Genomic DNA, 51256 nt, shown 5'->3' on the forward strand with positions numbered 1-51256 from the left:
CGCCCTTTTCGGGCTGTCGCAGCTTTTGCGTCAGTAGCGCCGCCCCTGCCAGAGTGGGGCTTCGCGGTCGGCTCCAGGCAACGGAATCGACCAGTTTTTGTCCTCAGCAAGAGGAACAAAAGTGGCCAAGAAAGCTTCTTCCTTTTCCGCCTTGAGCGGTCTCGTTTATTCCACCGATGCCGGTCGGCACTGCCCCGACTGTGGCCAGCCGGCGGACGCCTGTATCTGCAAGCAGCAAGCCATCCCCGAAGGTGACGGTATTGCCCGTGTGCGCCGCGAAAGCAAAGGCCGCGGCGGCAAGACGGTGACCACCATCAGCGGTGTGCCGTTGGCGCTCGAACCCTTGAAAGAGCTGGCTGCCAGCCTCAAGCGGCGTTGTGGCACCGGTGGCGCCTTGAAAGACGGCGTTATCGAGATCCAGGGCGACCACGTCGAGCTGTTGCTGGCAGAGCTGACCAAGCAAGGCTTCAAGGCGAAAAAGTCCGGTGGTTGAATCACAAGGCGATTTTTTCCCCCGAGCTTTCTAAACTCGATTCCGTAACCAGGGTCTACCCCTGGCATGGACGAATCGTCATTTTTCGCTTTTACACTGCCGTCGCCTTGTCGCCAAGGCAGTGTCTTCGACTTATCTACAGGGGACTTGAATGTCCGTACGACGCACACGCAAAGACGATGGTAGCCAGTGGACCGTGGCCGACAGCCGCAGTGTTTATGGCATCCGCCATTGGGGCGCTGGTTATTTCGCCATCAATGAAGCCGGGCGCGTCGAAGTGCGCCCCAACGGCCCCGACAGTGCCCCCATCGACCTCTTCGAACAGGTTGACGAGCTGCGCCAGAGTGGCCTTTCGCTGCCACTGCTGGTGCGTTTTCCGGACATCCTGCAGGACCGCGTCCGCCAGTTGACCGGCGCTTTCGACGCCAATATCGCGCGCCTGGAATACCAGAGCGAGTACACCGCGCTGTACCCGATCAAGGTCAACCAGCAGGAAGCGGTGGTCGAGAACATCATCGCCACCCAGAACGTATCGATCGGCCTTGAAGCCGGCTCCAAGCCAGAGTTGCTGGCGGTGCTGGCGCTGGCGCCGAAGGGCGGCACCATCGTCTGCAACGGCTACAAGGACCGTGAGTTCATCCGCCTCGCGCTGATGGGCCAGAAGCTTGGTCATAACGTATTCATCGTTATCGAAAAAGAATCCGAGGTCGCCCTGGTGATCGAAGAGGCTGCCGAGCTCAAGGTCAAGCCACAGGTCGGCTTGCGCGTACGCCTGTCGTCGCTTGCTTCGAGCAAGTGGGCCGACACCGGCGGTGAGAAGTCCAAGTTCGGTCTGTCGGCGGCGCAGCTGCTGTCGGTGGTCGAGCGCTTCCGCGCTGCCGGGCTGGACCAGGGCATCCGCCTGCTGCACTTCCATATGGGTTCGCAGATCGCCAACCTGGCCGACTACCAGCATGGCTTCAAGGAAGCGATCCGTTATTACGGCGAGCTGCGTTCACTGGGCTTGCCGGTCGACCATATCGACGTTGGCGGCGGCCTTGGGGTCGACTACGACGGCACCCACTCGCGCAATGCCAGCTCGATCAACTATGACATCGACGACTACGCCGCCGTCGTGGTGGGTATGCTCAAGGAGTTCTGCGATGCGCAGGGCCTGCCGCATCCGCACATCTTCTCCGAAAGCGGCCGTGCCCTGACCGCGCACCACGCGATGCTGGTGGTGCAGGTGACCGACGTCGAGAAGCACAACGACGAAGTGCCGACCATCGACAACAAGGAAGCCCTGCCCGAGACCGTGCAATGGCTGGTCGACTTGCTCGGCCCAACCGATATCGAGATGGTCACCGAGACCTACTGGCGTGCCACCCACTACATGGGCGACGTCGCGGCGCAGTATGCCGACGGCAAACTCACCCTGTCGGAAAAGGCCCTCGCCGAGCAGTGCTACTTCGCCGTGTGCCGCCGCTTGCACAACTCGCTCAAGGCCCGTCAGCGCTCGCACCGCCAGGTGCTCGACGAACTCAACGACAAGCTTGCCGACAAGTACATCTGCAACTTCTCGGTGTTCCAGAGCCTGCCGGATACCTGGGCGATTGGCCAGGTACTGCCGATCCTGCCGCTGCACCGCCTGGACGAAGAGCCGCTGCGCCGCGCCGTGCTGCAGGACCTGACCTGCGACTCGGACGGCAAGATCAACCAGTACGTCGACGAGCAGAGCATCGAAACCAGCCTGCCGGTGCATGGTATCAACGAGGGTGAAGACTACCTGCTGGGGATCTTCCTGGTCGGTGCCTATCAGGAAATCCTCGGTGACATGCACAACCTGTTCGGTGACACCGACTCGGTGAACATCTACCAGAACGCCGACGGCAGCGCCTACCACGCTGGTATCGAGACCCACGACACCATCGAGGACATGCTGCGCTACGTGCACCTGTCGCCGGAGGAGTTGATGACTCACTACCGCGACAAGGTCGCCAGCGCCAAGATCACCGCCCGCGAACGCACCCAGTATCTGGATGCGCTGCGGTTGGGCCTGACCCGGTCTTCGTACCTGTCGTCGTAATGTACAAAAGGGGGGGCCGCTAGCGGCCTTTGCTGCGCCTGAGACTTTGGGGCCGCTCTGCGACCCTTCGCGGGCAAGCCCGCTCCCACAGGGCTGTATGTGACCCCTGTGGGAGCGGGTTCACCCGCGAAGGGCCGCAGAGCGGCCCCAGCTTTACTCGGCCAGCGCCCTGGTGGATATGGTCATCCTCGAATTGGCCGTTGAAAAGATCGCCCTAAATCACCCCAACCACCGCCCCTCTCGCTGCATCCGCCAGCCAACCCACCCCAGCGTCACCCCGCGCAACGCCATGAACCCAAGAAACGCCAGCCACAATCCATGATTGCCATACCCGCTGGCCATCCACGCCAATGGCGCCGCCAGCAGCAAGCTCAGCAGCATCGCATTGCGCATCTCACGCGCGCGGGTCGCGCCGATGAACAGGCCGTCGAGCAAGTAGCTCCACACGGCAATCAGCGGCAGCACTGCCAGGTACGACAGGTACGGATAGGCTGCCTCGCGCACGCTGGCGATGTCGGTTTGCAGGTTGATGAACAAATGCCCGCCGAGCAGAAACAGCCCGGCAAAACCAATACTGACAATCAGCGACCAGCCGCCGGCGACTACCAGCGAGCGGCGCAGGGTCTGCCAGTCGCGGGCGCCGATGGCGTGACCGCACAGCGCTTCAACCGCATGGGCGAGCCCGTCGAGGGCATAGGCAGTCAGCAACAGGCCATTGAGCAGCAGGGCATTGGCCGCCACCGTCGCTTCACCGAGGCGTGCGCCTTGCACCGTCAGCAGCAGGAACACCAGCTGCAACGCCAGGCTGCGCAGGAAGATATCGCGGTTGACCGAAAGCAGCGGCCGCCAGGCCTGCCAGCGGCGCAGTGCCGCCCAGGCGAGCTGCCCAGGATAGCGGCGTAACGCCGGTCGGGTCAGAGCCAGGCCGAGCAGGGCGGCGCTCCATTCGGAAATCACCGAGGCCCGCGCCGAGCCAATCACGCCCCAGTCCAGGCCCAGCACGAACCACAGATTGAGCGCGATGTTGAGCAGGTTGGTGGTCAGCAGGATCGCCAACGGCGCGCGCGCGTTCTGCGTGCCAAGAAACCAGCCGACCAGGGCGTAACTGGCCAAGGCTGCCGGCAAACCGAGCAACCGAGTGTGGAAGAAATCTTCGGTGGACTGATGCAGCGCCGCACTTGGGTTGATTACCTGCAACGCCAGTTGGCTGAAGGGTAGTGCCAACACCCCGATCAGCGCGGCAAAACCCAGCGCCAGCAGCAATCCCTGCACCAGCACTTGGCGTAGCGCCGCGCCATCGTTGCGCCCGGCGGCCTGGGCCGCGAAGCCCGTGGAGCCCATGCGCAGGAAGCCCATCAAACCCACCATGAAGGTGAACAAGGTCGCGCCCACGGCCACCGCGCCGAGCTGATGCGCATGCGGCAGGTGGCCAATCACCGTGCTGTCGACCAATGCAACCAACGGCACCGAGATGTTCGAGAGGATCATCGGTGCGGCCAGCGCCCAGACCTTGCGGTGGGTCAGGCGGTGGCGCCAGTCGGCGGACAGCGGGGGCATACGGACTCCTGTTGCGATCAAGGCTGAGATTGGCGGGGCGCCGCCGAGGCTATTCTAGCGAGCTGCCCGGCCGCCCGTGCGAACAAGCTCGCAGTTACCACGCGACAGCAGGTAAGCCGCTGGCCGTTGCGCTATAGTTGCAGGCCTCAAGAACACGCTGCCCAAGAGTCTTCTCTCCATGTTCAACAAAGGATTGTTGCTGGCCTGCGCGCTGGCATTGCTCAGTGCCTGTGATTCCTCGTCGAAGGACACCACTGCCGCTGTCGAAAAGCCTGCGGCAACTGCGCCGGCCGAAGCCAAGGCCGCCAAACGGGAAGACCCGGCAGTGCTCGCCAAGCGCTACGCAGGCCGCGAGCTGAGCGTGCTCGATGTCTCGGAAACCCAGCTCGACGGCGCCAGCGCGCTGTCGATCAGTTTCTCGGCGCCGCTCGATGCCAAGCAGGACTTCGCCAGCAAGGTGCACCTGGTCGACACCGTCAAAGGCAAGGTGGACGGCGCCTGGGAGCTTTCCGACAACCAGATGGAATTGCGCCTGCGCCACCTTGAACCGCAGCGCAAGCTGGTGCTGACCCTGGACAAGGGCCTGCTCGCGGTGAATGGCAACAGCCTCGCGGCCGAGTCGGTCAGCCGCCTGGAAACCCGCGACATGCAGGCCACCATCGGCTTTGCCAGCCGTGGCTCGTTGCTGCCGACGCGCCTGGCCGAAGGCCTGCCGGTGATTGCCCTGAACGTCGACAAAGTCGATGTCGAGTTCTTCCGCATCAAGCCGGAGATGCTCTCGACCTTTTTGGTCAACTGGGGCCGCAACAGCAGCCTGTACTACTACCAGTCCAAAGAAACCCTGGACATGGCCGAGTTGGTCTACGGCGGGCGCTTCGACCTCAACCCTGCCCGCAACACCCGCGAGACCGTGTTGCTGCCGATTGCCGGGATCAAGCCACTGCAGGAGCCAGGCGTATACCTGGCGGTGATGCGTGCATCTGGCACCTATGACTATTCCCAGCCAGCAACCCTGTTCACCCTGAGTGATATCGGCGTCTCGGCGCACCGTTACCGTGACCGCCTGGATGTGTTCGCCCAGGCACTGGAAGGCGGCAAGGCGCTCAGTGGCGTCAACCTCGAACTGCACGACGACAAGGGCAAGCTGCTGGCTCAGGCCAAGACCGACAGTGATGGCCATGCCCAGCTGCCGATCACCGACAAGGCCGATACCCTGATCGCCACCCAGGGCGTGCACACCACTCTATTGCGGCTCAATACCGCCGCCCTCGACCTGGCCGAGTTCGACATCACCGGGCCGCAGGCCAACCCGCTGCAGTTCTTCGTGTTCGGCCCGCGTGACCTCTATCGCCCGGGCGAGACCGTGCTGCTCAATGGCCTGTTGCGTGATCAGGATGGCAAGCCGGTCAAGGCGCAGCCAGTCAGCGTCGAGGTGCGCCGGCCAGATGAGCAGGTCAGCCGCAAGTTCGTCTGGGAGGCCGATGCCAATGGCCTCTATCAATATCAGCTGCAACTGGCGAGCGAGGCACCGACCGGTCGCTGGCAGTTGCTGCTCGATCTCGGCGGTGGCCGTAAGCAGGTTTTCGAGATCCTCGTCGAAGACTTCCTGCCCGAGCGTCTGGCGCTTGAACTCAAGGGCAGCGCCACGCCGCTGAGCCCCGAGCAGACCGCGCAGATCAAAGTCAATGGCCGCTACCTGTATGGCGCCCCGGCAGCGGGCAACCGCCTCAGTGGCCAGGCCTACGTGCGGCCGCTGCGTGAAGCAGTGCCGGCGTTGCCCGGCTACCAGTTCGGGTCGATCACCGAAACCGAGCTGAGTCAGGATCTGGAGCTGGACGAAGTCACCCTCGACCAGGCCGGCAAGGCCACCATCGACATCGAAAGCCGCTGGAGCGAGGCCCGTTCGCCGCTGCAGTTGAGTGTGCAGGCCAGCCTGCAGGAGTCCGGCGGCCGACCGATTACCCGCCGCCTTGAGCAACCGATCTGGCCGGCCGAGCGCCTGCCTGGCCTGCGCGGTTTGTTCGACGGTGAAGAAACCGATGGCGATGGCCCGGTCGAATTCGAAGTGCTGGTAGCCGACCGCAACGGTGCCAAGCTGGCCGCCGACGACCTCAAGGTGCGGCTGATCCGTGAGCGCCGCGACTACTACTGGAACTACTCGCAGAGCGACGGCTGGAGCTACAACTACAACGAGAAGTACCTGACCCAGAGCGAAGAGACCGTCAGCGTCAAAGCCGGCTCCACCGCCAAACTGAACTTCCAGGTCGAGTGGGGCCCGTACCGGGTCGAGGTTGAAGACCCGCAGACCGGGCTGGTGTCCAGTGCACGCTTCTGGGCCGGTTACCGCGCTCAGGACAATGCCGAAGGCGGCGCGGTGCGCCCGGATCAGGTCAAGCTCGCCCTGGACAAACCGTCCTATGCCGACGGCGCCTCGGCCAAGGTCACGGTCACGCCGCCTGCAGCCGGCAGCGGCTACCTGATGATCGAATCCAGCGATGGGCCGCTGTGGTGGCAGGAAATCGACGTGCCCGCCGAAGGCAAGACCTTCGACGTGCAGTTGGACAAGAAGTGGGCGCGGCATGACCTGTACATCAGTGCGCTGGTGATTCGCCCAGGTGAGCGCAAGGCCAACGCCACGCCAAAACGGGCGGTCGGCGTGCTCCATCTGCCACTGGATCGGACCGAGCGCAAGCTGGCCCTGACCCTGCAGACGCCCGAGAAGATGCGCCCCAAGCAGCCTTTGACGGTCAAATTCAAGGCTACCGCTGCCGACGGCAGTGTGCCTAAACAGGTGCATGTGCTGCTCAGCGCAGTGGATGTCGGCATCCTCAATATCACCGACTTCAAGACCCCTGATCCTTTCGCCAGCCTGTTCGGGCGCAAGGCCTATGGTGCTGACCAACTGGATATCTATGGCCAGTTGATCGAAGCCGGGCAGGGCCGTCTGGCCAGCCTGGCCTTTGGTGGTGACGCCGCGCTGGCCAAGGGCGGCAAACGGCCCAATACCACGGTGACCATCGTTGCCCAGCAGAGCCTGCCGGTGACCCTCAACGACAAGGGCGAGGGCGAAGCAACGGTCGATATCCCCGACTTCAACGGTGAACTGCGGATCATGGCCCAGGCCTGGAACGACGAGCAGTTCGGCATGGCCGAAGGCAAGACCGTGGTCGCCGCGCCGCTGATCGCCGAGCTGTCGGCACCGCGCTTCCTCGCCGGTGGTGACCGCACCAGCCTGGCGCTGGATCTGGCCAACCTGTCCGGACGCGCTCAGCAGCTGACGGTCGAACTCAGCGGCGAAGGCCAGTTGAGCCTGGCGGCCGGCAGTCAGCAGAATGTTGCCCTGGCCGAGGGCCAGCGCAAGACGCTGATGATCCCGGTGCAGGCCTTGGGCGGTCTCGGCCAGGGCACCCTGCGCGTGCGTGTCAACGGCCTGCAACTGCCGGGTGAAGCCGCCAGCAGCTTTGAGCGTGAGTGGAAACTGGGCGTGCGCCCGGCTTATCCGGCGATGCTCAAACACTACCGCGTGGCACTCAAGGATCAGCCGTGGAGCCTGCCGGAGAGCGATCTGGCTGAGTTCGAGCCGGCCGGTCTTGAGGCCAGCCTGGCCCTGTCGAGCCGGCCGCCGCTGAACCTGGCCGAGCAGATCCGTGCGCTCGAGGCCTATCCCTATGGTTGCCTGGAACAGACCACCAGCGGCCTGTACCCGTCGCTCTATGCCGATGCCGAAAGTCTCAAACGCCTCGGTATCAAGGGCGAGCCTGCCGATGTGCGCAAGCGCAAGATCGAGATGGGCATCGAGCATCTGTTGGGCATGCAGCGCTACAACGGTGGCTTCGGCCTGTGGAGCTCCGACAGTGAAGAAGAATACTGGCTGACCGCCTATGTCACCGACTTCCTCCTGCGTGCTCGCGAGCAGGGCTATGGCGTGCCGGCCGAAGCGCTGAAAAAGGCCAACGAGCGGCTGCTGCGGTACTTGCAGGAGCGCAATATGATCGAGGTCAACTACAGCGACAACGCCGAGCACACCCGCTTTGCCGTGCAAGCCTACGCCGCCTTGGTACTGGCGCGCAGTCAGCAGGCGCCGCTGGGTGCCCTGCGCGCAGTGTTCGAGCGCCGTAGCGATGCCCGTTCCGGTCTGCCGCTGGTGCAGTTGGCGGTGGCACTGGACAAGATGGGCGACAAGCCACGTGCTCAGCAAGCGCTGCAAGCGGGCCTGGCGATCAGCCGCGGCAAGGGCTGGATGGCCGACTACGGCAGTGCAGTGCGTGACCAGGCGTTGATCCTCGCCTTGCTCCAGGAAAACAACCTGGCCACCAATCAGGTCGATCAGCGCCTGTTTGCCTTGTCTGACGAACTGGCCGCCAACCGCTGGTTGTCGACCCAGGAGCGCAATGCGCTGTTCCTCGCGGGCCGCGGCCTGCTGGGTAAACCTGAAGGCAAGTGGCAGGCGCGGCTGGACAGCGCCGGCGAGGTGCGCGAGTTCAACAACGTCGAATCGGGGATGAAGCTCGAAGGGCCGTTACTGGCATCGCCGCTGACCTTGCAGAACCAGGGCAGCGACACCCTTTATCAGCAACTGACCCTGTCCGGTTACCCGCGCCAGGCGCCGCCGGCCAGCAGTAACGGTATGGAGATCCGCCGCGAGTACCTGGGCATGAACGGTCAGCCGCTGGATCTGCGCAATCTGCGTAGCGGTGAGCTGGTGCTGGTGCACCTGGCCTTGCGTGCTTCGACCCAAGTGCCGGACGCACTGGTGGTTGACCTGCTGCCGGCGGGCCTTGAGCTGGAAAACCAGAACCTGGCGCAGAGCGCAGCCAGCCTGGACAACGCCAGCAGTGCGGTGAAGGAATGGCGCGAGTCTATGCAGAACGCCAGCGTGGTGCATCAGGAGTACCGTGATGACCGCTATGTCGCTGCCCTGAAACTGGACAGCTACGGCACCACCCATCTGTTGTACCTGGCCCGCGCCGTGACCCCGGGTACCTACCGGGTGCCGCCGCCGCAGGTTGAGTCGATGTACCGGCCCAATCTGCAGGCGGTAGGCGAGAGCCAGGGTGATATGACCGTCAAGGGCCGCTGAGGCGGGCTTTGTGCCTGGCTCGAGATCGCTGGGGCTGCTTTGCAGCCCTTTCGCGACACATGGCCGCTCCTACAAGGACCGCGCCGCCCGGGCGTCACGCGCTCTGTGTAGGAGCGGCCTTGCGTCGCGAAAGGAGGGCGCAGCCCTCCCGGCAATCTCCAGTCAATGAATGATCCAGCTCATGACCCACAAGCCGAGCACCAGCCAGATGATCCCGGCGATGATCGAGGCGCGCATGAACGCGCGGATTGCCGAGTACAACAGTAGCAAACCGACGATCAAGGCGAGGATGCTGACCAGCGAGGTATCCATGCCCAGCGTGCGCGCCAGCCCGTCGATGAAATTGCCGCCGGCATTGGCCAGCAGATTGAACAGCCCGCTCAGGCCATCGACAATGAAGCGGATCACCGCCCCCAGTGCCTGCCCCAGCCATTCAAAAAAACCTTCTACATGCATAGTCGCGTCCTGATGATCATTCCAAGGCTTTGGCCATTACCTGGCCAGGTCGGTTCCCCATGCCAAGCTTAATACGCCCGCGCCATCGTGCGCTGCGTGTATTGCAAACCAGTATTGCCGGTGCACTGCTGCTGGTCGGCCTGCTCTGGCTGGCCGATCGCATCTGGCCGTTGCCGATGCCGGCCGACGACCTTGCCCGGGTGGTCCTGGCCGAGGACGGTACGCCGCTCTGGCGCTTTGCCGATGCCGATGGCGTATGGCGTTATCCGGTCAGCCCCGATGAAGTGTCGCCGCTGTACCTGCAAGCGCTGCTGACCTACGAAGACCGCTGGTTCTATCGCCATCCCGGGGTCAACCCGCTGGCCCTGGCGCGGGCTGCCTGGCTCAACCTCAGCGGCGGCCGCGTGGTGTCCGGCGGCAGCACCCTGTCGATGCAGGTAGCGCGCCTGCTCGATCCGCATGAGCGGACCCTGGCTGGCAAGTCGCGACAACTGTGGCGCACGTTGCAGCTGGAATGGCACCTGTCGAAGCAGCAGATCCTGCAGATCTACCTGAACCGCGCTCCTTTCGGCGGCACCCTGCAAGGGGTGGCGGCGGCCAGCTGGGCTTATCTCGGCAAGTCACCGAAACAGCTCACCCCAGCCGAAGCCGCCTTGCTCGCGGTGCTGCCCCAGGCCCCCAGCCGGCTGCGCCCGGACCGTCATCCGCAGCGTGCGCAGCAGGCCCGCGACAAGGTCTTGCAGCGCCTCGGCGAGTATCAGGTATGGTCGGCTCAGCAAGTCGCCGAAGCCCGAGAAGAGCCGTTGCTGCTCGCCCCGCGGCAGGAGCCGGCACTGGCGCCGCTGCTGGCCCGCAGGCTGAACACGGCGAACAGCCCGCCGCTGATCCGCACCACCCTGGATGCCTCGCTGCAGCGCCGGCTCGAAGACTTGCTGCTGGGCTGGCGCGCACGCCTGCCGGAGCGCACCTCGGCGGCGATTCTGGTGGTCGAGACACAAACCATGGCCACCCGTGCCTACATCGGCTCGATCGACATCGGCGATGCCCGCCGCTTTGGTCATGTCGATATGGTGCACGCCCTGCGCTCGCCCGGCTCGACCCTGAAACCGTTCCTGTATGGCATGGCCCTGGACGACGGCCTGATCCATTCCGAATCCCTTCTGCAGGATGTGCCGCGGCGCTATGGCGACTACAGGCCGGGCAACTTCTCGATGGGTTTCAGCGGCCCGGTGTCAGCCAGCTCGGCGCTGGCGTTGTCGCTCAACCTGCCCGCCGTGCAACTGCTCGAAGCCTACGGCCCCAAACGCTTTGCCGCGCAGATGCGCATGGGTGGTATGCCGTTGATACTGCCGCCACTGGCCGAGCCCAACCTGTCGCTTATCCTCGGTGGCGCCGGCAGCCGGCTGGAAGATCTGGTCGGCGGTTATGCAGCCTTGGCCCGGGCCGGGCAGAGTGCCCAGGTACGCCTGCAACCGCAGGATCCGCTGCTCGAACGGCGGCTTTTGTCGCCCGGTGCGGCGTGGATCATCCGGCGGATTCTCAGCGGCCAGGCACGGCCCGAACGCGATCCGCACGCCGAACTGGTGCAGCGCCCGCAACTGGCCTGGAAGACCGGCACCAGCTATGGCTTTCGAGATGCCTGGTCGGTCGGGGTCGGCCCGCGCTACCTGATCGGGGTATGGATCGGCCGCCCGGATGGCACCCCGGTGCCTGGCCAATTCGGCCTGGCCTCGGCGGCGCCGCTGATGCTGCAAGTGCACGACCTGCTGAGCAACCGCGACAGCCAGCGCGGTATTCGCCCACCGGTGGAGCAGGTGCCGGCGTCGGTCGGGGTGGCCGCGATCTGCTGGCCGCTCGGCCAGCCCATGCCGCGCCAGGACGCCAACTGCCGGCGCCAGCGCTTCGCCTGGACCCTCGACGGCACCACGCCGCCGACCTTGCAGGCGGCAGACCAGCCGCTCGGCCTGGGCCTGCGCGACACGGTCTGGGTCAATCCGCAGGGGTTGCGCGTGGATGCCAGTTGCCCAGGTGCCACGGCGCAACAGATCGCGCTCTGGCCTGCGCCACTGGAACCTTGGCTGGCGCGGGTCGAACGGCGCGCGGCCCGGCTGCCGGCAATTGACCCGAGCTGCCCGCCGCAGGTGCCCGCCAGCGCGCCGCCGCTGTCGATCGTCGGCGTGCGCAACGGCGACAACCTGCGCCGCCCAAGGACCAGCAGCGAGCCGTTGCAACTCCATGTCTCGGCACTGGGCGGTGGTGGCCAACGCTGGTGGTTCCGCAACGGCCAGCCGCTGGGCGAAACGTCCGGTCAGGACAGCCTGCTGGTGCGCTTTGAGCAGGTCGGGCGGGTCGAACTGAGCGTGCTCGATGAAAGCGGCGAGACGGCGCGGGTGGAATTTCAGGTGGATGCCGGTGGCTGAGGGCTGATCAGCGTGCCGTACGGGTCATCGAAGGTATATCGGTCGCGGCGCTAGCCGACCGACTGCATGCGTGGCTTGGGGAACAGGTTATCCAGGGTTTCCAGCAGGCGGGCGTGATAGATCGGCTTGCGGAACAGGTCCAGCACATGCAGGCGCAGCAGGTCGCTGACATCGTCCATATCGGCATGCCCGGACATCACGATCACCGGCAGGTGCTGGCGTGCCGTGTGATCGCGCAGGCGTTTGATCAAGGCGATGCCGTTCTCCTCGGGCATGCGCAGGTCGGTGATCACCAGAGCCATGTCCGGGTGCTGTGTGAGCAGCACCAGCGCGGCCTTGACCGAGTTGGCGGTATGGCAGGTGAACCCCTCGTTCTCGAGCAACTCGGCCAGCTCCAGCAGGGCCTCTTCCTCATCGTCGACCAGAAGAATCTGTTGACGCAAGGAAGAAGTCAGCATGGAACGCTCCTGGTCGCTTGAGAGTGCGCAGCAGAATTGAGGGTTGGGCCACTCAACGGGTAATTGCAGTCTGGATGGTCGTCATCAAGGCCGTTACCTGGGTCGATATCGGCGTGACGAACGCCGCCAGCGCTACGGCCACCATCGCCGCGATCACTGCGTACTCGATACCCGAGGCGCCGTCCTTGCTTTCGATAAAGGTTTTGCAGCGGGTATAGATCTTCAACAGCAACATGGCACATCTCCTTGCGCGGTGGGCGCCGGTGGCGGGGCGGCGTGCAGTGATACCCCTTTGCCATCAGAGCATCGTCAAACTGTGCAGACCTGCAAATGTAAGAAGGCGTTAACTACAAAGTATTAGGTTTGAACAGCTGCGCTAAGCCCCTGTTTTTGTTCAGCGTCAATTTGTCGGCTGCAAATCTCCCCCCGTATTCATGGCGAAATAGCCGCTCTGCGCTACCGTGCAATAGCGAAATAGTTACTTTTGGCCATCATGGTTTTCCAGGGACAGGAGAGCGTTAATGAGCAGTCGCTTGACCATGATCCTCGCCGGTCTGTTCCTGCTGGCGGCACTGCTTGCCGGCTATTGGGGGCTGATGCTGAGCCGCCCGGCCGAGCCTGTCGCCGCACCGCCGGTGGTCGAGGCCAGTGCGCCGCCAGTAGCTGCTCCGGCGCCCGTAACCGTTCCGGAGCCTACGCGTTTCCCCATCGTGATCATGGCTCGGCAGGTCCCGGCCAACACCCCACTCACCGCTGAAGATGTGCTGATCGAGCGATTGCAGGTAGTCCCTGCTGGCGCCTTCAGCCAGCTCGACCAAGTGCTCGGGCGCAGCAGCGCGCGCCCCTTGCCGCAGGGTTTGTGGCTGGATGAACAAAGCTTTCAGAGTGGTGGCCCGCTGGCGCGGATGATCCGTCGACATGAGCGCGCCGTCGCGTTGGCGGTAGACGATGTGATCGGTGCGGCAGGGCAGTTGCGCCCGGGGGATTACGTCGATGTGCTGCTGTTTCTGCGCGAAGAAAACAACAACCCACAGGCGTCGGCTCAAGTCGTGCTGCCCGCGCTGCGGGTGCTCAGCGTCGGTGACCAGACCGGCCTGGCCAATGACGGCCGACCTGCGCAAAGCGCCGATGAGCAGCAGGCGCGGCGCGATGCGCTGGGCACGGGTGGCACGCGCACCGTGGCCCTGGCCGTGCCCGAGGCGCTGGCCAGCCGGCTGATGCTCGCCGCCCAGGCCGGCACCTTGCGCCTGGCAGTGCGCAGCGCCGATGAGCAGCTGCTGGCCGGCTATTGGGCCGAGCGCCAGGCCGAGTCGCAGTTGCAAAGCGCCAACCGCGAGCTGTTCCGGTTCAGTCAGTTGTCGCAGGTGCCGCCAGCCAAGGCCGCGCCCAGCGGCGCTGTGGCCGGCATGCAGATTATTCGTGGCGCCCACAACCAAGCGCCAGCAGACACCCCCTGACCCAGCAAGGATGCAGCCATGCGTAGTTCCTCGCGGTTATTCACTCCGTTGTGCCTGGCGTTGACGCTGCTCGGCGCCGCGCCTTGTGCGCAAGCGGCTGACAAAGGCTGTGCCGCGGTGGCCGAGTTGCCCTCGGTGATCGAGATGGACCAAGGCCTGCAACAGGAGCTGCGTCTGCCGCTGGCCATCAGCCGGGTGGCCGTCGGCGAACCCAAGGTGGCCGACGTGCAGGCCAGCGGCCCGCGCGCGGTATTGCTGACGGCGCTGGCGCCTGGCAGCACCAGCCTGATGCTGTGGACTGCCTGCGCGGCGACGCCGCACCGGGCGATGTTGTTCGTCAAAGGCAGTGCCTCGGTGGACATGGCGCTGCCCTCGCAGGATGAGCAACTGCCGATCCAGGTACAGGCCGACATCCGCTTTGTCGAAGTGCATCGCAGCAAATACAAGGAAGCCGGCGCGCGGTTGTTCTTCAGTGGATCGAACAACAGCCTGATCGGCTCGCCAGGCAGTGTGCCGGGCGTCAATGTCTCGCCGGGCAACGTGCCGGTGGCGCGGCCGCTGATCCCGCTCAACGACAATGTCTTCAACATCGTCTGGGGTGGTGGCAGCAGCCGCTTTCTGGCAGCCATCAGCGCGCTGGAAAACAGCGGGTTCGCCTACACCCTGGCCCGTCCCAGCCTGACCGTGCTCAGCGGCCTGACCGCAAGTTTTCTCGCCGGTGGCGAAATCCCAATCCCGGTGCCGAGCGCCGGCAGCGACAACGTGTCGATCGAGTACAAGGAGTTCGGCGTGCGTCTGGCGCTGACGCCGACGGTGGTCAGCCGCGATCGCATCACCCTCAAGGTGGCACCCGAGGTCAGCGAGCTGGACTACAACAATGCCGTGAATATTGCCGGTACCTTGGTGCCCGGGCTGAGTGTGCGGCGTACCGACACCAGCATTTCGCTGGCCGATGGCGAGAGCTTCATCATCAGCGGGCTGGTCAGCAGCAATACCCGCTCCTCTGTAGACAAGCTGCCAGGACTCGGCAATCTGCCTGTGCTTGGTGCGTTCTTTCGTCAGTCGGCACTGGTGCGTGAAGAGACCGAACTGCTGATGATCGTCACCCCCCATCTGGTCCAGCCCCTGGCCGCCAACGCCCGACTGCCGGAGCTGCCCGGCGAAAGTCTGCGCAGTTACGACCCCAGCTGGGGCCGCTTGTTTTTCATGGAAAACGGCAACTTCGACGGCCGTAGCGGGTTATCACGATGACTGACAGCCTCAACCAGACCTATCTGGCGATCACCCGCAATCAAGAAGACCTGCACTGGTTGCAGGGCGCCTTGGCACCGCTCGGCCAGGTCATCGGCGCCAGCGGCGGCAGCCTCGATGAACTGCTGGCACTGGTCGACGTGACCTTCAGCAACCTGGTGTTCATCGGCCTGGACCGTGAGCAGTTGGTCAACCAGTGCGCGCTGATCGAAGGCGTACTCGAGGCCAAGCCGATGCTGGCCATCGTTGCCCTTGGCGACGGCATGGACAACCAGCTGGTGTTGCACGCCATGCGCGCCGGAGCGCGTGACTTCGTTGCCTACGGCTCGCGCTCGAGTGAAGTTGCCGGGCTGGTGCGGCGCCTCGGCAAACGTCTGCCGGCGGTGTCCAGCAACCCCAGCCTGGGCGGCCTCACTGTGCTCTATGGTGCTCAGCGCGGCGCTGATGGGGCCTTGCTCACCACCCATCTGGCGCGGGTAGTCCAAGACAGCGGCCAGCAGACCCTGCTGCTCGACCTGGGCCTGCCGCGTGGCGACAGCCTGGCGCTGCTCGGGCTGGAAGCCTCGTTCTTTTTTGGCGACGCCTTGCGCCACCTGCGGCGCCTCGACACCTCATTGATCGACAGCGCCTTCAGCCGTGACAACAGCGGTCTGCGCATTCTGGCCTACGCCGACACCGACGAGCCCTTGCGTAATACCAGCGCAGCCGAGTTGTACATGCTGCTCAGCGCTCTGCGCCAGCACTTTCAGCATATCGTCGTCAACCTGACCGGGCAGGCCGACAGCGAAGCCCTGCGCACCATCATCAGCCACTGCGACAAGCTGATCGTGTATACCGACCAGAACATCCTCGACTGCCGGCGCAACCTGGACGTGCTCGATCAATGGCGCGACCGCGGCATCAAGCTGGAGCACGCCAGCCTGCTGGTCGACTGCTACCTGCGTAACCTGGCGCCGGATGCCGATGCCCTGGCCAAGCGCTATGGCTTACCGCTGCTCAAGGCACTGCCGTACAGCCCGGAGCTGCGCCTGAATGCCAAGAATCAGGGCTTGAGCCTGTTCGAGCTGGCCCCGCGCGAGGCCCTCACGCAAGCCTTGCACAGCCTTGGCGAGCGCCTGGCGCATCGCTCCGAGAGCCTTGAGCGACCGACCCTGACCTGGCTGCGCCGCCTGTGGTGGAGCAAATGAGCGGCGACGAACTGTTCGGCGGGCCACGCCATGCTGCAGCTGAACCGCAGGCGCTCAAGCGCGCCCTGCACCGGCATGTGATCGACAGCATCGAAGACAGCGGCCGTAGCCTGCTCGAAGGCGCCCGGCCGGCGCTGACCCAGTTCGTCTACGAGCAGGTCGGCGACTATGTCGCGCGCCTGCGCCTGGCCCTTTCGCGTTATGAAATGGAGCGCATGGCCGAGGAACTGGTCGATGAGCTGACCGGATATGGCCCGCTGGAGGTGCTGCTGCGCGACCCCAGCGTGACCGAAATTCTGGTCAACGGGCCGCACCGGGTATTTGTCGAACGCGCCGGTTTGCTGCAATTGACCGACCTGCGCTTCATCGATGCGCAGCATGTCGAGCGGGTCATGCAGCGTATTCTTGCGCCACTCGGGCGGCGCCTGGATGAATCATCGCCAATGGTTGATGCGCGCCTGCCGGATGGCAGCCGGGTCAACGCGATCATCCCGCCGGTGGCGCTGGATGGGCCGTGCCTGTCGATTCGCAAGTTTCGCAGCGACATGCTCAAGGGCGCCGACCTGCTCGCCACTCGGGCCATCGACCAGGCCATCTTCGACTTCCTCGAACGGGCGGTGGGCCGGCGCTGCAATATCCTCGTCAGCGGCGGTACCGGTACCGGCAAGACCACCCTGCTGAATATCCTCAGCCAGATGATCGCACCGCAGGAGCGTCTGGTGACCATCGAGGATGTGGCCGAACTGCAATTGCATCACCCCCATGTGGTGCGCCTGGAGACGCGCCCGCCGAATGTCGAAGGGCATGGCGAGATCAAGTCCAGCGAGCTGATCCGCAACGCCCTGCGCATGCGCCCGGACCGCATCCTGCTTGGCGAGATCAGGGGCGGCGAAGTGCTCGACGTGCTGACCGCGATGAACACCGGGCATGACGGCTCGATGAGCACGGTGCACGCCAACACCGCCCAGGACGCCTTGCTGCGGCTGGAGACGCTGGTCGGCCTGAGTGGTCGGCAGATTGCCGAGAAGACCCTGCGCCAGATGATCTGCGCCGCGCTCGACGTGGTCATCCAGCTGACCCGCCTGGCCGATGGCCGGCGCTGTGTCAGCGAGGTGCTGGAAGTGGTCGGGGTGCGCGACGACGTCTACGTCACCAACACCCTGTTCCGCCTCGACCGGCGCGGCGGCGATGTGTTCTTGCGCGATGCGCCGAACCCCGCCGGGGCCAAGCTGCGCAACGACGGTGTGCTGTGAGCGGGGCGCTGCTGCTGGCCCTGTCGCCCCTGCTGCTGGGGGTGGCACTGCTGCTGTTGCGCCAGGGCCTGTACAAGCGCGGCGAAGAGCGCACCTTGCTGCGCCTGGGCCGCGCCTTTCGCGCCGTGCACAGCAGCAAGGCCCGCCGTGACTGGTTTGATCCACTGCTGCAACGCGCAGGTTTCGACACCGCGCAGTTCAACCCCAAGCCGTGGCTGCTGGGCTGGTTGGCCGGGGTGATCGTCGCGCAACTGGCAGCGGGCTGGACGGCGGCACTGATGCTTGCGCTGAGTGTGCCTGTGCTGGGTCGGCTGTACCTGAGCTGGCGTTATCGGCGCCGGGTGCGTTTGATCATCGAGCAACTGCCCGGCCTGCTCGACTACAGCGTGCGCAGCCTCAAGGCCGGCCGCACGCTCAATGACGCTGTGCTCGGCGGTATCGATGGTACGCGCGAGCCGTTGCAGTCGGCCATGCAGCGGGTGCGCCGCAATGTGCGCCTGGGGGTGAGCCTGGACGTTGCCGTGAGCGAGCTGGCCGAGCTGTATGACCAGGCCGAGCTGCGCCTGTTTGCCATGGGCCTGCGCATCAATCAGCAGTACGGCGGCAATGCCAGCGAGCTGATGGAAAACCTGATCAAGTTGATCCGCGAGCGTGAGCAGGGCGCACGCCAGCTCAAGGCAATGACCGGCGAAACCCGCGTGACGGCATGCATTCTCGGCGCGCTGCCGCTGACCATGGTCGGCTATTTCTTGCTCGGTAATCCCAGTTACCTGCTGGGCATGTGGCGCGACAGTCATGGCCAGATGCTGTTGTTGCTGGCATTTGCCCTGCAGTTGCTCGGCTGCCTGGTGTTGTGGCGCATGATGAGGAGCCTGTGAGCGCGGCCTGGCTGCTGTGCGCGCTGTGCCTGTTGGCCGGCTGCGGGCTGCTGGCTGCGCAGTTGCTGCGCCGGCTGCGCACGCGCTTGCTGATTGCCCGGCGCTTGCAGGGCCAGTTGGCGCGGCAGGAACGTTTTGGTGACTGGCTGCAATGGCTGGGTAGCAGTGGCCTGGGCCGGCGCCTGCAAAAGCTCGATGGCGAAACCCAGACCTTGCTCGATCGCCTGGGCTGGCGCCGCAGCCGCCAGCGCGCACTGTTTGCGGCGGTGCAACTGGGTCTGCCGCTGCTGGCGGTGGTGCTGGCGCTGCTGCTGCAGCATGGCGTGGACGGGGTTTGGGCTGGTCATTGGCTGGTGCTGCCGCTGTGCGCGTTGGGCCTGGGTTATCTGCTGCCCAAGCGATTTCTGGCGGTGGCCGCCGCGCGTCGTCAGCAGCGGATCGCCCACGAAATCAGCTTGCTGATCCCGTTGCTACGCATCCTCTTCGAGACCGGGCTGACCGTCGAGCAGGCGCTACGGGTGTTGAGCCAGGAAGGCCGCACGCTGGTGCCGCAGATCAGCGAAGAGTTGCGCCTGATTCTGCAGCGGGTCGACTCCGGCCTGACCCTGGCTGGCGAGTTGGAGAAAACCGCTAACCTGCTGGCCGTCGACGAGTTCAGCGACACCTGCGTGATTCTGCGCCAGCTGCTGGTACAGGGCAGCGGTGCGTTGAAGTCACTACTGGCACTGAAAACCCTGCTCGATGACCGGCGCCTGACACGCCTGCAAGAGCGTGTATCGAAGATGTCGGCAAAGATGTCGGCAGTGATGATGGTGTTTCTGTTTCCGGCCTTGCTGATCGTGCTGGCGGGGCCGGGTTTGACTGCGTTGGCACGGGCATTGGGCTCGTGAGGGGAGGGCTGATGAAGCGATTGATGGTACTGCTGGGCGTGCTCGCCCTGAGTGGTTGCGCCGGACAAGCGCCTGGCGGCCTGGCACAGATGCTCGGCAGCGGCGGTTGCGCCAAGCCGGACGCTGACCAGCAACTGGCGCTGAACCTTGCCGATGAAATGCTCAATGAAGGCCGCCCGCACGCGAGCCTGGCGCACCTGCAGGAGCTGCCTGACAGCCTTGCCCAGGTGCGCCTGCGCAAGGCCAAGGTGTCGCGCCTGCTTGGTCGCAGCGAAGCCGAGCCGTTGTACCGCAGCCTGCTCGGCGGCTGCCTGGCGGCCGAGGGCGAGCATGGTCTGGGCCAGTTGGCCTCTGCCCGCGGCGATGATGTGCAGGCGCTGCAGAACCTGCAGCGTGCCGTGCGCCTGGCACCGACCGATGAAAAGGTGCGCAATGACCTGGGCGTGGTGCTGATGAATCTGGGCCGGCATGAACAGGCCCGCTTCGAGTTTCTCACGGCGCTGGAGCTCAAGGACGACAACCAGTTGCCGGCAGTCAACCTGGTGACCTTGTCGCTGCTGCAGGACAACTGGCAGCAGGCGGCTGATCTGGTCGCTCGATTGCGCCTCAAGCCGCAGCAGTTCGCCGAGGCCCAGGCGCGGGCCAAGCAATTGCAGGCCATTGCGCGGGCGCCACTCAGCTGATCGCCAACGCCAGCGGCGCTGGCAACCGGCCTATATGGAGACAGTCGTCATGCTCAAATCGTTGATCCTGCTTGCCTGCATCGCCTTCCCAATTGACGCGTTGGCGGCTGAAACCACCTATCCGCCGCCAGCCGAGACTGCCACCGAAGCACTGCTGCGGGTGCAGTCGAGCAATCAGCAGGCGTCGAGCAGGCCCCAGCAGCAGACTGCTCGCGAACGCGACCAGTCCATGCAGCGCTGGCTGGACAGCTACAAGTATCAGATCCCGGACTTCTTCCGCTGGGAGAAGGTCAGCTCCGAGAAAAACTAGTGGGTCGTGAAGCGCTGGTGCAGTGGTGACATACGCGGCGTCAGGGCCAGGGCCAGCTGGGTGCGGTTGTGCATGTGGGTCAGGCGCAGCACCTGCGAGACGTACAGCTTTACCGTGTTCTCGGTGATGCCCAGCTCGCAGGCAATCTGGTAGTTGGTCTTGCCCTTGCTCACCAGCTTGGCCACTTCCATCTGCCGTGGCGACAGCTTATCGAACACTGCCGGCAGCTCGCCCTCGCTTTCCGGCGCATCGCCAGCGCGGCGGTGCACACCCTGGCCACGGGCCTTTTCCAGGTCCTGATAGAGGTCATCGATCGAGTCGGCCAGATACTGCAGACGCTCATTCAACGTGCCCAGCTCGCGGAAGTTGCGCCGCCGCTCCAGCAGGGTCTGCTCCAGCCGGCGTACCCCCGTCAGCAACTCGTTCAGATCCATGGGTTTCTGGTAGTAGTCAGCAAAGCCTTCGCGCAGGGCGCGGATGACGTCCTGCTTGTCGGCGCGGCCGGTCAGCATGATCGCCTCGAACATGCGCTGGCGCCCGGCCTGCTCCTTCAGAGCGCGCATCAGCTCGATACCATCGCGCTCCGGCATGTGCAGGTCGCTGAGGACCAGGCCAATGCCATCGTCGGCCTGAAAGTGCTCCAGCGCCTCCGCCATCGAGTGGGCGGCAAAACAGATGTAGCCTTGATTCTCGAGAAACTCACACAGCTCTTCGACGATTACCGGCTGGTCGTCGACTACCAGCACCTTCACCTCGCTTACCGATTTGCTCACGATCAACTCCCTGTTCAACATTTGCCGCTCCAATGCCAGACCTGCTCACGCTATGGACAGTAGTCCGACCTCGTGACTATGTACAAAGCTTGTACAACTTATGCGACAGCAGGTCGCGCTATTGGATCCATACGGATGCCAGAAGGAAGCCGACCAGCACGTACGGAGCAAATGGCTGCTTGTCGCCAACCTGTTCGGCGAGGGTCTGCAGGCGTTTTTTCACTTTGGGATTGAGCAGGCTCCACAATCGCCGACGCGTCAGCAGCCAGAGCAACACAGCCACGCCGGCGCCGATGAAGGTGCCGAGTACGTAGTAATGACTGGTGGCCAGAGCCAGGGCGCCCATCAGCTTGACGTCGCCCGCGCCGAAGCGCCCGAGCATATAGCCGGGCAAGGTCAACAGCATGACGATGGCCAGGGCCCAGCCGGCTTCACTGGCATCGGCGCCGATCCAGCTCTTGCCGGTGGCGAACAGCCAGGCCAGGGCGCAGGCAGCCACGCCCAGGGTGAGCGTGTTGGAAATCTGCCGTTCACGGACATCCTGTTCAGTACACAAGGCCAGCCACATCAAGACAACTATGCTGTGCATTGGCAAATCGCCATCCCTATTCGTTGAACACTTCTATGCTCAGAGGCAGGTTTCATAGTCAGGGTAGACGCGAACATGCAAGCAGGCCCGGCGGGACGGCAAAAAGGCGCAGCAGCCATCGAATTTGTCGCTGTATTCATGGTGTTTTTTGCAGTGTTCTACGGGCTGGTCAGCTATGCGCTACCGATGCTCATGCTGCAATCGTTCAATCAGGCCAGCAGCGAGGCGGTACGCCGCTGTGTGGCCCTCGACCCCACCAGTGCCTCGTATGCCACTGATGTGCAAAACGTTGCGCGTCAGGCTATCGACCAGCAACTGGCGTGGATGCCGGCGGCGCTGGGCTTTCGCTCGGCCACCGATGCCCAGGTCAGCCTGGCGGCGAACAAGCTGCTGACGGTGACCATCGACTATCCCCGTGAGCGCCTCACCGCGTTGGTGCCGGTGCTGCGCTTGCCCTTGATCGGCGAGGTGCCACGCCTGCCGGCGCGGCTCAAGGCCGAAGCGAGCCTGCAATTATGAGCGGCCTGTTCGATCGTTGGCGCACGGCGGCCGAGCCGGCCGCAGACTATCACCCACCGCTGCCGATCGGCCTGCAGGTCTGGCTGGACGATCAAGCGCGGGTATTGCGCCTGGGCGGCCCGCTGCGCAGCGTGCTCGCTTTGCCCAAGCCGGGCGCCGGGCGACTGCACGATTACCTGCAGCGGCGCAGTTGGCTGGTGATCGAAGGGGCGCCGGCCGATTGGCAAGGGCAGCCACTGGACCTGGATTTTCATGGCGTGCTTGGCCAGCCATTGCACACCCGCGGCTGGCTGCTGCGCCAGAGCGAGGGCTGGATGCTGCAGCTGTTCGATATCGGTGACCTGCTGCACGAACACGCCAGCACGCAGCAGCAACAGGTCGAGCAGCAGCTTGCAGCCGATATCAGCCGTGCCCTGCGCGACTGCAGTGAAGCGCATCTGCAGCAAACCGTCAGCGAACAACTGCAGCGCCTGGCCGAGCACTGGCAAGCGGCCTCGCTGCAGTTGTTACTCTGCGACGATCAACGGTGGCGCAGCTACGCCCGCAGTGACGCAACCTGGCCCTGGCCTGACCCCAGCCGTTTGCAGCCGTGGTTGGCGCAGTTGCCCGCGCAGGGCTTGCTCGATGGCCCTGCGTCTGCCGAGTTGCAGGCGCTGTGTGCCGACCCCGGCCTATGCCTGCTGCCTTATCGGCAAGGGCCGCAGGTGCAAGCCTGGCTGCTGTGCGCCGGTGTCGCCACGCCGCTGCACGGCGAGCCAGCACAGGCCCTGATGCAGGCGCTGCTGCAACCGCTGCTGGGCCACCTGCACCACGCCCGCAGCGTGCATCAGGCGCGGCATCTGCAGCAGCTGCAGCAGCAGTTGGGCGCGGGTTGGTGGGAGTGGTCGCTGAATGGCCCGCTGCAGCTCGACCCATGCCTTGCCGCCAGCCTTGAGCTGCCTGCGCAAGTAAGCCTGGAGCAATGGTTGGCGCGGCTGCATCCGGCCGACCGCGAACCGCTGCAGTTGGCGCTTGAGCAAGCCTGGGCGGGCCGCGAGCTGAGTGTGAGCCTGCGCCTGCCGGGCACTGACGCACCGCGTTGGTTGCATTGGGCAGGGCAACTGCAGGGCCGCCAGTTGCGCGGCTTCATCCTCGACGTCAGTGCGCTCAAGGCCCAGGAGCTGCAAACCAGCGCCGCGCGGGCCCGGCTGGAAAACCTGATCGCCAGCTCGCCGGCAGTGATCTATGTGCAGCGCTGCAGCGACGGCGCGCTGCACAGCGAATTCTTCAGCGCCAGCTTGCAGCCCATGCTTGGCTGGGCGGCCGACAGCGAGCAGGCGCGCCAGCCTGGCCTGGCCGTGCACCCGGATGATCATGCGCTGTGGCTGCAACGCACCCGCGACCTGCTGCGCGAGGGCCAGGCCCGCTGCCGCGTGCGCCTGCGCGACAGCCGCGGCGGTTATCACTGGATTCTTGATGAAGCGCGCTTGCTGCGTGATGACCTCGGCCAGCCGCTGGAAGTGGTCGGCCTGTGGCTGGATGTCAGCGAGGCCACCGAAGCGGCTGAGCGCGTGCGCCAGAGCGAAGAGCGCTATCGGGTGCTGGTAGAAGACTCGCCTGCGATGATCTGCCGCTATCGACCTGACCTGAGCCTGATGTTCGGCAACCGGCCATTGGCCGACTACCTGCAATGCACGCCGGAGCAACTGGTAGGGATGGATCTGGGGCAGTGGTTGTCGCCGGCGCAGCGCGCAGCGTTTGTCGAGCGGCTGCGGCAGCTGACCCCGGAGCAGCCGCTGAGCAGCAGCGAAATCTGTCTGCAGCTGCCCGGCCGCGAGCACGCCTGGTGGATCTGGGCCGACCGCGGCCTGTTCGACGAGCACGGCCAACTGCTGGAAATCCAGGCCGTCGGGCGCGACAACACCGAAGTGCGGCGCAGCCAGCAGCAACTGCTGCAAGGGGCCAAGATGGCGACCTTGGGTGAACTGGCGACCGGCCTGCTGCACGAGATCAATCAGCCGCTGAATGTCATCCGGATGGCCACCGTCAACACCATCAAGCGAGTGGAAAGCGGCCTGGCCGAAACCGACTACCTGTTGGAGAAGCTGCGCCGAATCGAGGCGCAGACCGATCGCGTGGCGCGGCTGGTTGACCATATGCGCGTGTTCGGCCGGCGCTCGGAGGTAGAGCGCGAGTGGTTCCCGGCCTGGACCGCAGTGACTGCTGCGGTGGCGTTGCTCGATGAAGGCCTGCGCGGCAAAGGCGTGAGCGTGCAGGTCAGCGTGCCAGATGAACAGCCGCAAGTGCTTGGCCATCAGGATCAGCTCGAACAGGTGGTGATCAACCTGCTGGTCAACGCCCGCGATGCATTGCTCGGGCTGGGGCGGCGCGACGCGGCGATCAGCCTGCACCAGAGCCTTGAGCCGGGCAGCGTAGTGCTGTGGGTGCAGGATAACGGCGGCGGCATCGATCCCCAGCTGCATGAGCGCATCTTCGAACCGTTCTTCACCACCAAGCCTGCCGGCGTCGGTACCGGCCTTGGCCTGTCGGTCAGTCATGGCATCGTCAGCGCCATGGGCGGCAGAGTGCAGGTGAGCAATCAGGGCGACGGTGCCTGTTTCTGTATTCGCCTGCCATGTCACAGCATCAGCTGAGCGCGGCCCCCGGAGCAGGTCAGGTTGGCGCCCACGGCCGCGTTGTTGAGGTCGATCCCGAGTACCTTCAGCAGGGCGTTGACCAATGGATCGAGGAGGGGGCTGAGCAGGCTTTTGATCACCGGCTCCAGCAGCAGCTTGACGCCGTCGAGCAGGCCGGCGGTCAGCACCAGAATGTCGCCCAGGGCGCTGTTGCTGGTGGGCTTGTAGGCCTCCAGATGAATCCCCATGAGGGTGTCGCTGAGGCTGGCGACCACCAGGGTGTCCGCCAACGGCAGATACGCCGGCGCCAGGCCGATGTTCGGCGGTTCGCTGCTGGCTTTGAACAACAACGGCAGGTCCAGCGGGCCGCTGCCGAGGACCTTGCTGTTGACCCGCACACCGATGCCGCCACCGGCATACGGCACCCGGGTGCCGCACGAGGGCGGCAGGATCAGCAGGCGGCTGCAATAGTTGGTACCGATGTCGATCAGCGGCAGCGCCTTGACTGCTGTGGTGCCTTGGGTGAAGAAAGTCTCAGGGGTATCGAATTTGCCAACCGCGATTTTTACCGCTGATTTGCGCGACGCTGTTTTCAGGCTCTTGGGTGAGCAACTGAACGCATCCGCCGCAGTGGGCGTGAGCATCGCGCTGGCCTCGGCCACTTCCAGGCCGATGTCGATGTGCAGCTTGTCTTCGAGCAGTTTGATGTCGCTGACCTTGCACGGTATCCCGAGCGCGCAGCCTACCGATTGCAGCGTGCCGGACAGATTGAGGCTGAGCAGATTGTTGAGGATATTGGTCAACGGCGCGGCCAGGTCGAGCACTGCATTGAGCAGCCCGGCGATGCCACCCAGCAGCGGCAGGTCAAGGGAGATCAGGGCCCGGATCTGCGCAGTGTGAACAGCCAGTTGATCCTTGCTCGGGTCTCCGATTGCCGAGATCTGCTGCGGCTCGATCACCTTGATGCGCACGCGGCCGTTGAGCAGCCCCAGTACGCTGAGCGGCAGATCGGCGGTTACCGCGCTGTCCCTGGCGGCCAGCTGGATCACCCCCTGCACCATTTGCAGCAGCTGGATGTTCGCATCCAGGCCGGCTTGGGCGGTGCCGTTCTGAATGTTCAGCAGTTCGCCCAGATTGAGCAGGGTACCGTTGGCGCTGCCGGCCGCCAGATTGCCCAGATTGGTCACTACATCCACTGCAGCGCCGCCTTGCTGCAAGACCTTGGCGGCGGCGTTGAGTAACTGACTCAGGGTGGCGTCGGCGTTGAGCAGTTGCTGGTAGTCGCCGGCCTTGACCTTGAGGTCGATGGCCAACTGATCGAGGTATTTGAGCAGGTTGATGTCTGTGTCGGCGATACCCTGCCAGCCGGCGAGGCTGAGTTGTGCAGTACTGCCAAGCGCACTCAACAGGCCGTTGAGCAAGCTCGACTGACGCGAATCCAGGTTAACCAGGGTAGTGCGAATGCGCAGCATGGCCTGGGCGGGGAGGGGCTTGGCCGCCACGGCGCTGGCGCGCAAGGTCGAGGTGGCTGGCAGCTGGCCGTTGCGCACCAGCGCGAACACGCCGCCGGCAATGCTGGTAGTGACCGTATGGCTGACATCAACCTTGATCACTTCGGCACGGGCATTGTTGCTGGTAAAGGCGCGCACGCTGTTGGCGCCGGTCTGCAGGTAGCCACAAAGCGCCTGCAGCGGATCCTCCGGCAAGTGGCCGTTGCGGGTCGCCGCAGCGCGGGCAATGGCGCTGGCTTGTGGGCCGCTGCCCGTGCATACGGCGGATTGGCCGGCGGCTTCCAGCGCCGCCATGTCGGCAATCCGCTGCAACTTGCGTTGCTCAAGATAGAGTCTGCCGCTGTCGACTACCAACAACAGAAACAGCAACGCCAGGCCGAGCGTCATCGCCGCCATCAGGCCGATTGCGCCGCGTTGGCGCAGGGCAGAACGCGTACCCACAGGCACTCCTTTGCCGACCTTCAGCCATGCAGCGTGGCGGCGGTGTCAGGAGTGTAGTCAAAGTGATGGCGAGTTGCCTTGATGGCAGCGCGGATGCGCCACAGGCGAACCTGTGGCGCTCAGGGCTATTTGGCGCGGCCTGGTGGATACTGGCTGAGGACCTGGTCGACGGTCTTCTGAATAGCCTGGTTACGCTCTTCCGGGCTTGGCGGGTAGCGGTTCATGATCTGCTCGGCGCTGCCGCGCCAGACCAGCTTGTCATCGCGGCCGTCGAACATGTCGACCTGAATGGTCGCGACCTTGTAGTCGACGTTGCGCGTTTCGTTGTACATCGGCCCGCCCCAATAGCCACCCCAGTAACCGCCCCAGCCGCCGCCATAGTTGGTGGTGATCTGCTGCTGGCGCTGCTCGACGATCAGGTAGGCGCGCAGTTTGAGGTCTGCGCGAGCGTTACCCTGGGCCAGGCGCAAGCCGCGTTGATCGAGCTGCTGCTCGACCGCCTGGCGAATCCGCTGTTCAGTGAGGTCGCTCTTGATCCGTGGATCGTCCGGACGGTATTGCAAGGCCGGCTCCTGCCAGGCCCAGGTGCGATAGCCGGCAAAATCGCGACCGGCGTCGAAATCCTGCTGGACGTTATTGCTCGAACAGGCGCCGAGCAGCAACGCCAGGGACAACACAACGAGACTGCGCAGCATGGTGGTTTCTCCGTTAAGCATTAACTGGGAGGATAGCCGTTGAGTGCCTTGTGCACGGATTCGCGCAGGGCGCTCTCGCGGTCGCGTGGTGAGTCGTTGTCGGCGCCGCTTTCGGCGCTGGCGCTCCACACCGGCTGACCATCACGGGCATCGAAAAAGGCGATGTGCACCACCATCACCTCAACCTGGTAGGTGCGCACGATCGGCACGCTGCCGTACGCGCCGTAGCCGTTGCGGTAGCCGCCATAACCGATGCCGCCATACGGTGCGCCACCGTAGTAAGGATCGTAGTCGTAATCGCGGACCTGGCGCAGGCGTCGCTCCAGGCGCAGGTCGGCGCTGACCAACAGATCCGCCTGGCCATTGTGCGCCGGGCGCAGCCCGTGCTGATCGAGCGCGCCGCTGACGGCATCGGCCAGTTGCGCGGGGTCGGCGTTGGCTGTGCCGCTGGGCAACTGACCATTGCGCCAGCCCCAGCTGCGGTAGCGGCCGTAGTCGCGTGGCGCGCTTGGGTAGGCGCTGCGATCAAAGGTGGTCGCGGCACTGGCCGGGGCGGGCGGGATCGGCTTGCCGCTGGCCACATACGGGTTACTGCCTTGGCATGCGGCCAGGGCGAAGGGCAGCAGGGCCAGGCAGACAAGACGGTTGAGCATGGTTCCTCCTGGCGCGGTGCAGTCAGAGCGGGCGGCAGACCCAATGCAGGTAGCGGCCCAGGCCGGCGAAGCTTGGGTGGCGGCGGTGAGCCAGCTCCATCTCGAGCAGGTCGAGCAGCTCGGCCTTGTCCTGGAAGTCCTTGGGCATGTAGTCGTGGAACACGCGAACGCCACTTTCAGTTTCGACCGCCCACAGGCCTTCAAGTTGCGCGCGCAGTTCGCGCGGATCAAGTGGTTTCTGCGGGGTCAGGCTCTGCTTCTCGCCGGCCAGGTGATTGCTGCGCAGTTTGCGGAAATGGCCCTTGAGCAGGTTGCGGTAAACCAATGCATCGCGGTTGTAGAATGCCAGCGACAGCCAGCCACCCGGCGCCGTCAGTTGATGCAGCACCGGCAGAATGGTCTCGGGTTCGGCCAGCCACTCGAGCACGGCATGGCACAGCACCAGGTCATAAGGCTCGGTTAACTGGCCAAGCAGATCTTGCCAGGGGGCCTGGATGAAAGTCGCGGTCTGCCCGGCTTCGGCAAAGCGGGCCCTGGCGCCATCGAGCATCGGTGCCGCCGGCTCGGCGAGGGTCACCTGATGCCCGCGCTCGGCCAGCCACAGCGCCATGTGGCCAAGGCCGGCGCCGATGTCGAGAATACGCAGCGGGCGATCGGGCAAGGCTTCGGCGAGGTCGGCTTGGAGCACAGCCAAGCGGATGGCACCTTTGGCACCGCCGTAGATTTTTTCTGCGAAGCGCGTGGCCAGGTGATCGAAATGACGGTCGTTCATCGAGCGAAGCGCCTTTCGCTGTCGGCCAGCTTGGCCCGCACCACCTGGTCCATGTCCAGGCCCAGCTCGCTGCACAGCAACAGCAGATAGAGGACCACGTCGCCGACCTCCTGGCCGGCATGGGCGAGTTGCTCGGGGGCGAGCTGGCGCGACTGGTCTTCGGTCAGCCACTGGAAGATTTCTACCAGCTCGGCCATTTCCACGCTGGCGGCCATGGCCAGGTTTTTCGGACTGTGAAAGCCGCGCCAGTCGTTGTTGTCGCGGATCTGGTGCAGGCGTGTGGTCAGTTCTTGCAAATTCATCGGGGCTCTCCTAATGGCGCATAGCTTCCGGCCAGCCCCGACGTAAAGCAAGTTTGCCGATCAGTTCGGCGCAATCGGCTGCCAGCGGCCCAGCATGTGCAGCAGGTCAGCGTGGCCATCCAGGCGCAGCTCGCCTTGCGCGCCGGCAGCACTGGCGCTGAGCACTACCTCCGACGGCAAGCGCACCGGTTTGAGAAAATCCACTTCGAACACATAGCCGGCCGCCGGCAGGTGCCCGGCCAGCGCAGCCATGGCCATGGCCTTGCTCCACATGCCATGGGCGATCGCCTTGGGGAAGCCGAACAGCTTGGCGGTTGGCGCACTCAGGTGGATCGGGTTGTAGTCGCCACAGACCTTGGCGTAGCGCCGGCCGATATCGCTGTCGGCGTACCAGCGGGTGACCTCGGCCAGCTCACTGGCGAGCTCGGCCTCGACCGGCTCACTGGCCGCTGCTTCAAGCTTGAGGCCGCGCACCAGCATGCGACTGGTTTCGCGCCAGAGCAGGCCGAGGCCGTCTTCGGCTTCGGTGATCAGTTCGAAGGTGCCGCCCTTGGGGTGGGGCTGCAGGTTGTCGGCATACACCGCGAAGTGCAGCCCGTCGATGGCGCCGAGCGGTCGCAGTACCTGAATGCTGTTGTGCAGGTGAACCAGCCCCAGCAACGGGAAGGGGAAGTCTGCCGCAGTCAGCAGTTGCAGTTGCAGGGTGAAGGCCATTACATGCGGATAGGTGGCCGGCAAGCGGCCGTTGTCGGTGAAGTGACACAGCCGGCGATAGGCCGCGAGATTGTCAGGCTGCACCCGCAACTGGCAGCGCAAGCCGCTGGTGGGTAACTGGTCACCGCTGATCTTGCGTTTGCTCAAGGCCCGCAAGTACAGGCTGGCGCTGGAATCGGGGCTGTGCAGGTCTTGCCATTGGCGCGTCATGCTCATGCTCCCATCAAGGCCTGGCCACATACCCGCAGGGCCTGGCCGGTGACTGCGCCGGAGCCGGGCTGGCTAAGCCAGGCAACCGCTTCGGCAACGTCTTCCGGGCGCCCGCCCTGGCCCAGCGAACTCAGACGCCGGCCAGCCTCGCGCAGGCCCATCGGCATCGATGCGGTCATGTGCGTTTCAATAAACCCAGGTGCTACGGCATTGATGCTGGCGCCGCGGCTGGCCAGGATAGGCGCCCAGGCCTGGGCCAGACCGATCAAGCCGGCCTTGCTGGCGGCGTAGTTGGACTGGCCGCGGTTGCCGGCGATGCCGCTGACCGACGCGAGCAGGATGATCCGCGCGTTGTCGCCGAGCGCGCCGGCGTCCAGCAGCGCCTGGGTCAGCACCTGCGGCGCCTTGAGGTTGACTGCCATGACTGCGTCCCAGTAATCCGGGGTCATGTTGGCCAGGGTCTTGTCGCGGGTGATGCCAGCGTTGTGCACGACGATGTCGATACCTTCGGGCAAGCCTGCCAGCAGCTGCTCGGCGGCATCACTGGCGCAGATATCCAGCGCCAGGGCGCGGCCACCCAGGCGTGCCGCGAGTGCTTCGAGGTCCTGGCGGGCCTGCGGCACGTCGAGCAGGGTCACCTCGGCGCCATCTCGAGCGAGGGTTTGCGCAATGGCCGCGCCGATGCCACGGGCAGCGCCGGTGACCAAGGCGCGACGCCCGGCCAGCGGGCGGGTCCAGTCCTGTACCTGGCTGGCGCAGCCTTGGAGGCGCAACACCTGGCCAGAAATAAAGGCGCTCTTGGGCGACAGGAAGAAGCGTAATGCGCCTTCCAGCTGCTCGTCGGCCTCTTCGCTGACATACAGCAACTGCGCGGTGGCGCCGTTGCGCAGCTCTTTGCCCAGCGAGCGGCTGAAGCCTTCCAGCGCGCGTTGGGCGACGCTGGCCAGCGGATCGCCGAGGCTCTCCGGAGCGCGCCCAAGGATGACGACATGGGCACTTGGCGCCAAGCTGCGCAGCAGCGGCTGGAAAAACTCGCGCAACTGGCAGAGCTGATCGCTGTCGGACAAATGGCTGGCGTCGAACACCACAGCCTTGAGCTTGGGCCCCAGGCCCGCTACCCAAGGCTGCGCTTGCAGCCCATCGCCGGCAAAGCTGTAGAGTTCGTCGGTGAGCCGAGCGGCAATGGCTTCGACCCGATTGGCCAGCGGCCCGCCGCCCAACACCAGCGCGCCCTCGACCGGGCGCAGGCGGCCAGCCTGCCAGCGCTCCAGCGGTGCTGGTTGCGGCAGGCCGAGGGCGTCGACCAGGCGACGGCCCAGGTTGGAGTTGGCGAAGCCGAGGTAGCGGTCAGTCATTGCGGGTCTCCCGTAAGGCAAGCATGCAAGTGTGGACCAAGTTTATGTAACGGTCGTTCGACCGGGTTAAAAACACCTAGTCTGTACGGATCAAATTGTTTCAGGAGGAATAACCGCATGCGTTCATCTCGCCGGGTCGCAATTCTGGGCGGCAATCGAATCCCGTTCGCCCGCTCCAATGGCGCCTACGCCAAGGCCAGCAACCAGGCGATGCTAACCGCTGCCCTCGAAGGCCTGCTTGAGCGCTACCGTCTGCACGGGCTGCGCCTGGGTGAAGTGGTCGCCGGGGCGGTGCTCAAGCATTCACGCGACATGAACCTGACCCGCGAATGTGTGCTCGGCTCACGCTTGTCGGCGCAAACCCCGGCCTACGATATTCAGCAGGCCTGTGGTACCGGCCTCGAGGCTGCTTTGCTGGTGGCCAACAAGATTGCCCTTGGGCAGATCGACAGTGGCATTGCCGGTGGCGTCGACACCACCTCGGATGCGCCGATCGCGGTCAGTGAAGGCTTGCGGAGGATTCTCCTGCAGGCCGGTCGTGGCAAAAACCTGGCCGAGCGCCTGAAACCGTTTCTGCAATTGCGTCCGGCCGACCTCAAACCGGCCTTGCCGAGCATTGGCGAGCCGCGTACAGGGCTATCGATGGGTGAGCATTGCGAGCGCATGGCGCAGACCTGGCAGATCAGCCGCGAGGCCCAGGACGAATTGGCCCTGCACAGCCACCAGAAGCTGGCTGCAGCTTACGCCGAGGGTTGGCACGATGACCTGCTCACGCCCTACCTGGGTTTGAGCCGCGACAACAACCTGCGCCCGGAGCTGAGCCAGCAGCAGTTGGCCAAATTGAAGCCGGCGTTCGATCGCAGCGGCCTCGGCACCCTCACTGCCGGCAACTCGACGCCGTTGACCGACGGCGCCTCGCTGGTGCTGCTGGGCAGCGAGCAATGGGCAGCCGAGCAAGGCCTGTCGGTGCTGGCCTATGTGGTCGATGGCGAGAGCGCGGCGGTGGACTTCGTCAAAGGTCAGGAAGGCCTGCTGATGGCGCCGGTGTATGCCGTGCCGCGTCTGCTGGCGCGCAATGGCCTGAGCTTGCAGGACTTTGACTACTACGAAATCCACGAGGCGTTTGCCGCCCAGGTGCTGTGCACGCTCAAAGCCTGGGAAGATGACGAGTATTGCCGCACGCGGTTGGGGCTGGACGCGGCGCTGGGGCCAATCGACCGCAGCAAGTTGAACGTCAAAGGCAGTTCGCTGGCAGCGGGGCATCCGTTTGCCGCAACCGGCGGTCGGGTGCTGGCGAACATGGCCAAGCTTCTGGCAACGGCCGGCAAGGGTCGCGGTTTGATTTCGATCTGCGCGGCGGGCGGCCAGGGCTTGACCATGATCGTCGAGCGTTGAGCCTGGGCTGGCTGCTCGGGCAAACCTGTTAGGCTTGTCTGATCAGAACAACTAGATTGACACCATGCCGAGCAACGGACAACTGACCGCCCCGCGCCCCATCCCTACGCTGGAGCGCCTGCCACGCCCCGTCTATGCCCGCGCCGAGAGCCTCGGCGCCGGCTCATGGACCACTCGCCATCGGCATGACTGGGTGCAGTTTTCCTACGCCATCAGTGGAGTCTTGAGCGTCTACACCAGCGACGGCAGCTACTTCGCCCCGCCGCAGTGGGGCGTGTGGATCCCGGCTGATCTCGAGCACGATGTCGCCACCTCGATGCAAGCCGAGATGCGCAGCCTATATGTGCGCCGCGATGCCTGCCCGTGGGCCAGCGCGCAATGCCGGGTACTTGAAGTCACGCCCCTGGCGCGCGAGCTGATCAAGCAGTTCTGCCTGCTGCCTGCGCATTATCCAGAGGAAGATAGCGCAGAGGCGCGCTTGGTCGCGGTGCTGCTCGATCAGTTACGCGGGCTGCCGGAAGTCGGCTTCAGTTTGCCGCTGCCGCGTCATCCTGGCCTGCTGCGCTTGTGCAACCAGCTGATTGCCGCGCCGGATCAGACGCAGACCCTGCAAGACTGGGCGCTGCAGTTGGGCTGTTCGGAGAAGACCGTGATGCGCCTGTTGCAGCGCGAGACCGGCCTGAGCTTTCGGGTCTGGCGTCAGCGCATGCGGCTGCTGTCATCCCTGGCGTTGCTGGAAGCCGGGGAGAGTGTCACCGAAGCGGCGCTGGGCTGTGGCTATGACTCAACCTCAGCTTACATCGCCGCGTTCAAGCAGATGTTCGGCGTGACCCCAGGCGAGCTGCGCCTGCTCTGACGGCGGTTGGCCAAGAGCAGGCGCGGGCCGGCTGATCAGGTACGGAAGCGGCGGACCAGGCTGTCCAGCTCGTTCGAAAGGCCAGCCAGGCTCTCCGAGTCCTGCCGCGCGGCCTGGGCCAGTTCTGCCACCAACTGCGCATCACCGTGGATCTGGCTGATGTGCCGGTTGATGTCTTCCGCGACCTGATGCTGCTCTTCGGCGGCGGTGGCGATCTGCGTGTTCATGTCGCGGATCACGTCGACCGACTCACGGATCTGGCCAAAGCTGTCGCGGGCCAGGCCAATCCGGCTGACCGACTGCTGCGAGACATCCAGGCTGGCGTGCATCTGCTGGGCAACTTCAGCGGTGCGACTGGCGAGGTTGCCGAGCAGGCCGTCGATTTCGGCGGTGGAGTCTGCCGTGCGCTTGGCCAGCGCGCGGACTTCGTCGGCTACCACAGCAAAGCCGCGGCCTTGCTCGCCGGCCCGGGCGGCTTCGATGGCGGCGTTGAGGGCGAGCAGGTTGGTCTGCTCGGCAATCGAGCGGATGGTGCCCAGAATCGACTGGATCGCGTTGCTGTCACGCTCCAGTTGCTGGATCGACTGCGCTGATTGCTCGATCTCCTGGCTCAGGCGATCAACGCTCTGCACCGCGGCATCGATCTGCTGCTGACCTTCACGCGCCTGCTGCTGGCCGCTGTCGGCCGACTGCGCCGCCTGGCTGCAGGAACGGGCGACTTCGTTGGCGGTGGCGACCATTTCGTGGAAGGCGGTAGACACCATGTCCACTGCTTCGCGCTGACGCCCGGCCGCTTCGGCCATGTCGTTGGAGACGCGCGTCGAGCTGCTGGAGGTGCTGAGAATCTTGCCGGCGGCAGCGCCGATATGCTGGATCAGGCTGCGAATCGCGCCGAGGAACTGGTTGAACCAGCCGGCCAGTTGCGCGGTTTCATCGCGGCCGCGGACTTCCAGGCTGCGGGTCAGGTCGCCTTCGCCTTGGGCGATGTCTTCCAGGCCGCTGCTGACGCTGTTGATCGGGCGCACGATGAGCTTGGCGAACGCGGCACCGACGATTGCGAACAACGCGGCCAGGACCAGCGCAATAGTGCCGATCAGCCAGGTCAGGCGGGTGGTGGTCTGCATCACCTCGCCTTCCTGGATCAGGCCAATGAAGGTCCAACCGAGGGTTTCATCCGGGTAGATGTTGGCCATGTAGCGCTCGCCATTGATCTCGACTTGCACCAGGCCCTTGCCGGCCTTGGCCAGCTCGGCGTAACCGCCGCCAAAGCTGCTCAGTTGCTTGAAGTTGTGGCTGGCGTCGCGTGGGTCGACCATCACGTTGCCGTTGTTTTCCATGAGGATCAGGTAGCCGCTTTCGCCTAGCTTGATCTTCTTGACGATTTCGGTGAGGCCGTTCAGCGAGACGTCGATGTTGACCACGCCGCCGGGGCTGCCCAGCTGGTTGGTTACCGTGCGCACGGTGCTGACCAGCACGGCATCATCGGCGGCCCAGTAATAGGCGCCGGTGCGGATGGTCTTGCCGGGGTTGGCCATGGCCAGTTGGTACCAAGGGCGCTGGCGCGGATCGTAATTGACGAACTTCTGCCCGGCCGGCCAGCCGACGTAGCCGCCGTCGGCGACCCCGTAGGACAGGTAGGCGTAAGCCGGGTGGGCGTCGGCCAGGCGGGTGAAGAAGTCGAGCACCTTGGCGTCTTGCTCGCCCAGGGTGTAAGACGGGTTGGCGCTGGTGTACTTGTTCAGCTCGCTACCGGTGGCGGCAACCATTGGCTGCGCGGCCATGTAGTTGACGTTCTGGTCGATGCCCTGGAAGAAGATGTTCATCGCATTGCTGACCTGGCGAATCTCTCGGCTGCTGTTGTCGAGAAAATCATCGCGGGCCTCGCCGCGCAGGTTGACCACTACCAGGGTAGCCACGAGGACGATGGGCAAGCCGGCAATCACGGCAAACGCCCAAGTCAGTTTTTGTTTGATGTTCATCCACGCTCCCGGAGTATTTTTTTTATCGACGCATGAAACAGGCACTTCAGGGCATCGGCAGCGTGGGCGATTTATAGAGGTCAAATCCCTGTATTTATTGGCCGACGTCGCGTTTGGCGACGATTCGGTCGTGATTGGGCTAATACGGCATACCAAACTGGGCAGGGCAGTGTGGTTTTAGCTACAGCAGGCTTTGCCGCTGGCCAGATCCTTGAGGATCGGGCAGTCGGGGCGGTCATCGCCGTGGCAATCGGCAACCAGCTGGCTAAGAGTGTCACGCAGGCTGACCAGCTCTTCGATGCGCGTGTTCAGCGCAGCGATGTGCTCGTTGGCCAGGGCTTTGACATCGGCGCTGGCGCGTTCACGGTCTTGCCACAGAGTCAGCAGCCTGGCGACTTCCTCCAGAGAAAAGCCAAGATCGCGTGAGCGCTTGATGAAGGCCAGGCTGTGCAGGTCCTGCTGTTGGTAGAGGCGATAGCCGCTGTCGCTGCGTTGCGCCGGTTTAAGCAGGCCGATCGACTCGTAATAACGGATCATCTTGCTGCTCAGCCCGCTGAGGCGGGCAGCCTGGCCGATATTCATGGTGCCTCCTGCTGGTCGTTGTCGGGTTTCCAGGTTTTCAGCCACAGCGCATTGCTCACCACGCTGACGCTCGACAGGGCCATGGCGGCGCCCGCCAGCACCGGGTTGAGCAGGCCAAACGCGGCCAACGGGATGCCGACCAGGTTGTAGATGAAGGCCCAGAACAGGTTCTGGCGGATCTTGGCGTAGGTCTTGCGGCTGATTTCCAGGGCTGCCGGCACCAGCCGCGGGTCACCGCGCATCAGGGTAATGCCGGCGGCCTGCATGGCGACATCGGTGCCACCGCCCATGGCGATACCGATGTCGGCGGCGGCCAGGGCCGGGGCGTCATTGATACCGTCACCGACCATAGCCACCACGCCGTCGCGTTTGAGCACGGTCACGGTAGCGGCTTTGTCGGCCGGCAGTACTTCGGCGTAGACATCCTCGATGCCCAGCGCGTCGGCGACCACCTTGGCACTGCCGCGGTTGTCGCCGGTCAGCAGGTGGCTGCTGACGCCTCGCGCGCGCAGACTGCGCACGGCCTCTGCGGCACCGGGCTTGAGGCTGTCACCAAAGGCCAGCAGGCCGAGCACCTGCGGCTGCGGTGCCTGTTCGATCAGCCACGACAGGGTGCGGCCTTCGGCTTCCCAGGTCTGTGCTTTGCCTGCAAGCTCGCCGGGTTGCAGCTGGCTGTCTTCGAGCAAACGCCGGTTGCCGAGGGCCAACTGGCGTTGCTCGACCACGCCGGCGATGCCGCGCCCGGTCAGTGACTGGCTGTCGCTGACGGGCGGCACGTCCAGGCCATGTTCGCTGCAGGCGCCGAGCACCGCTTTGGCCAGCGGGTGCTCACTGCCCTGTTGCAGTGCCCCGGCCAGACGCAACAAGTGCGCTTCATCGGCAACGGCGGCCAGGCTGTGGACAATGCGCGGGCTGCCTGAGGTCAGCGTACCGGTCTTGTCGAACACCACGCGGTTGACGGCGTGGGCGCGCTCCAGCGCCTCGGCATCCTTGATCAGAATGCCGTGGCGGGCGGCCACGCCAGTGCCGGCCATGATCGCTGCAGGCGTCGCCAGGCCAAGCGCACATGGGCAGGCAATTACCAGTACGGCGACGGCGTTGATCAAGGCGGTTTCCAGCGGTGCGCCATACCACCACCAGCCGAGCAGGGTAATCAGAGCGATCACCAGCACCGCCGGGACGAACACCTGGCTGACCCGGTCGACCAGTTTCTGAATCGGCGCCTTGGCCGCCTGGGCATCCTCGACCAGGCGAATGATCCTCGCGAGTACCGTTTCGGTGCCTAGTGCCAGGGTGCGTACCAGCAGTTGGCCTTCGCCATTGATGGCGCCGCCGGTGACCGGGTCACCGGGGTGCTTGGGTACCGGCAGGCTCTCGCCGCTGATCAGCGCCTCGTCGGCGTGGCTGCTGCCTTCGATGACTTCGCCGTCGACCGGGAAGCGCTCGCCGGGTTTGACTCGGACCAGATCGTGCAGGCGCAGTTGGCTGATCGGCACATCCTCCTCACGCCCATCGAGCACGCGCAGGGCGCGCTCCGGGCGCAGCGCCTCGAGGGCGCGGATGGCGCTGGCGGTCTGGCGTTTGGCGCGGCTTTCGAGGTATTTGCCGAGCAGCACCAGGGCGATGACCACTGCCGAGGCCTCGAAGTACAGGTGCGGCTCTACCCCTAGCGGAGCATTGGCCCATTGATACAGGCTCAGGCCGTAACCGGCACTGGTGCCGAGCGCAACCAGCAGGTCCATGTTGCCGGCGGCTGCGCGCACGGCTTTCCAGGCTGCTCTGTAAAAACGTGCGCCGAGAATGAACTGCACCGGCGTAGCCAAGGCAAACTGCGCCCAGGCCGGCAGCATCCAGTGCACGCCGAACGGCTGCAGGAGCATCGGCAACACCAGTGGCAGCGCCAGCAGCACCGCAGCGGCCACGGCCAGGCGCTCATTGCGCAAATGGCGCTGGGCATCATCAGGGTCGGGCGCAGCGGCATCCGGCATGGATGCTTCGTAGCCGGCCTGACGTACAGCCTCGACCAACGCAGGCAGGGTTTGCGCTGGAGCTTCGACACGGGCGGTCTCGGTTGCCAGGTTGACGCTCACCTGCGCCGCGCCGGGCACCTTGCGCAGGGCGCGCTCGACACGCCCGGCGCAGCTGGCGCAGGTCATGCCGCTGATGGGCAGGTCAAAAACAGTGGATGCAGACATGGCTGGCCTCCTTGGACAGGCCTGCAGCATCAACCCTGCCACAGGGGCAAGGTCAATAGTCCAGGCTGGCTCGGGTCAGGTGCAGGCCGCTGTGGTCCATGGCGATGCGATACTTGTTGATCTGTCCGGCCTGCAGGGTCAGGCGCTGAGTGTGCTGGTTCTCCAGGCCAGGGTTGCAACCGGGGGCTTGCCCCGGCAACAGGCGCAAGCGGATATCCACCGGGCCGGGCGGCAGGTTGAACGAGGTCGATTGTTCCTGGAACAGGCGACCGGACAGTTGGTCATTGAGGTACACGCCGATCTCGCAGGTGGTCGCCACCTCAAGCCGCTCGCGCGAAATAATCAGCACGCTGTAGTCCGAGTTGCCAGCGGCGCTGGCCGCAGGCACCACGGTCAAAGCGGCGAGCAAGCCGACAAGGCTCAGTGCTGGCCTGATCATGAACAATCTCCTGCTTCATAAACTGTCAAAGGCGCAGCTTGGCTGAGCCAGGCGCGGATTGCCAGTCCGGCCGAGGACGGCATAACTTGACCTTGACCCGATGGCAAGCTTGAAACTGTGGCAAACCCACGAAGGAGACTGACCAATGCAAGTTTTCAATGTACAAGGCATGACCTGTGGCCACTGTGTAAAAGCAGTGACTGCGGCGGTACAGGGGCAGGATGCTGCGGCCAAGGTAGAGGTGGATCTGGCTGCCAAGCAAGTGACCGTCGACAGCCAGTTGGCCAGCGAACAGATTCTTGCCGCCATTCGTGAGGAAGGCTACGAGGCGCAATCGGCCTGACGACGCTGGAGAGTAGCGGTGCCGGTGATCGACCATGCTGCTGAATGTCATCGGTGCCGCTTCTGGGCAGGGAATTGTCACAAAGGTTTTCGCCAGAATCCGCCTTTGCAGTTAGACTTGGCAGCTTGCTTAGCCTGCTAATGGATTCCTGATGAACCTGCGTTACGTGCTGATTCTCGGCGCCTTGAGTGCGTTCGGGCCGCTGGCGATCGACTTTTACCTGCCAGCATTCCCGGCCATGGCTCAGGCCTTTCTGACCGACGAGAAACACATCCAGACTACCCTGGCCGCGTACTTCCTTGGCCTGTCGCTGGGCCAGTTGGCCTACGGCCCGGTAGCCGATCGCTTTGGTCGGCGCATCCCGCTGCTGTTCGGAGTGACCTTGTTCACCCTGGCCTCACTGGCCTGCGCTTATGCGCCCAATCTGGATACGTTGATTGTCGCGCGCTTCGTCCAGGCCTTGGGTGGCTGCGCGGGGATGGTGCTGTCACGGGCGATTGTCAGCGACAAGTGCGACCCGGTTGCCTCGGCCAAGGTCTTCTCGCAATTGATGCTGGTGATGGGCCTGGCGCCGATTCTTGCGCCAATGCTTGGCGGCGTATTGGTCAACCTGGCTGGCTGGCAGTCGATCTTCCTGGCCTTGAGCCTGTTCAGCGCAGGCTGCCTGCTGGCGATCAGCTTCGGCTTGCCCGAGAGCATGCCGGCGGATATGCCGCGCCAGCCGCTGTCAGGGGCGTTTCGCCAATACCTGCGGCTGTTTGCTGACCGAGTGTTTATCGGCCACGCGTTGACCGGCGGCACCGCCATTGCCGGCATGTTTGCCTACATCGCAGGCTCGCCGTTCGTGTTCATCAAGCTATATGGGGTACCGACCGAGCATTATGGTTGGCTGTTCGGTGCCAACGCAGCGGGTTTCATTCTGATTGCACAGGTCAATGCACGGTTGTTGGCCAAGCGCGGCCCGGCAGTATTGCTGGGGCGAGCAGTGTGGTTGTACCTGGCGGCGGCGCTGACCCTGCTCGGCGTGGCGGCGTTGCGGCCGACGCAATTGTGGCCCCTGTTGTTGCCGTTGTTCGTGTGCATCGCCAGCCTGGGCTGCATCATCCCCAACGCCTCGGCGTTGGCCATGAGCGGTCAGGGCAACCGCGCAGGCAGCGCGTCGGCATTAATGGGCTGCCTGCAGTTCAGCGTTGCCGCTGGCTCGGCGGCGCTGGTCAGCTTGCTGCATGATGGCAGTGCGGTACCAATGGCCATGGTGATCAGCCTGTGCGGGGCTCTGGTGGTCAGTGTCGCGACGCTGACTCGGCGCTTGCAGGCCAGGCGTCAAGGCTGAACGAGTGAGGGGCCTGCAGGCGCTTCTGCAATGTTGCGACAAAGGCCCGCGCTTCACGCTCACTGCGAAAGCTCACCACGTGCTGGTCGAGCCGAACCTGCCAGGGGCAGTTGGGGTGACGTTCAGATGTACTGACGACGATCTTCATCGCATACCTCCACAGAACAGGTGCCGATTCAGTCTAGCGCTGCTGCCCCCAAGTGCCACCAATCCTTGAGTCGCTTCGGACTGACGGTCGCCTGTGGACCTTTCCCACAAGCCCTGTCTAGTTGTGCTGAGGCGCAACCACAGTGGATCCTTCGCTTTTGTTTGCCATATTTGCGGAAAGGCGCTGTCGGCAGCGTCTGAGGATATTTCTCTTTTCAGCTCGCGTTAAGGGCGCTTGTGGCTTTGGCTAGACAGGCTTGCGCCTGCTGGGTGGTTCTGGCCGGCCAGGTCTGCCCTGCTGGTGAATGCGTCGAGGGTCGCCCCACCCACCGCTTTGTCCGGTCTGTAGAGGAACCGGGAAGCGCTATCGCGGGACTTTGCCCGGCTTATACTGGCCCCAGCAGCCAGCGCCAGCGAGAGGGACTTCCCTGCCAGGGAATGCTATGCCAAGACCGTAAGCAGGTCAGCGCGCTGGCGTGTTTGGCCAATGGACCCAGACATGATTCAGCAGGGAGTTACCTTATGAAAGCAGTCAGCAGTATCAGCCAGATCGCCAGCCTGATGGCCGACCCCAAGCGCAGCGCCATGTTGTGGGCGTTGATCGATGGCACGCCCCGCCCCGCCGACGAGCTGGCGGTGATGACCGGCGTGAGTTCGTCTTCAGCGTGTGCGCATTTGTCCCTGCTCTCCTCGGCAGGCTTGCTGCGGCTGGAAGCCCGTGGCCGCAAACGCTATTTCCGTCTGGCGACGCCTGCTGTGGGGGCGGCGGTCGAGGCGTTGGCCAGCCTGCATCTGAATGATTTGCGCCCGCGGGTAACCCAGGTCAAACCGCTGCAGGTGCCACTGTCGATGCGCCGTGCGCGCCTGTGCAATGGGCATATGGGCGGTGAGCTGGCGGCTGAATTGCTGCAACGAATGGTCACTGCCGGCTGGCTGGAGGGGTACGACGGTGAGCTGCGGGTGAGTTTTACAGGTCGCACGCAGTTGGCCAATGTCGGCGTGTACATCGAGGCCTTGGCACAGCGGCCACTGAGCAACTGTGTGATCTGTCACTGCAATGAGTGGAGCGATCAGGGGCCGCATCTGGGCGGAAGCCTGGGGCAGGCCTTGCTGACGTTGTTCCTGCAGTCGGGCTGGCTGCAGGAACAGGACGGTGCGCGCGGGCTGCAGATATCACCGCTGGGTATCCAGCAGATCAATCGTATCGCTCGCGCAGAGCCGTCCTTGCTGGTGGGTTGAGCTGCCGGCAACCGTTGCCGGTCAGGCCAGGCGAGCGTCCAGGCTGTTCTGCGCCAGGCGCCGAGCTTGATCCTCGGTCATGCCCAAATGGGTGTGTAGCGCGTGGAAGTTCTCGGTGACATAACCGCCGAAGTAGGCCGGGTCGTCGGAGTTGACCGTGACTTTGACGCCACGCTCAAGCATCTCGAGGATGTTGTGCTGGCCCATGTGTTCGAATACGCAGAGTTTGGTATTGGATAGCGGGCACACCGTCAGCGGGATCTGCTCATCAATGATGCGCTGCATCAGCCGCTCATCTTCGATGGCGCGTACGCCGTGGTCGATGCGCTTGATCTTGAGCAGGTCGAGGGCTTCCCATATGTACTCGGGCGGGCCTTCTTCGCCGGCGTGGGCTACTGCGTCAAAGCCTTCGCTGCGGGCGCGCTCGAATACGCGCTGGAACTTGCTCGGCGGATGGCCTTTCTCCGAGCTGTCCAGACCGACGGCAATGAACGCATCGCGGAACGGCAGCGCCTGGTCGAGGGTTTTTTGCGCTTCTTCTTCGCTGAGGTGGCGCAGGAAGCTGAGGATCAGCCCGCTGCTGATGCCCAGTTGCTCACGGCCATCCTTCAGTGCTTTGCTCAGGCCGGCCATGACCACTTCGAAGGGGATGCCCCGGTCAGTGTGGGTCTGCGGGTCGAAGAACGGTTCGGTGTGAATAACGTTCTGCGCCTTGCAGCGTTGCAGGTAGGCCCAGGTCAGGTCGTAGAAGTCCTGCTCGGTACGCAGGACATCGGCGCCCTGGTAATAGAGGTCGAGAAACTCCTGCAGGTTGTTGAAGGCATAGGCGCCGCGCAGGGTTTCTACATCCGCCCAGGGCAGGGCAATCTTGTTGCGTTCGGCCAGGGCGAACAGCAGCTCGGGCTCGAGCGAGCCTTCCAGGTGCATGTGCAGTTCCGCCTTGGGCAAGGCGTTCAGCCAGTCGTACATGTGTGTGATCTCGATCAGGAACGGTTGTCGCCATTCTACAGGGCCAGGCCGGGCAATGCGCCCGGCCTGGCCTGCGCATATCAACCGGCGATCAGCTGCGCTGCGGCCTGGCGGTGGTCGGCGATCAGGCCTTTGACGTCAAGGCCTTCGATCTGGCCGTCAATCACGCGCCATTTGCCGCCGATCATGACCCGGTCGGCACGGTCGGCGCCGCACAGCAGCAGTGCCGACAGCGGGTCATGGCTGCCCGAGAAGCGCAGCTCGTCGAGCTTGAACAGGGCCAGGTCAGCCTGTTTGCCAACCGCCAGCTGGCCAATATCGCTGCGCCCCAGCAAGTGCGCCGAGCCACGGGTGGCCCAGCCCAGGGCGCGTTCCGGGGTGATCTGTTCGGCGCCATAGCGCAGCCGTTGCAGATACAGCGCCTGACGCGCTTCGAGGATCATGTTCGAGGCATCGTTGGAGGCCGAGCCATCGACGCCGAGGCCAACCGTGGCGCCGGCAGCTTCCAGATCCACCGTGGGTGCAATCCCCGAAGCAAGACGCATGTTCGAGCTTGGGCAATGGCAGATGCCGGTACCGGCAGCGCCGAGGCGGGCGATTTCGTCGGGGTTGAAGTGGATGCCGTGGGCCAGCCAGGTGCGCGGGCCCAGCCAGCCGACGCTGTCCAGGTAATCCACTGTACGCAGGCCAAAGCGCTGCAGACAGAACTCCTCTTCATCGAGGGTTTCGGCCAGGTGGGTGTGCAGGCGCACGTCCAGCTCTGCGGCCAATTCGGCACTGGCGCGCATGATTTCCGGGGTTACCGAGAAGGGTGAGCAGGGCGCCAGGGCGATCTGGATCTGCGCGCCTTCGCCACGCTCGTGGTAGCTGTGGATAAGTCGCTGGCTGTCGGCCAGGATCACCTCGCCCTGTTGCACGGTCTGCTGCGGCGGCAGGCCGCCGTCGTCTTCGCCCAGGCTCATCGAGCCGCGGGTCAGCATGGCGCGCATGCCCAGCCCGCGGACTGCTTCGACCTGTACATCAATGGCGTTGTCCAGGCCCTGCGGGAACAGGTAGTGGTGGTCGGCGGCGGTGGTGCAGCCCGACAGCAACAGCTCGGCCAAGGCCACTTTACTGGCCAGCTCGAGCTTGGCCGGAGTCAGGCGTGCCCAGACCGGATATAAAGTCTTCAGCCAGGGGAACAGCGGCTGATTGACCACCGGCGCCCAGGCGCGGGTCAGGGTTTGATAGAAGTGATGATGGGTGTTGATCAGACCAGGCAGGATCACGTGCTCACGGGCGTCGAACACCTGTGAGCAGGGGATGCTAGGGCTTTCGCCCATGGCCAGCAGTTGCACGATTTTGCCGTCTTCGATAACCAGCCCGCCGCGCGCGTCGCTGTCGTTGGCGGTGAAGATGGCAAGGGGGGATTTCAACCAGGTACGGGTCGCAGGCATGGTGCCGGCTCCTCTGAAAGTGGGTTCAGGTAAGCCAGCTCAGTTTTGCCCTGTCTGCTGATCCAGGTTCGCCGCGGGGGCGAGGCGTCGAGTCTACTGCCTCGCCCTGCAGCTTTCAATTCACCAGACCAATGGTTCGCCCTTGTAATTGATGAAGCGCAGGCCGCCATTGCCGCTGTGCGCCTTGATCTGCTTGAGCATGCCGCTGGTACTGGTGAACACGTCGATTTCAGCGTTTTCTCCGCCCATTGCAGTTTTCACCCAGCCCGGGTGCATGGCCAGCACGGCGAGGTCGGGGCGCTGCAGTTCGCCGACGTAGCTGTTGATCATCGAGTTCAAGGCGGCCTTGCTGGCCTTGTACAACGGAATCTCGCCGCCATCAGGGATGCTCACGCTGCCCAGTACCGAACTCATGAAAGCCAGCACGCCGCTGCCTTCGCGCAGTTGCCCGGCCAGGCGGCGGGCGATGCGGATCGGCGCCACGGCATTGGTCATGAACAAGGCGCCGATCTGCTCTTCGCTGACCGCTTCCAGATCCTGCGGCAGCGGCCCCATGACGCCAGCGTTGACGAACAGCAGATCCAGCGTCTCGCCGTGCAGGCGCTGCTTGAGGCTGTCGAGTTGAGCGGTGTTGTTGATCTCGAGGGTTTCGATGTGCACGCCGACGATGCTGCCCAGGTCGCCCGGGTTGGCCTTGTCGCGAACGGTGGCGATTACCTTCCAGCCATCTTCGTGCAGGCGCTGCACCAGGCCAAGGCCCAGGCCTCGTGAGGCGCCAATGATCAGGGCGGTCTTGGTTGCGGTCATTTCTGTACTCCTTCAGAGGTAGCGCATGCCGGGCAGCCATCACCAGAGCTGCCAGCGTAGTCGCTGCAGTTTGCCAGCGTGTGGCAGCCGATGCACGGTTGTGCAAAAAATGATCAGCAGGCTACGGGCCTTGCGCCGTCAGGGCCGGAGCCAGTGGCTAACGGTTTATCCACAGGCTGCTCCACAGTATTTGTGCGCAAGCGGGCGGGCCAGGTTTTGCCTGCCGGCGGCCGAATTGTCATTGCAGGCTGGGGATAACTTACTGTAATGCGGAGCTTTTCAGCGCTGTCACGAAACTGTGATCAAAATATGATCAATGCTCTGCGCGCCTTGTAATTCGTGGCCTGGGTCGGACTGCCCCAAGCTTATCCACAGGCAGGCGCACAGTAGTTGTGAGTAATGTTTCAGCGGTTTTATCCATGATTTACGCGCTGAGGACAATTCTGCCGCGGCTCAGGTCGGCAAGTTGCTGCTGCAGTGCCGGCAGATGGCTGGGCCCGATAGCCAGCCGCAGATCTACACCATTGGCAGTGAACTGTTCATCCAGAACCAGCCCGTCAACGTCAGCCAGACGCAGTTTGACCAAGGCCAATTCGCTGAAACTGCAGCTGCAGGTGTATTCGCTGCGCTGCACCAACAGACGCTTGGGCGCCTGTTGCAGGCATTTGTTGGCGCCGCCGCCATAGGCCCGGGCGAGGCCGCCGGTGCCTAACTGGATACCGCCGTACCAGCGGATCACCAGTACCACCACCTGATCGCAGTCCTGCGCCTCGATCGCGGCGAGGATCGGCCGGCCGGCGGTGCCGCCGGGTTCGCCGTCGTCATTGCTGCGGTATTGCCCGCCGATTTTCCAGGCCCAGCAGTTGTGGGTGGCGGCGAGGTCGCTGTGGCGCTCGATGAAACTCTGCGCTTCGGCAGGGCTGCTGATCGGGCCGGCGAGGGTGATGAAGCGGCTCTTGCGGATCTCTTCGCGAAACTCGCAGAGGTCGAGCAGGGTAGATGGCATAAGTCCGGGTCAGGCGGGCAGTTGGATGCCGCAACCTTTGAGAATGATGTGGATAAGATTGTTGCTGGCGTCTTCCATGTCCTGCTTGGTCAGGCGGCTGCGGCCGGTAACCTGGCAGATCTGAGTGGAAAAGTCGGCGTAGTGCTGGGTGCTGCCCCAGAGCAGGAAGATCAAGTGCACCGGATCGACCGGGTCCATCTTGCCGGCGTCGATCCAGGCCTGGAACACAGCGGCACGGCCGCGGAACCACTCACGGTAATCGGCGCTGAAGTATTCGGTCAGACACTGACCACCGCTGATCACTTCCATGGCGAAGATCCGTGAGGCCTGCGGGTTGCGCCGCGAGAACTCCATCTTGGTGCGCAGGTACTGGCTCAGCGCCTGGCCTGGGTCATCATCAACGCTCAGGGCGTTGAAGGTGCTGTCCCACAGCTCGATGATGTTGCTCAGCACGGCGATATACAGGCCGAGCTTGTTGGTGAAGTAGTAGTGCAGGTTGGCCTTGGGCAAGCCGGCCTTGAGGGCGATGGTATTCATGCTGGTGCCCTTGAAACCGTGGCGGGCAAACTCGTCTTCGGCGGCCTGGATGATCGCCTGCTCGTTCTTTTGGCGAATGCGGCCGGCGGGCTTGCCCGAGGCGGAGAGGCGATGCGCTGGGACTTCTAGGGTCATGGACGGTTCCGAACGGGCTGAGGCAACGGGATTGTCCGACAGATTACCTGCCTGTGCCGAAGTGACAAGCCTTTAGCGTGTGGCAGCAAGGCTTTCAAGGAAGCTTTCCAGTACCAGGTTTGGCCGCCGGCCTTTGCGTGTCACCCAGTTCAGGCTCAGGTCGTAATGGCGCTGCGCAGGTTTCAGGGCCCGCAGGCGGCCTTGTTGCACCCAGGTGCTGGCGTAATGATCGGGCAGGTAGCCGATGTAACGCCCGGTCAGGATCAAGAACGCCATGCCCTCGCGGTCGGACGCGCTCGCCGTGCAGTGCAGCGCCTGATAGTGCGCCTGGATTTCACCGGGCAGGCGGAAGGTCGGCGCGATCGCATCCTGGCTGTTGAGCCGCTCGTCGTCGATCTTGTGGTCGTCGGCATAGAACAGCGGGTGGCCAACGGCGCAGTAGAGCAGCGACCGCTCGCTGTACAGCGGCTGGTACTCCAGGCCCGACAGCGGGCTGGCCTGCGGCACCACGCCAACATGCAGGCTGCCATCGAGCACGCCTTGCTCGACCTGACTGGGGGCGATCATGCGGATCTGGATGTGCACGTCCGGGCCGCGGTCCTTGAGCTCGGCCAGGGCATGGGTGATGCGCATGTGCGGCAGTGTCACCAGGTTATCGGTCAGGCCGATATTAAGCTCGCCGCGCAGGTGTTGGTGCAAGCCGTTGACCTCGGTGCGAAAGGTCTCGATGGCGCTCAGCAGTTGCAGCGCCGAGTGGTACACGTCGCGGCCTTCTTCGGTCAGCGAAAAACCGGCGCGGCCGCGTTGGCACAGGCGCAGGCCGAGGCGCTGCTCAAGGTCGCTCATTTGCTGGCTGATCGCCGAACGGCCGATGCCCAACACGTTCTCCGCTGCCGAAAAACCGCCGCACTCGACCACACTGCGGTAAATCTTGAGCAGGCGGATGTCGAAGTCGCTGACTTGCGCAAGTGGATCGGGGCGTCGGCTCATTAGTTTAGTCCACTGCTAACTGAAGATTTGAAAAGTAGGCTTTTCCAGACTTTATCGCCGTGCCAATTTAGCTGCAACAACATCCATCGTTGCCTATTCGTTTGCCGAGGAACCGCCCGATGAACATGCCCGAAACCGCGCCTTCCGGTATCGCCAGCCAGCTCAAGCTGGACGCGCACTGGATGCCGTACACCGCCAACCGTAATTTCCAGCGCGATCCGCGCCTGATCGTTGCCGCCGATGGCAACTATCTGGTCGACGACAAGGGCCGGCGCATCTTCGATGCCCTGTCTGGGCTGTGGACTTGCGGTGCCGGGCATACCCGCAAGGAAATCAGCGAAGCGGTCGCGCGCCAGGTTGGCGTGCTCGACTATTCGCCGGCATTCCAGTACGGCCATCCGCTGTCGTTCCAGCTGGCTGAAAAGATTACCCAGTTGACTCCGGGTGATCTGAATCACGTGTTCTTCACCAACTCCGGTTCCGAGTGCGCCGATACCGCGCTGAAAATGGTACGTGCCTACTGGCGCCTGAAAGGCCAGGCGACCAAGACCAAGATGATCGGTCGCGCCCGTGGCTATCATGGGGTGAACATCGCCGGTACCAGCCTGGGCGGCGTCAACGGCAACCGCAAGATGTTCGGCCAGCTGCTCGATGTCGACCACTTGCCGCACACCGTGCTGCCGGTCAACGCCTTCACCAAGGGCTTGCCGGAAGAGGGCGGGATCGCCCTGGCCGACGAGATGCTCAAGTTGATCGAGCTGCACGATGCCTCCAATATCGCTGCGGTGATCGTCGAGCCGCTGGCTGGCTCGGCGGGTGTATTGCCGCCGCCGAAGGGTTACCTCAAGCGCCTGCGTGAAATCTGCACCCAGCACAATATTCTGCTGATCTTCGACGAAGTGATCACCGGTTTCGGCCGCATGGGCGCCATGACCGGTGCCGAAGCGTTCGGCGTCACCCCGGACTTGATGTGCATCGCCAAGCAGGTCACCAACGGCGCCATCCCTCTCGGCGCAGTGGTTGCCAGCAGCGAGATCTACCACACCTTCATGAATCAGCCGACGCCTGAGTACGCTGTGGAATTCCCTCACGGCTACACCTACTCGGCGCACCCGGTGGCGTGCGCTGCCGGCATCGCGGCGCTGGACCTGCTGCAGAAAGAGAACCTGGTGCAGTCAGCCGCCGAGCTGGCGCCGCACTTCGAGAACCTGCTGCATGGCGTCAAAGGCACCAAGAATATCGTCGACATCCGTAACTACGGCCTGGCCGGCGCGATCCAGATCGCGGCACGTGACGGCGATGCCATCGTGCGTCCTTACGAAGTGGCGATGAAGCTGTGGCAAAAAGGCTTCTACGTGCGCTACGGCGGCGACACCCTGCAGTTCGGCCCGACCTTCAACACCCAGCCGCAGGAGCTCGACCGCCTGTTCGACGCGGTGGGCGAGACGCTCAACCAGATCGATTGATCTGTCTGATTTTGACGGCAGGCGTGCACCGGCGCGCCTGATCCTTCCTTCCTGTTTCTGGAGTTATGCATGAGCATTGTTCAGCACCTGATCAACGGCGAACTGGTTTCCAAGGGCGAACGCACCGCCGATGTCTTCAACCCGTCTACCGGTCAGGCCGTACGCAAGGTCGAACTGGCCAGCCGTGCCACCGTGCAAGAGGCGATCGATTCGGCCAAGGCGGCCTTCCCGGCCTGGCGCAACACCCCGCCGGCCAAGCGCGCCCAAGTGATGTTCCGCTTCAAGCAGTTGCTTGAGCAGAACGAAGCGAAGATCTCGCAGATGATCAGCGAAGAGCATGGCAAGACCTTGGAAGACGCTGCCGGCGAACTCAAGCGTGGTATCGAGAACGTCGAGTTCGCTTGTGCCGCCCCGGAAGTGCTCAAAGGCGAGTACAGCCGCAACGTCGGCCCGAACATCGATGCCTGGTCGGACTTCCAGCCATTGGGCGTGGTTGCCGGTATCACTCCGTTCAACTTCCCGGCCATGGTCCCGCTGTGGATGTACCCGCTGGCGATCGCCTGTGGCAACGCGTTCATCCTCAAGCCTTCCGAGCGTGATCCAAGCTCGACGCTGTATATCGCCCAGCTGCTGCTCGAAGCTGGCCTGCCCAAGGGCATCCTCAACGTGGTGCATGGTGACAAGGAAGCGGTCGATGCGCTGATCGAAGCGCCAGAGGTGAAAGCCCTGAGTTTTGTTGGCTCGACGCCAATTGCCGAATACATCTATGCCGAAGGCACCAAGCGCGGCAAACGTGTACAGGCTCTGGGCGGCGCCAAGAACCACGCGGTGGTGATGCCGGATGCCGACCTGGATAACGCGGTCAGCGCGCTGATGGGTGCGGCGTATGGTTCTTGCGGCGAGCGCTGCATGGCCATTTCCGTCGCAGTATGCGTGGGTGACCAGGCAGCCGATGCGCTGATCGCCAAGCTTGAACCGCAGATCCGCGCGCTGAAGATCGGCGCTGGCACTTCCTGTGGTCTGGACATGGGGCCGCTGGTAACTGCTGCGGCGCGCGACAAGGTACTTGGCTATATAGATGACGGCGTTGCCTCGGGTGCCAAGCTGGTGGTCGATGGTCGTGACCTGCGTGTTGCAGGCTGCGAGGATGGCTACTTTGTCGGCGGCACGCTGTTCGACAACGTCTCGCCAGAAATGCGCATCTATAAAGAAGAGATCTTCGGCCCGGTGCTGTGTGTGGTGCGCGTCGACAGCCTGGAGCAGGCCATGCAGTTGATCAACGATCACGAGTATGGCAACGGTACCTGCATCTTTACCCGTGACGGCGAAGCGGCTCGGCTGTTCTGCGACGAGATCGAAGTGGGCATGGTCGGTGTCAACGTGCCGCTGCCGGTACCTGTTGCATATCACAGCTTCGGCGGCTGGAAGCGTTCGCTGTTTGGCGACCTGCATGCCTATGGCCCCGACGGCGTGCGCTTCTATACCCGTCGTAAAGCCATTACTCAGCGCTGGCCGCAGCGCAAGAGCCATGAAGCATCGCAGTTTGCCTTCCCTAGCTTGTAACTGGGGCAGGGTATGAGCGGGGAGGCCTTTGGGCCTCCCCGTTTTGTTTGTGCTTTGTGAGCCCGAAGGGCCGCTTTTGCTTAATGTTATGCAATTATGAAATAACGGTTGACGGGTTTCTGTAAGCGCTTATAATGCGCCCCACTTCCAGCGTAGTTGGAACGGAAAACTCCTTGAGATTCAATGAGTTAGAAGTTTCAGAGATGCTGCAAGGGCTTCGATCGAAAGATCGCCAGCGGTGAAAAAGGCAGT

General features: G+C 64.0%; 45 protein-coding genes and 1 pseudogene. 21 read left to right on the plus strand and 25 right to left on the minus strand.

The annotated features are described in order from the left end of the window. Positions 1-121 precede the first annotated feature (121 nt). A complete protein-coding gene (locus tag IDM28_RS02080; RefSeq protein WP_101316096.1) occupies positions 122-493 on the plus strand; it encodes a translation initiation factor Sui1 in 372 nt (123 codons plus the stop codon). 151 nt (positions 494-644) lie between these two features. Continuing rightward, positions 645-2558 (plus strand): arginine decarboxylase, encoded by a 1914-nt coding sequence (speA, locus tag IDM28_RS02085; protein WP_101316098.1) that lies wholly within the window; start codon positions 645-647, stop codon positions 2556-2558. Positions 2559-2777: 219 nt separating this feature from the next. On the opposite strand, the gene IDM28_RS02090 is transcribed toward speA, so the two are convergent. Continuing rightward, positions 2778-4115: an MATE family efflux transporter gene (locus IDM28_RS02090; protein ID WP_188035259.1), complete on the minus strand. Its 1338-nt coding sequence runs from the start codon at positions 4113-4115 to the stop codon at positions 2778-2780. 178 nt (positions 4116-4293) lie between these two features. On the opposite strand from IDM28_RS02090, the gene IDM28_RS02095 reads away from it, so the two are divergent. Continuing rightward, complete coding sequence (locus IDM28_RS02095; RefSeq protein ID WP_188035260.1) at positions 4294-9195, plus strand: alpha-2-macroglobulin family protein; 4902 nt, start codon at positions 4294-4296, stop codon at positions 9193-9195. Positions 9196-9357: 162 nt separating this feature from the next. Here the strand turns inward: IDM28_RS02095 and IDM28_RS02100 are convergent, their stop codons facing one another. Next, on the minus strand, positions 9358-9651 hold the full coding sequence (locus IDM28_RS02100; RefSeq protein ID WP_101316104.1) for a hypothetical protein: 294 nt from the start codon (positions 9649-9651) through the stop codon (positions 9358-9360). A 59-nt stretch (positions 9652-9710) separates the two neighbouring features. Here IDM28_RS02100 and pbpC point away from each other — a divergent pair, with 59 nt between their 5' ends. Continuing rightward, positions 9711-12071 (plus strand): peptidoglycan glycosyltransferase PbpC, encoded by a 2361-nt coding sequence (gene pbpC, locus IDM28_RS02105; protein ID WP_188035261.1) that lies wholly within the window; start codon positions 9711-9713, stop codon positions 12069-12071. Between the two features lie 50 nt (positions 12072-12121). Here the strand turns inward: pbpC and IDM28_RS02110 are convergent, their stop codons facing one another. Together IDM28_RS02110 and IDM28_RS02115 are read right to left on the minus strand one after the other, a co-directional pair. Next, positions 12122-12529 (minus strand): response regulator, encoded by a 408-nt coding sequence (locus IDM28_RS02110; RefSeq protein WP_101316108.1) that lies wholly within the window; start codon positions 12527-12529, stop codon positions 12122-12124. A 52-nt stretch (positions 12530-12581) separates the two neighbouring features. Continuing rightward, a complete protein-coding gene (locus IDM28_RS02115; protein WP_101316110.1) occupies positions 12582-12764 on the minus strand; it encodes a Flp family type IVb pilin in 183 nt (60 codons plus the stop codon). Between the two features lie 286 nt (positions 12765-13050). Between IDM28_RS02115 and cpaB the strand changes: the two genes are divergently transcribed. Genes cpaB through IDM28_RS02155 form a run of 8 tightly spaced genes read left to right on the plus strand, consistent with a single transcriptional unit; the run spans position 13051 to position 20438 of the window. Then, the gene (cpaB, locus tag IDM28_RS02120; RefSeq protein WP_188035262.1) at positions 13051-13986 is read left to right on the plus strand and encodes a Flp pilus assembly protein CpaB; all 936 of its coding nucleotides are present in this window, start codon (positions 13051-13053) and stop codon (positions 13984-13986) included. Between the two features lie 18 nt (positions 13987-14004). After that, positions 14005-15237 (plus strand): type II and III secretion system protein family protein, encoded by a 1233-nt coding sequence (locus IDM28_RS02125; protein WP_188035263.1) that lies wholly within the window; start codon positions 14005-14007, stop codon positions 15235-15237. Continuing rightward, complete coding sequence (locus tag IDM28_RS02130) at positions 15234-16424, plus strand: pilus assembly protein (protein WP_188035264.1); 1191 nt, start codon at positions 15234-15236, stop codon at positions 16422-16424. Before IDM28_RS02125 ends, IDM28_RS02130 begins: the two co-directional genes overlap by 4 nt. Then, positions 16421-17677, plus strand: a complete 1257-nt coding sequence (locus IDM28_RS02135; RefSeq protein ID WP_150571458.1) for a CpaF family protein — start codon at positions 16421-16423, stop codon at positions 17675-17677. Before IDM28_RS02130 ends, IDM28_RS02135 begins: the two co-directional genes overlap by 4 nt. After that, entirely contained in the window at positions 17674-18555 is an 882-nt protein-coding gene (locus IDM28_RS02140) for a type II secretion system F family protein (RefSeq protein WP_188035265.1), read from the plus strand. Before IDM28_RS02135 ends, IDM28_RS02140 begins: the two co-directional genes overlap by 4 nt. After that, positions 18552-19445, plus strand: coding sequence for a type II secretion system F family protein (locus IDM28_RS02145; RefSeq protein WP_188035266.1), 894 nt, complete (start codon positions 18552-18554; stop codon positions 19443-19445). Before IDM28_RS02140 ends, IDM28_RS02145 begins: the two co-directional genes overlap by 4 nt. Positions 19446-19456: 11 nt before the next feature. Further along, positions 19457-20128, plus strand: coding sequence for a tetratricopeptide repeat protein (locus IDM28_RS02150; protein WP_150571459.1), 672 nt, complete (start codon positions 19457-19459; stop codon positions 20126-20128). A gap of 49 nt (positions 20129-20177) precedes the next feature. Next, positions 20178-20438, plus strand: a complete 261-nt coding sequence (locus IDM28_RS02155) for a DUF3613 domain-containing protein (RefSeq protein WP_101316124.1) — start codon at positions 20178-20180, stop codon at positions 20436-20438. Here IDM28_RS02155 and IDM28_RS02160 read toward each other — a convergent pair. Together IDM28_RS02160 and IDM28_RS02165 are read right to left on the minus strand one after the other, a co-directional pair. Continuing rightward, complete coding sequence (locus tag IDM28_RS02160) at positions 20435-21232, minus strand: response regulator transcription factor (RefSeq protein ID WP_150573720.1); 798 nt, start codon at positions 21230-21232, stop codon at positions 20435-20437. The genes IDM28_RS02155 and IDM28_RS02160 overlap by 4 nt on opposite strands. Before the next feature lie 97 nt (positions 21233-21329). Continuing rightward, a complete protein-coding gene (locus IDM28_RS02165; RefSeq protein ID WP_188035267.1) occupies positions 21330-21800 on the minus strand; it encodes a prepilin peptidase in 471 nt (156 codons plus the stop codon). Between the two features lie 75 nt (positions 21801-21875). On the opposite strand from IDM28_RS02165, the gene IDM28_RS02170 reads away from it, so the two are divergent. Beyond that, a complete protein-coding gene (locus IDM28_RS02170) occupies positions 21876-22319 on the plus strand; it encodes a TadE/TadG family type IV pilus assembly protein (RefSeq protein WP_181089662.1) in 444 nt (147 codons plus the stop codon). Next, entirely contained in the window at positions 22316-24952 is a 2637-nt protein-coding gene (locus IDM28_RS02175; RefSeq protein WP_188035268.1) for a PAS domain-containing sensor histidine kinase, read from the plus strand. Before IDM28_RS02170 ends, IDM28_RS02175 begins: the two co-directional genes overlap by 4 nt. Here IDM28_RS02175 and IDM28_RS02180 read toward each other — a convergent pair. The 7 genes from IDM28_RS02180 to IDM28_RS02210 all read right to left on the minus strand — a co-directional run bounded on the left by IDM28_RS02180 (position 24937) and on the right by IDM28_RS02210 (position 31587). Continuing rightward, entirely contained in the window at positions 24937-26886 is a 1950-nt protein-coding gene (locus IDM28_RS02180; RefSeq protein WP_316936989.1) for a pilus assembly protein TadG-related protein, read from the minus strand. The two genes, IDM28_RS02175 and IDM28_RS02180, sit on opposite strands and share 16 nt — an antisense overlap. 125 nt (positions 26887-27011) lie before the next feature. After that, positions 27012-27581, minus strand: coding sequence for a DUF4136 domain-containing protein (locus IDM28_RS02185; protein WP_181089664.1), 570 nt, complete (start codon positions 27579-27581; stop codon positions 27012-27014). A 20-nt stretch (positions 27582-27601) separates the two neighbouring features. Continuing rightward, the gene (locus IDM28_RS02190; RefSeq protein WP_150571464.1) at positions 27602-28234 is read right to left on the minus strand and encodes a DUF4136 domain-containing protein; all 633 of its coding nucleotides are present in this window, start codon (positions 28232-28234) and stop codon (positions 27602-27604) included. A 22-nt stretch (positions 28235-28256) separates the two neighbouring features. Then, complete coding sequence (locus tag IDM28_RS02195; RefSeq protein ID WP_150571465.1) at positions 28257-29006, minus strand: methyltransferase domain-containing protein; 750 nt, start codon at positions 29004-29006, stop codon at positions 28257-28259. Further along, positions 29003-29308, minus strand: a complete 306-nt coding sequence (locus IDM28_RS02200; protein WP_101316140.1) for a MazG-like family protein — start codon at positions 29306-29308, stop codon at positions 29003-29005. Before IDM28_RS02200 ends, IDM28_RS02195 begins: the two co-directional genes overlap by 4 nt. 60 nt (positions 29309-29368) lie before the next feature. Beyond that, entirely contained in the window at positions 29369-30232 is an 864-nt protein-coding gene (locus IDM28_RS02205; RefSeq protein ID WP_188035269.1) for a MaoC family dehydratase, read from the minus strand. A 2-nt stretch (positions 30233-30234) separates the two neighbouring features. After that, on the minus strand, positions 30235-31587 hold the full coding sequence (locus IDM28_RS02210) for a 3-oxoacyl-ACP reductase (protein ID WP_101316142.1): 1353 nt from the start codon (positions 31585-31587) through the stop codon (positions 30235-30237). 117 nt (positions 31588-31704) lie between these two features. Here IDM28_RS02210 and IDM28_RS02215 point away from each other — a divergent pair, with 117 nt between their 5' ends. Both IDM28_RS02215 and IDM28_RS02220 read left to right on the plus strand, forming a co-directional pair. Beyond that, on the plus strand, positions 31705-32982 hold the full coding sequence (locus IDM28_RS02215) for an acetyl-CoA C-acetyltransferase (protein WP_188035270.1): 1278 nt from the start codon (positions 31705-31707) through the stop codon (positions 32980-32982). A gap of 64 nt (positions 32983-33046) precedes the next feature. Continuing rightward, the gene (locus IDM28_RS02220; protein ID WP_101316146.1) at positions 33047-33838 is read left to right on the plus strand and encodes an AraC family transcriptional regulator; all 792 of its coding nucleotides are present in this window, start codon (positions 33047-33049) and stop codon (positions 33836-33838) included. Positions 33839-33873: 35 nt separating this feature from the next. Here the strand turns inward: IDM28_RS02220 and IDM28_RS24115 are convergent, their stop codons facing one another. The 5 genes and pseudogenes from IDM28_RS24115 to IDM28_RS02240 all read right to left on the minus strand — a co-directional run bounded on the left by IDM28_RS24115 (position 33874) and on the right by IDM28_RS02240 (position 39033). Further along, positions 33874-34641, minus strand: coding sequence for a methyl-accepting chemotaxis protein (locus IDM28_RS24115; RefSeq protein WP_371411600.1), 768 nt, complete (start codon positions 34639-34641; stop codon positions 33874-33876). Between the two features lie 90 nt (positions 34642-34731). Beyond that, positions 34732-35817: pseudogene (locus IDM28_RS24120) on the minus strand (cache domain-containing protein); the annotation flags it as partial. Positions 35818-35994: 177 nt separating this feature from the next. Further along, a complete protein-coding gene (cueR, locus tag IDM28_RS02230; RefSeq protein WP_101316150.1) occupies positions 35995-36399 on the minus strand; it encodes a Cu(I)-responsive transcriptional regulator in 405 nt (134 codons plus the stop codon). Continuing rightward, positions 36396-38594, minus strand: a complete 2199-nt coding sequence (locus IDM28_RS02235) for a heavy metal translocating P-type ATPase (RefSeq protein WP_150571470.1) — start codon at positions 38592-38594, stop codon at positions 36396-36398. The genes cueR and IDM28_RS02235 overlap by 4 nt, the downstream gene beginning before the upstream one ends. Positions 38595-38646: 52 nt before the next feature. After that, positions 38647-39033 carry a hypothetical protein gene (locus IDM28_RS02240; protein ID WP_188035272.1) on the minus strand — a complete coding sequence of 129 codons (387 nt, stop codon included), beginning with the start codon at positions 39031-39033 and terminating at the stop codon, positions 38647-38649. Between the two features lie 145 nt (positions 39034-39178). On the opposite strand from IDM28_RS02240, the gene IDM28_RS02245 reads away from it, so the two are divergent. Further along, the gene (locus IDM28_RS02245; protein ID WP_150573641.1) at positions 39179-39376 is read left to right on the plus strand and encodes a heavy-metal-associated domain-containing protein; all 198 of its coding nucleotides are present in this window, start codon (positions 39179-39181) and stop codon (positions 39374-39376) included. A gap of 151 nt (positions 39377-39527) precedes the next feature. Next, positions 39528-40709, plus strand: a complete 1182-nt coding sequence (locus tag IDM28_RS02250) for a multidrug effflux MFS transporter (RefSeq protein ID WP_188035273.1) — start codon at positions 39528-39530, stop codon at positions 40707-40709. On the opposite strand, the gene IDM28_RS23770 is transcribed toward IDM28_RS02250, so the two are convergent. Next, the gene (locus IDM28_RS23770) at positions 40660-40857 is read right to left on the minus strand and encodes a hypothetical protein (RefSeq protein ID WP_101316160.1); all 198 of its coding nucleotides are present in this window, start codon (positions 40855-40857) and stop codon (positions 40660-40662) included. The two genes, IDM28_RS02250 and IDM28_RS23770, sit on opposite strands and share 50 nt — an antisense overlap. A gap of 521 nt (positions 40858-41378) precedes the next feature. On the opposite strand from IDM28_RS23770, the gene IDM28_RS02255 reads away from it, so the two are divergent. Further along, positions 41379-42095: an ArsR/SmtB family transcription factor gene (locus IDM28_RS02255; protein ID WP_188035274.1), complete on the plus strand. Its 717-nt coding sequence runs from the start codon at positions 41379-41381 to the stop codon at positions 42093-42095. Between the two features lie 21 nt (positions 42096-42116). Here the strand turns inward: IDM28_RS02255 and IDM28_RS02260 are convergent, their stop codons facing one another. The 6 genes from IDM28_RS02260 to IDM28_RS02285 form a co-directional block, all read right to left on the minus strand. Beyond that, entirely contained in the window at positions 42117-43064 is a 948-nt protein-coding gene (locus tag IDM28_RS02260; RefSeq protein WP_103435940.1) for an adenosine deaminase, read from the minus strand. Between the two features lie 80 nt (positions 43065-43144). Beyond that, positions 43145-44500 (minus strand): 8-oxoguanine deaminase, encoded by a 1356-nt coding sequence (locus IDM28_RS02265; RefSeq protein WP_188035275.1) that lies wholly within the window; start codon positions 44498-44500, stop codon positions 43145-43147. A gap of 120 nt (positions 44501-44620) precedes the next feature. Continuing rightward, complete coding sequence (locus tag IDM28_RS02270; RefSeq protein ID WP_103435941.1) at positions 44621-45307, minus strand: SDR family oxidoreductase; 687 nt, start codon at positions 45305-45307, stop codon at positions 44621-44623. 424 nt (positions 45308-45731) lie between these two features. Continuing rightward, positions 45732-46313, minus strand: a complete 582-nt coding sequence (locus IDM28_RS02275) for an IMPACT family protein (protein ID WP_150571472.1) — start codon at positions 46311-46313, stop codon at positions 45732-45734. Positions 46314-46322: 9 nt separating this feature from the next. Continuing rightward, a complete protein-coding gene (locus IDM28_RS02280) occupies positions 46323-46985 on the minus strand; it encodes a TetR/AcrR family transcriptional regulator (protein ID WP_101316172.1) in 663 nt (220 codons plus the stop codon). A 72-nt stretch (positions 46986-47057) separates the two neighbouring features. Beyond that, positions 47058-47975, minus strand: coding sequence for a LysR family transcriptional regulator (locus IDM28_RS02285; protein ID WP_101316174.1), 918 nt, complete (start codon positions 47973-47975; stop codon positions 47058-47060). A 119-nt stretch (positions 47976-48094) separates the two neighbouring features. Between IDM28_RS02285 and IDM28_RS02290 the strand changes: the two genes are divergently transcribed. Next, positions 48095-49441: an aspartate aminotransferase family protein gene (locus IDM28_RS02290; protein WP_103435945.1), complete on the plus strand. Its 1347-nt coding sequence runs from the start codon at positions 48095-48097 to the stop codon at positions 49439-49441. Positions 49442-49510: 69 nt separating this feature from the next. Beyond that, positions 49511-51004, plus strand: a complete 1494-nt coding sequence (locus IDM28_RS02295; protein ID WP_101316178.1) for a CoA-acylating methylmalonate-semialdehyde dehydrogenase — start codon at positions 49511-49513, stop codon at positions 51002-51004. Positions 51005-51256: the final 252 nt, after the last annotated feature.

Source organism: Pseudomonas sp. EZ-C24, from assembly GCF_014525325.1.
Lineage (GTDB): Bacteria > Pseudomonadota > Gammaproteobacteria > Pseudomonadales > Pseudomonadaceae > Aquipseudomonas > Aquipseudomonas shirazensis.

Bases quoted from the DNA above. Each gene is read 5' to 3' on its own strand.
- IDM28_RS02240 (WP_188035272.1), bottom strand. From the start codon at position 39,033: ATGATCAGGCCAGCACTGAGCCTTGTCGGCTTGCTCGCCGCTTTGACC.
- pbpC (WP_188035261.1), top strand. From the start codon at position 9,711: ATGCCAAGCTTAATACGCCCGCGCCATCGTGCGCTGCGTGTATTGCAA.
- IDM28_RS02205 (WP_188035269.1), bottom strand. From the start codon at position 30,232: ATGACGCGCCAATGGCAAGACCTGCACAGCCCCGATTCCAGCGCCAGC.
- IDM28_RS02255 (WP_188035274.1), top strand. From the start codon at position 41,379: ATGAAAGCAGTCAGCAGTATCAGCCAGATCGCCAGCCTGATGGCCGAC.
- IDM28_RS02175 (WP_188035268.1), top strand. From the start codon at position 22,316: ATGAGCGGCCTGTTCGATCGTTGGCGCACGGCGGCCGAGCCGGCCGCA.
- IDM28_RS02160 (WP_150573720.1), bottom strand. From the start codon at position 21,232: ATGTTGAACAGGGAGTTGATCGTGAGCAAATCGGTAAGCGAGGTGAAG.
- IDM28_RS02280 (WP_101316172.1), bottom strand. From the start codon at position 46,985: ATGACCCTAGAAGTCCCAGCGCATCGCCTCTCCGCCTCGGGCAAGCCC.
- speA (WP_101316098.1), top strand. From the start codon at position 645: ATGTCCGTACGACGCACACGCAAAGACGATGGTAGCCAGTGGACCGTG.
- IDM28_RS02155 (WP_101316124.1), top strand. From the start codon at position 20,178: ATGCTCAAATCGTTGATCCTGCTTGCCTGCATCGCCTTCCCAATTGAC.
- IDM28_RS02195 (WP_150571465.1), bottom strand. From the start codon at position 29,006: ATGAACGACCGTCATTTCGATCACCTGGCCACGCGCTTCGCAGAAAAA.
- IDM28_RS02130 (WP_188035264.1), top strand. From the start codon at position 15,234: ATGACTGACAGCCTCAACCAGACCTATCTGGCGATCACCCGCAATCAA.
- IDM28_RS02290 (WP_103435945.1), top strand. From the start codon at position 48,095: ATGAACATGCCCGAAACCGCGCCTTCCGGTATCGCCAGCCAGCTCAAG.
- cpaB (WP_188035262.1), top strand. From the start codon at position 13,051: ATGAGCAGTCGCTTGACCATGATCCTCGCCGGTCTGTTCCTGCTGGCG.
- IDM28_RS02125 (WP_188035263.1), top strand. From the start codon at position 14,005: ATGCGTAGTTCCTCGCGGTTATTCACTCCGTTGTGCCTGGCGTTGACG.
- IDM28_RS02170 (WP_181089662.1), top strand. From the start codon at position 21,876: ATGCAAGCAGGCCCGGCGGGACGGCAAAAAGGCGCAGCAGCCATCGAA.
- IDM28_RS02215 (WP_188035270.1), top strand. From the start codon at position 31,705: ATGCGTTCATCTCGCCGGGTCGCAATTCTGGGCGGCAATCGAATCCCG.
- IDM28_RS02100 (WP_101316104.1), bottom strand. From the start codon at position 9,651: ATGCATGTAGAAGGTTTTTTTGAATGGCTGGGGCAGGCACTGGGGGCG.
- IDM28_RS02185 (WP_181089664.1), bottom strand. From the start codon at position 27,581: ATGCTGCGCAGTCTCGTTGTGTTGTCCCTGGCGTTGCTGCTCGGCGCC.
- IDM28_RS02275 (WP_150571472.1), bottom strand. From the start codon at position 46,313: ATGCCATCTACCCTGCTCGACCTCTGCGAGTTTCGCGAAGAGATCCGC.
- IDM28_RS02150 (WP_150571459.1), top strand. From the start codon at position 19,457: ATGAAGCGATTGATGGTACTGCTGGGCGTGCTCGCCCTGAGTGGTTGC.
- IDM28_RS24115 (WP_371411600.1), bottom strand. From the start codon at position 34,641: ATGGCCGAAGCGGCCGGGCGTCAGCGCGAAGCAGTGGACATGGTGTCT.
- IDM28_RS02090 (WP_188035259.1), bottom strand. From the start codon at position 4,115: ATGCCCCCGCTGTCCGCCGACTGGCGCCACCGCCTGACCCACCGCAAG.
- IDM28_RS02265 (WP_188035275.1), bottom strand. From the start codon at position 44,500: ATGCCTGCGACCCGTACCTGGTTGAAATCCCCCCTTGCCATCTTCACC.
- IDM28_RS02165 (WP_188035267.1), bottom strand. From the start codon at position 21,800: ATGCACAGCATAGTTGTCTTGATGTGGCTGGCCTTGTGTACTGAACAG.
- IDM28_RS02295 (WP_101316178.1), top strand. From the start codon at position 49,511: ATGAGCATTGTTCAGCACCTGATCAACGGCGAACTGGTTTCCAAGGGC.
- IDM28_RS02235 (WP_150571470.1), bottom strand. From the start codon at position 38,594: ATGTCTGCATCCACTGTTTTTGACCTGCCCATCAGCGGCATGACCTGC.
- IDM28_RS02270 (WP_103435941.1), bottom strand. From the start codon at position 45,307: ATGACCGCAACCAAGACCGCCCTGATCATTGGCGCCTCACGAGGCCTG.
- IDM28_RS02115 (WP_101316110.1), bottom strand. From the start codon at position 12,764: ATGTTGCTGTTGAAGATCTATACCCGCTGCAAAACCTTTATCGAAAGC.
- IDM28_RS02260 (WP_103435940.1), bottom strand. From the start codon at position 43,064: ATGTACGACTGGCTGAACGCCTTGCCCAAGGCGGAACTGCACATGCAC.
- cueR (WP_101316150.1), bottom strand. From the start codon at position 36,399: ATGAATATCGGCCAGGCTGCCCGCCTCAGCGGGCTGAGCAGCAAGATG.
- IDM28_RS02190 (WP_150571464.1), bottom strand. From the start codon at position 28,234: ATGCTCAACCGTCTTGTCTGCCTGGCCCTGCTGCCCTTCGCCCTGGCC.
- IDM28_RS02210 (WP_101316142.1), bottom strand. From the start codon at position 31,587: ATGACTGACCGCTACCTCGGCTTCGCCAACTCCAACCTGGGCCGTCGC.
- IDM28_RS02220 (WP_101316146.1), top strand. From the start codon at position 33,047: ATGCCGAGCAACGGACAACTGACCGCCCCGCGCCCCATCCCTACGCTG.
- IDM28_RS02200 (WP_101316140.1), bottom strand. From the start codon at position 29,308: ATGAATTTGCAAGAACTGACCACACGCCTGCACCAGATCCGCGACAAC.
- IDM28_RS02095 (WP_188035260.1), top strand. From the start codon at position 4,294: ATGTTCAACAAAGGATTGTTGCTGGCCTGCGCGCTGGCATTGCTCAGT.
- IDM28_RS02135 (WP_150571458.1), top strand. From the start codon at position 16,421: ATGAGCGGCGACGAACTGTTCGGCGGGCCACGCCATGCTGCAGCTGAA.
- IDM28_RS02245 (WP_150573641.1), top strand. From the start codon at position 39,179: ATGCAAGTTTTCAATGTACAAGGCATGACCTGTGGCCACTGTGTAAAA.
- IDM28_RS23770 (WP_101316160.1), bottom strand. From the start codon at position 40,857: ATGAAGATCGTCGTCAGTACATCTGAACGTCACCCCAACTGCCCCTGG.
- IDM28_RS02110 (WP_101316108.1), bottom strand. From the start codon at position 12,529: ATGCTGACTTCTTCCTTGCGTCAACAGATTCTTCTGGTCGACGATGAG.
- IDM28_RS02285 (WP_101316174.1), bottom strand. From the start codon at position 47,975: ATGAGCCGACGCCCCGATCCACTTGCGCAAGTCAGCGACTTCGACATC.
- IDM28_RS02250 (WP_188035273.1), top strand. From the start codon at position 39,528: ATGAACCTGCGTTACGTGCTGATTCTCGGCGCCTTGAGTGCGTTCGGG.